Origin of the sequence: Thalassobacillus cyri (genome assembly GCF_900107755.1) — a bacterium.
Classification (GTDB): domain Bacteria; phylum Bacillota; class Bacilli; order Bacillales; family Halobacillaceae; genus Thalassobacillus; species Thalassobacillus cyri.
This window is the reverse complement of record NZ_FNQR01000015.1, coordinates 55611-100200: the sequence shown is the minus strand read 5'-3', so window position 1 is coordinate 100200 and position 44590 is coordinate 55611. Positions and strand designations below refer to the sequence as shown.

52 protein-coding genes and 2 riboswitches (1 of these 54 running past the window's edge) are annotated in these 44590 nt (G+C 41.7%); of the genes, 11 read left to right on the top strand and 41 right to left on the bottom strand.

What is annotated here, in order from left to right:
* Positions 1-583: 583 nt before the first annotated feature.
* On the bottom strand, positions 584-805 hold the full coding sequence (locus tag BLV00_RS16335) for a hypothetical protein (protein WP_093046035.1): 222 nt from the start codon (positions 803-805) through the stop codon (positions 584-586).
* A 216-nt stretch (positions 806-1021) separates the two neighbouring features.
* Between BLV00_RS16335 and deoD the strand changes: the two genes are divergently transcribed.
* Entirely contained in the window at positions 1022-1732 is a 711-nt protein-coding gene (gene deoD / locus BLV00_RS16330) for a purine-nucleoside phosphorylase (protein ID WP_093046034.1), read from the top strand.
* Positions 1733-1772: 40 nt separating this feature from the next.
* Here the strand turns inward: deoD and BLV00_RS16325 are convergent, their stop codons facing one another.
* Both BLV00_RS16325 and BLV00_RS16320 read right to left on the bottom strand, forming a co-directional pair.
* Positions 1773-3257: a leucyl aminopeptidase gene (locus tag BLV00_RS16325; RefSeq protein ID WP_093046033.1), complete on the bottom strand. Its 1485-nt coding sequence runs from the start codon at positions 3255-3257 to the stop codon at positions 1773-1775.
* Between the two features lie 52 nt (positions 3258-3309).
* A complete protein-coding gene (locus tag BLV00_RS16320; protein WP_425441699.1) occupies positions 3310-3669 on the bottom strand; it encodes a DUF309 domain-containing protein in 360 nt (119 codons plus the stop codon).
* Between the two features lie 118 nt (positions 3670-3787).
* Between BLV00_RS16320 and BLV00_RS16315 the strand changes: the two genes are divergently transcribed.
* A complete protein-coding gene (locus tag BLV00_RS16315; RefSeq protein ID WP_093046031.1) occupies positions 3788-4264 on the top strand; it encodes a divergent PAP2 family protein in 477 nt (158 codons plus the stop codon).
* Between the two features lie 42 nt (positions 4265-4306).
* Here the strand turns inward: BLV00_RS16315 and BLV00_RS16310 are convergent, their stop codons facing one another.
* The 3 genes from BLV00_RS16310 to BLV00_RS16300 form a co-directional block, all read right to left on the bottom strand.
* Positions 4307-4993 carry a 3D domain-containing protein gene (locus tag BLV00_RS16310; RefSeq protein WP_093046030.1) on the bottom strand — a complete coding sequence of 229 codons (687 nt, stop codon included), beginning with the start codon at positions 4991-4993 and terminating at the stop codon, positions 4307-4309.
* Positions 4994-5114: 121 nt separating this feature from the next.
* Complete coding sequence (locus BLV00_RS16305; RefSeq protein ID WP_093046029.1) at positions 5115-5432, bottom strand: YuiB family protein; 318 nt, start codon at positions 5430-5432, stop codon at positions 5115-5117.
* Positions 5433-5569: 137 nt separating this feature from the next.
* Complete coding sequence (locus BLV00_RS16300) at positions 5570-6790, bottom strand: NAD(P)/FAD-dependent oxidoreductase (RefSeq protein ID WP_093046028.1); 1221 nt, start codon at positions 6788-6790, stop codon at positions 5570-5572.
* A 323-nt stretch (positions 6791-7113) separates the two neighbouring features.
* Here BLV00_RS16300 and BLV00_RS16295 point away from each other — a divergent pair, with 323 nt between their 5' ends.
* Positions 7114-8103: an NAD(P)/FAD-dependent oxidoreductase gene (locus tag BLV00_RS16295; RefSeq protein ID WP_093046027.1), complete on the top strand. Its 990-nt coding sequence runs from the start codon at positions 7114-7116 to the stop codon at positions 8101-8103.
* Between the two features lie 82 nt (positions 8104-8185).
* Here BLV00_RS16295 and BLV00_RS16290 read toward each other — a convergent pair whose 3' ends face one another.
* From BLV00_RS16290 to BLV00_RS16275, 4 genes are all read right to left on the bottom strand, one after another.
* The gene (locus BLV00_RS16290) at positions 8186-8548 is read right to left on the bottom strand and encodes a HesB/IscA family protein (protein ID WP_093046026.1); all 363 of its coding nucleotides are present in this window, start codon (positions 8546-8548) and stop codon (positions 8186-8188) included.
* Positions 8549-8618: 70 nt separating this feature from the next.
* Positions 8619-9470, bottom strand: coding sequence for a diaminopimelate epimerase (gene dapF / locus BLV00_RS16285; protein ID WP_093046025.1), 852 nt, complete (start codon positions 9468-9470; stop codon positions 8619-8621).
* Between the two features lie 92 nt (positions 9471-9562).
* On the bottom strand, positions 9563-9799 hold the full coding sequence (locus BLV00_RS16280) for a YuzB family protein (RefSeq protein ID WP_028783580.1): 237 nt from the start codon (positions 9797-9799) through the stop codon (positions 9563-9565).
* Between the two features lie 84 nt (positions 9800-9883).
* Complete coding sequence (locus BLV00_RS16275; protein ID WP_093046024.1) at positions 9884-10213, bottom strand: YuzD family protein; 330 nt, start codon at positions 10211-10213, stop codon at positions 9884-9886.
* 321 nt (positions 10214-10534) lie between these two features.
* On the opposite strand from BLV00_RS16275, the gene BLV00_RS16270 reads away from it, so the two are divergent.
* The gene (locus BLV00_RS16270) at positions 10535-10717 is read left to right on the top strand and encodes a hypothetical protein (RefSeq protein WP_093046023.1); all 183 of its coding nucleotides are present in this window, start codon (positions 10535-10537) and stop codon (positions 10715-10717) included.
* 29 nt (positions 10718-10746) lie between these two features.
* Positions 10747-10968, top strand: coding sequence for a NifU family protein (locus BLV00_RS16265; protein ID WP_028783582.1), 222 nt, complete (start codon positions 10747-10749; stop codon positions 10966-10968).
* 224 nt (positions 10969-11192) lie between these two features.
* On the opposite strand, the gene BLV00_RS16260 is transcribed toward BLV00_RS16265, so the two are convergent.
* Entirely contained in the window at positions 11193-12158 is a 966-nt protein-coding gene (locus BLV00_RS16260; protein WP_093046022.1) for a 2-hydroxyacid dehydrogenase, read from the bottom strand.
* Positions 12159-12280: 122 nt separating this feature from the next.
* Entirely contained in the window at positions 12281-13246 is a 966-nt protein-coding gene (locus BLV00_RS16255; protein WP_093046021.1) for a protein kinase family protein, read from the bottom strand.
* Between the two features lie 121 nt (positions 13247-13367).
* On the opposite strand from BLV00_RS16255, the gene BLV00_RS16250 reads away from it, so the two are divergent.
* Positions 13368-13886 carry a phosphatidylglycerophosphatase A family protein gene (locus tag BLV00_RS16250; RefSeq protein ID WP_093046020.1) on the top strand — a complete coding sequence of 173 codons (519 nt, stop codon included), beginning with the start codon at positions 13368-13370 and terminating at the stop codon, positions 13884-13886.
* Positions 13887-13930: 44 nt separating this feature from the next.
* On the opposite strand, the gene BLV00_RS16245 is transcribed toward BLV00_RS16250, so the two are convergent.
* The 3 genes from BLV00_RS16245 to hepT form a co-directional block, all read right to left on the bottom strand.
* Positions 13931-14701 carry a TIGR01457 family HAD-type hydrolase gene (locus BLV00_RS16245; RefSeq protein ID WP_093046019.1) on the bottom strand — a complete coding sequence of 257 codons (771 nt, stop codon included), beginning with the start codon at positions 14699-14701 and terminating at the stop codon, positions 13931-13933.
* Positions 14702-14835: 134 nt separating this feature from the next.
* Complete coding sequence (locus BLV00_RS16240) at positions 14836-15465, bottom strand: helix-turn-helix transcriptional regulator (protein ID WP_093046018.1); 630 nt, start codon at positions 15463-15465, stop codon at positions 14836-14838.
* 89 nt (positions 15466-15554) lie between these two features.
* A complete protein-coding gene (gene hepT / locus BLV00_RS16235; protein ID WP_093046017.1) occupies positions 15555-15992 on the bottom strand; it encodes a type VII toxin-antitoxin system HepT family RNase toxin in 438 nt (145 codons plus the stop codon).
* A 150-nt stretch (positions 15993-16142) separates the two neighbouring features.
* Here hepT and glpX point away from each other — a divergent pair, with 150 nt between their 5' ends.
* Together glpX and BLV00_RS16225 are read left to right on the top strand one after the other, a co-directional pair.
* Positions 16143-17117: a class II fructose-bisphosphatase gene (glpX, locus tag BLV00_RS16230; protein ID WP_093046016.1), complete on the top strand. Its 975-nt coding sequence runs from the start codon at positions 16143-16145 to the stop codon at positions 17115-17117.
* Between the two features lie 13 nt (positions 17118-17130).
* The gene (locus tag BLV00_RS16225; RefSeq protein WP_093046015.1) at positions 17131-17400 is read left to right on the top strand and encodes a DUF3055 domain-containing protein; all 270 of its coding nucleotides are present in this window, start codon (positions 17131-17133) and stop codon (positions 17398-17400) included.
* Between the two features lie 53 nt (positions 17401-17453).
* Here BLV00_RS16225 and BLV00_RS16220 read toward each other — a convergent pair whose 3' ends face one another.
* Positions 17454-17726, bottom strand: coding sequence for a YutD family protein (locus BLV00_RS16220; protein WP_093046014.1), 273 nt, complete (start codon positions 17724-17726; stop codon positions 17454-17456).
* A gap of 137 nt (positions 17727-17863) precedes the next feature.
* On the opposite strand from BLV00_RS16220, the gene BLV00_RS16215 reads away from it, so the two are divergent.
* Complete coding sequence (locus tag BLV00_RS16215) at positions 17864-18511, top strand: YhcN/YlaJ family sporulation lipoprotein (RefSeq protein WP_093046013.1); 648 nt, start codon at positions 17864-17866, stop codon at positions 18509-18511.
* Positions 18512-18638: 127 nt separating this feature from the next.
* Positions 18639-19631 (top strand): M23 family metallopeptidase, encoded by a 993-nt coding sequence (locus tag BLV00_RS16210; RefSeq protein ID WP_093046012.1) that lies wholly within the window; start codon positions 18639-18641, stop codon positions 19629-19631.
* Positions 19632-19699: 68 nt separating this feature from the next.
* On the opposite strand, the gene BLV00_RS16205 is transcribed toward BLV00_RS16210, so the two are convergent.
* The 17 genes from BLV00_RS16205 to BLV00_RS16130 form a co-directional block, all read right to left on the bottom strand.
* Positions 19700-19801, bottom strand: coding sequence for a methionine/alanine import family NSS transporter small subunit (locus BLV00_RS16205; protein ID WP_084315677.1), 102 nt, complete (start codon positions 19799-19801; stop codon positions 19700-19702).
* 1 nt (position 19802) lies between these two features.
* The gene (locus tag BLV00_RS16200; protein ID WP_093046011.1) at positions 19803-21338 is read right to left on the bottom strand and encodes a sodium-dependent transporter; all 1536 of its coding nucleotides are present in this window, start codon (positions 21336-21338) and stop codon (positions 19803-19805) included.
* Between the two features lie 230 nt (positions 21339-21568).
* Positions 21569-23149, bottom strand: a complete 1581-nt coding sequence (locus BLV00_RS16195; RefSeq protein ID WP_093046010.1) for a Na+/H+ antiporter NhaC family protein — start codon at positions 23147-23149, stop codon at positions 21569-21571.
* A gap of 170 nt (positions 23150-23319) precedes the next feature.
* A riboswitch (Lysine riboswitch) is annotated at positions 23320-23504 on the bottom strand.
* Between the two features lie 658 nt (positions 23505-24162).
* The gene (yunB, locus tag BLV00_RS16190) at positions 24163-24954 is read right to left on the bottom strand and encodes a sporulation protein YunB (RefSeq protein ID WP_245728995.1); all 792 of its coding nucleotides are present in this window, start codon (positions 24952-24954) and stop codon (positions 24163-24165) included.
* 180 nt (positions 24955-25134) lie between these two features.
* On the bottom strand, positions 25135-25446 hold the full coding sequence (locus tag BLV00_RS16185) for a YunC family protein (RefSeq protein WP_093046040.1): 312 nt from the start codon (positions 25444-25446) through the stop codon (positions 25135-25137).
* 101 nt (positions 25447-25547) lie between these two features.
* The gene (locus BLV00_RS16180) at positions 25548-26939 is read right to left on the bottom strand and encodes a bifunctional metallophosphatase/5'-nucleotidase (RefSeq protein ID WP_176791648.1); all 1392 of its coding nucleotides are present in this window, start codon (positions 26937-26939) and stop codon (positions 25548-25550) included.
* Positions 26940-26951: 12 nt separating this feature from the next.
* Positions 26952-27779, bottom strand: coding sequence for a sulfite exporter TauE/SafE family protein (locus BLV00_RS16175; RefSeq protein WP_093046008.1), 828 nt, complete (start codon positions 27777-27779; stop codon positions 26952-26954).
* Positions 27780-27949: 170 nt separating this feature from the next.
* Positions 27950-29347 (bottom strand): Fe-S cluster assembly protein SufB, encoded by a 1398-nt coding sequence (gene sufB, locus BLV00_RS16170; RefSeq protein ID WP_093046007.1) that lies wholly within the window; start codon positions 29345-29347, stop codon positions 27950-27952.
* A 33-nt stretch (positions 29348-29380) separates the two neighbouring features.
* A complete protein-coding gene (gene sufU / locus BLV00_RS16165) occupies positions 29381-29827 on the bottom strand; it encodes a Fe-S cluster assembly sulfur transfer protein SufU (protein WP_093046006.1) in 447 nt (148 codons plus the stop codon).
* Positions 29817-31037: a cysteine desulfurase gene (locus BLV00_RS16160; protein WP_093046005.1), complete on the bottom strand. Its 1221-nt coding sequence runs from the start codon at positions 31035-31037 to the stop codon at positions 29817-29819. The genes sufU and BLV00_RS16160 overlap by 11 nt, the downstream gene beginning before the upstream one ends.
* Positions 31037-32347, bottom strand: coding sequence for a Fe-S cluster assembly protein SufD (gene sufD / locus BLV00_RS16155; protein ID WP_093046004.1), 1311 nt, complete (start codon positions 32345-32347; stop codon positions 31037-31039). Before sufD ends, BLV00_RS16160 begins: the two co-directional genes overlap by 1 nt.
* 18 nt (positions 32348-32365) lie before the next feature.
* Positions 32366-33151: a Fe-S cluster assembly ATPase SufC gene (gene sufC / locus BLV00_RS16150; RefSeq protein ID WP_028783601.1), complete on the bottom strand. Its 786-nt coding sequence runs from the start codon at positions 33149-33151 to the stop codon at positions 32366-32368.
* A 247-nt stretch (positions 33152-33398) separates the two neighbouring features.
* Positions 33399-33539 (bottom strand): YuzK family famiily protein, encoded by a 141-nt coding sequence (locus BLV00_RS22070; protein WP_176791633.1) that lies wholly within the window; start codon positions 33537-33539, stop codon positions 33399-33401.
* Between the two features lie 235 nt (positions 33540-33774).
* Positions 33775-34140, bottom strand: coding sequence for a carboxymuconolactone decarboxylase family protein (locus BLV00_RS16145; protein ID WP_093046003.1), 366 nt, complete (start codon positions 34138-34140; stop codon positions 33775-33777).
* 87 nt (positions 34141-34227) lie between these two features.
* Positions 34228-35070 carry a MetQ/NlpA family ABC transporter substrate-binding protein gene (locus BLV00_RS16140; protein WP_093046002.1) on the bottom strand — a complete coding sequence of 281 codons (843 nt, stop codon included), beginning with the start codon at positions 35068-35070 and terminating at the stop codon, positions 34228-34230.
* A 15-nt stretch (positions 35071-35085) separates the two neighbouring features.
* The gene (locus BLV00_RS16135) at positions 35086-35754 is read right to left on the bottom strand and encodes a methionine ABC transporter permease (protein ID WP_093046001.1); all 669 of its coding nucleotides are present in this window, start codon (positions 35752-35754) and stop codon (positions 35086-35088) included.
* Entirely contained in the window at positions 35744-36772 is a 1029-nt protein-coding gene (locus BLV00_RS16130) for a methionine ABC transporter ATP-binding protein (RefSeq protein WP_093046000.1), read from the bottom strand. Before BLV00_RS16130 ends, BLV00_RS16135 begins: the two co-directional genes overlap by 11 nt.
* A 105-nt stretch (positions 36773-36877) precedes the next feature.
* Positions 36878-36989, bottom strand: a riboswitch (SAM riboswitch).
* Between the two features lie 234 nt (positions 36990-37223).
* Here BLV00_RS16130 and BLV00_RS16125 point away from each other — a divergent pair.
* A complete protein-coding gene (locus BLV00_RS16125) occupies positions 37224-37643 on the top strand; it encodes a TlpA disulfide reductase family protein (protein ID WP_093045999.1) in 420 nt (139 codons plus the stop codon).
* Between the two features lie 217 nt (positions 37644-37860).
* Here BLV00_RS16125 and BLV00_RS16120 read toward each other — a convergent pair whose 3' ends face one another.
* From BLV00_RS16120 to BLV00_RS16090, 8 genes are all read right to left on the bottom strand, one after another.
* Positions 37861-38175, bottom strand: a complete 315-nt coding sequence (locus tag BLV00_RS16120; protein WP_093045998.1) for a thioredoxin family protein — start codon at positions 38173-38175, stop codon at positions 37861-37863.
* Positions 38176-38190: 15 nt separating this feature from the next.
* Positions 38191-38547: a toprim domain-containing protein gene (locus BLV00_RS16115; protein WP_093045997.1), complete on the bottom strand. Its 357-nt coding sequence runs from the start codon at positions 38545-38547 to the stop codon at positions 38191-38193.
* Positions 38548-38624: 77 nt separating this feature from the next.
* On the bottom strand, positions 38625-38774 hold the full coding sequence (locus BLV00_RS21740) for a hypothetical protein (RefSeq protein WP_143030739.1): 150 nt from the start codon (positions 38772-38774) through the stop codon (positions 38625-38627).
* Positions 38775-38815: 41 nt separating this feature from the next.
* Positions 38816-39199: a glycine cleavage system protein GcvH gene (gene gcvH / locus BLV00_RS16110; RefSeq protein ID WP_093045996.1), complete on the bottom strand. Its 384-nt coding sequence runs from the start codon at positions 39197-39199 to the stop codon at positions 38816-38818.
* Between the two features lie 99 nt (positions 39200-39298).
* Positions 39299-39655, bottom strand: a complete 357-nt coding sequence (locus BLV00_RS16105; RefSeq protein ID WP_093045995.1) for an arsenate reductase family protein — start codon at positions 39653-39655, stop codon at positions 39299-39301.
* Positions 39656-40249: 594 nt separating this feature from the next.
* The gene (locus tag BLV00_RS16100; RefSeq protein WP_093045994.1) at positions 40250-42031 is read right to left on the bottom strand and encodes an acyl-CoA dehydrogenase family protein; all 1782 of its coding nucleotides are present in this window, start codon (positions 42029-42031) and stop codon (positions 40250-40252) included.
* A gap of 15 nt (positions 42032-42046) precedes the next feature.
* Positions 42047-43222, bottom strand: a complete 1176-nt coding sequence (locus tag BLV00_RS16095; RefSeq protein ID WP_093045993.1) for an acetyl-CoA C-acetyltransferase — start codon at positions 43220-43222, stop codon at positions 42047-42049.
* Between the two features lie 33 nt (positions 43223-43255).
* On the bottom strand, positions 43256-44590 hold the 3' portion of the coding sequence (locus tag BLV00_RS16090; RefSeq protein WP_093045992.1) for a 3-hydroxyacyl-CoA dehydrogenase/enoyl-CoA hydratase family protein. 1065 nt of this gene lie beyond the right edge of the window; 1335 of the gene's 2400 nt are visible here — the last part of the coding sequence; the start codon falls outside the window, past its right edge; its stop codon occupies positions 43256-43258.

Sequence of the window (44590 nt, the reverse complement as noted above, 5' to 3'; positions counted from 1 at the left end):
CGTTTAATAATGTGTAGTTTTTCTTCGGGGGTATACTGGCTCATAAGAGCACCTCCTATTGTCAGATGAGTGTCCAACAATAGGGGTGCACTGCAAAGCTCTGCGGGGTCTTGCCAGTCTATCCTTTCCCGCAGGAGTCTCACCCTTCCCCCACTCCCCTTACTATATAAAGTTTTCGAAATCGCCTATGTATAACCTTCTTTAATATGTTAAGGAAGGTTATACAACTCCGGAATAAACGTACTTTCTGCTTCAAAAGAACGTTATTCTTGAGAGGAGTTTCGAGATTCTTACAATCGTATGGTGGCTGGGAAAATGGTGAGACTCCTCGAAAATGCTACGCATTTCCTTCGTGCGGTGTTTATTCAAAGTCCTGTGGGAGGAACATGATCGGTGAGATCCCGCAAGGCGAAGCCTGAGGAAGCTCACCACATGCCCATGGAAAGCGAGTGATTTCCCGGACCTCCAGAGATTCTCAACTGTAACGGAAACTGTTTCTCTCGAAACTGAGTCTTCATATAAAGGGAGCTTAAGTGTAAGATCACCACTGAGATTTAACAGAGCCAAAAGAAAAAAGCCCGTGTCAACGGACTTTCCGGCGGCAAAGGCTTAAATTCGCTTGAGTGGCAAAAATCAATGCTTCTATTTGTTCCAGCTTTCTATGCTGCTCTGTCAACCATTCCTCTTGTTTACTTCCATCTGGCAGTCCATTCATTTCTACATCCATTTCTGTTAACAGGGCTTGCTTTTCTGCTTCCAATCCGCTCAGCCAGCCTTGGATAGCGACAGTAGAATTGCCTCGCATCACAACCCCCTCCTTATATTTCTATTTTACCTTTTTTCAAACGCTTTCAGCATAGTAAATGAAGATTTTTTTGAAAGTTGTGTGAATGAATATCGCTTCATAAGATGTGACAAAATGTTGTCATGACACTTGTTGAAGGCGCTAAGTTTGTTTTTGGAAAGGTACTATGATAACTTGGATTTGTACTAATACAATATGAACGACGGAGGTTATGAAATGAGTGTACATATTGGCGCAAAGCAAGGAGATATTGCCGAAACGATTCTGCTTCCCGGCGACCCTTTACGAGCAAAATATATAGCTGAAAATTTCTTAGAAGATGCGGTCTGTTATAATGAAGTCCGCGGCATGTATGGTTATACAGGCACCTATAAAGGAGAAAGAATCTCTGTGCAGGGAACAGGGATGGGGGTACCTTCGATTTCCATTTACATTAATGAATTAATGGAAAGTTATGGCGTGAAGAAACTGATCCGTGTCGGGACATGCGGAGCGCTGCAAAAAGACGTCAAAGTGCGTGATGTCATCCTGGCATCAACTTCTTCCACTGATTCTCAAATGAATCGCATGGTATTCGGCGGCATTGACTATGCTCCAACAGCTGACTTCACACTATTGAAAAATGCTTATGATACCGGTGAAGAAAAAGGTTTGAAACTTCGGGTAGGAAATGTCTTTACAAGTGACAGTTTCTATCGTGATAATGCTATGGATCTTTTCAACCAATTAGCTGACTACAATGTACTTGGGGTAGAAATGGAAACAACTGCCCTTTATACGCTGGCAGCTAAATACAACCGCCAGGCACTATCTGTATTGACTGTCAGTGATCACATTTTGACTGGTGAAGAAACATCTGCTGAAGAAAGACAGACTACCTTCAACGATATGATCGAAGTAGCATTAGAAGCTGCCATTAAGTCATAATTTTAAAAAGGTTTGGCTCCTATAGGAACCAAACCTTTTTTTAATCAGATACTATAAAATTAGCCAGGGTCCTTGCCATTACTCCCGTAGGTCCTTTTGGACCAAGCTCATGCCCAGACTCAGCTACTGATGTACCAGCGATGTCAATATGCACCCAAGGCGTCTCCTCAGCAAATTCAGCTACGAAAGCTCCTCCCATGATCGGGTGAGCTTTTCTCGTTGGTGAATTATTGAGGTCTGCTACACTGCTGGATCTTACTTGTTCCTGGTAATCTTCATTATAAGGCAATAGCCACATCGGCTCTCCCGCTTTATCTGCCGCACGTGTTACCTGGTTATAAAATTCCTGGTTGTTGGTCATCGCTCCTGTCATCCATTCTCCGAGCGCTGTAACCATGCCGCCTGTCAATGTGGCAACATCAATCAACTTAACCGCACGATGATGTTTAGCATAAGTGATACCATCTGCTAAAGCCAGCCTTCCTTCTGCATCCGTATTCAGTACTTCTATCGTTTTTCCGCTTAAAGATGTGATGACATCATCCGGCTTGAATGCGCTACCGGAAATCATATTGTCCGTTGAGGGAATTACTGCCACTACGTTTTTCGAAGGTTTCAACCTTCCTATCGTATCCATGGCTCCTAAAACAGCTGCTGCACCACCCATATCCCCTTTCATACCTGGCATACCGGTCTTAGACTTAATCGAGTAGCCTCCTGTATCGTATGTTATTCCCTTTCCTACCAGTCCCACAACATCTTTCCATTCAGAGAGCCCCTGGTATTTCAACACAATCATTTTAGGTGGCTCTTTTGAACCCTGATTGACGGCGAGCAATGCCCCCATACCTAATCGCTGCATATCTTCTTTCTCGAGAATTTCGGCTTCAAATCCATGCTCGTCCGCAAGAGTGAGAGAAAACTCAGCCATAACACTGGAAGTCAATAGATTGGCAGGTAAGTGTACCAAATACCTTGCAGTGTTGGCGCCTTTGCCGAAAGCTTCGCCCACTGCAAGTGAATGCAGTAATCCACTTTCTTCCTGTTCCGTTATTAATGTCAAATCATCAATCACTTTTTCTGATCGATAATTGCTCGTTTTGTAATGAGAAAAATGGTAGGTTGCCATTACCATAGCCTCTGCCAGAACTTCCGCCGTCTCGCCATCCTGTATCTGTTCGAGATAAAAACTGTCATAAGCTATTGCCGCCTGGGTAAGTCCATCCTTTTGTAGTTGCTGGAATAAACTACCGAATGCTTTCTTCAATTTGAGCTTCGTCAATTCTTTCTTTTTTCCAAGCCCAAGGAAGTAAACACGTTTGGCTGGCACCTTTCCATAAGTAAGAATTTTGGACACGGCTTTATAATGATTAGAAATATCATTGCTTTTCACGTATGTATCCAGATTTTCATCAAAATTGTCATTGAGCATCTGATAAATCGGCTGCTGGTTTTTATTTTCATGAAACAACCCTACTACCAATGCCTCGTCTTGCTCCAATAAAGATTTACGCACTTTGAACATTGCACAGCACCTCCAAATATTAGTATACATGAATTCTTCTTTCTCTTTTTTCTTACTCCAGATACAAATAGAACTGCGGTAAACAAGGAAGCGAAGACCATACATCACGGGCATCTTCTATTGGAAGTTGTGATATAATAGTCAAGCAATCATTTATATAAGAAATCACCTCATTTATCGTTATCCCCCAATGAATACCATCATATCGTGACAGATATTGGCGGGCCGTCAGTAGCATAGACCTTGAACCTTTCAAATTGCCATAACTATAGTGATATAGTGCTACACAAAAGTGTAGCAATCCCTTAATGAAAAGATTACTGCGATCTGTCAGCCAAATATCTTCCAACAGATCATGGCACGTATAATAATCTCCTTCATTGAAGGAGATGAAAAACTCATAATAAGCCATTGGATATGAATTGCACATGGCCGGCCTCCATTGGTTGCAAAATTCATGTTACATCTATCATATCAAAGGGAACATTAAAATTTATAGTCTTACAAGCTGGAAAGGATGACTGGATAATATGGAGTTGCTTTATAACTTCCCATTGTGGGCTGCTATCCTGGCAATTTTATTCGCACAGGGGGTCAAAGTGCCCATCCGCATGATTGCGACAAGACATTTTAACCCTGGACTCGCTTTCAGTACAGGCGGTATGCCCAGCAGCCACTCTGCAGCAGTGACAGCATTAGCGACAGCTGTAGGGCTGCAAGAAGGTTTCGATTCCTCTATGTTCGGAATAGCCGCTGTTTTTAGTATTATAGTCATGTTCGACTCGACCGGCGTTCGAAGACAGTCCGGTGAACAGGCAATCGTATTGAATTTACTGATGAGCGATTTTCATCGAATCGTTGATGAAGCCAAATTATGGAATAAAAAGCAAGAATTCGAAAAACGGGAAGAACTGAGGGAGCTGCTTGGTCATCAGCCAATTGAGGTTTTCTTCGGCGGCGTTACCGGAATTTTGTTAAGTATTATTTTATACTACACTATTTTCTAATAAAAATTGCCCGTCTGTATGTACATACAGACGGGCTTTTACTTAATTTTTCAGTATATCTTCTCTGAACACTTGTAATGCTTCATCATTATTCCAATCGTGGAATTGTTCTTCTGTCAATGTTCCGTCCCCTTCTTCAATCACATAAACATCGACTGTCTGTTTCCCCCACTGAGTATACACATCATCGACGGTGTTGTAATAAAGGTCAATTTTATTCCCTTTGATCGCAGAGCCTTTATCGGCCACAACACCATAACCATATCCAGGTATAAACAAAATCGTGCCAATAGGAAACACATCCAAATCAGCAGCAATCGTAGAATATAAATCTCTTTTCACTTTAATGCCAGAATAAGTGATACCATAACCAGGATGGTCCGGGTTTTTACCTGTAGATTCTACTCCTGCTGTATAACCAGTAGCTACTACAGTGGTGCTAGGATATTTCTCCAGGTCTACTGTATCCTCCAGTGTTTTCGGCATTCCTGTAGATGCATTGCTTATATACTGTTGATCTGGAAGTTTGTGTTTCAAAGATTTTTCATTTAATGCAGTATTTCTATGATCCAGCATATTGCTTTCTAATGAGACCATTTGATGTTCTTCAGTAAACCATAATTTCAAATCACCAGCTGAGACATTGGATATGTTCGTAGCCGTTGTATACAACGCCCCCACAAATAATAAATTGAATACAACTCTGAATATCCATTTTTTCCATTTCATTACTAACACCTCTCTCGGTGTCATCATGTCCAATGAGTCCAGAATTTATTCATATGATCAAAAGCGTCAACGAATATTAAAAACACCTCCCTGCTGTGATAAGCAAGAAGGTGAATAATCATCAAAACATTTGATAACCACTTTTCCTGAGCATTCGGATAACAATCCCCGCTGCAATTGTACCAGCAAATCCACCAGATAAAATCAAAATATCAAACAGTTTCAATTCGGTAATCATGCCAAGCACTTTCGGGAAAGCCCAAGAAGGTTCTGTGAAATATTTTCCCATGGAAAAATCATCGACAATCAAAAAGATAATTACCGGGTAAACGGCAGCCATGAACCATGTCGACCTTAACAACATATTCAAAATGAAAGCTATCGAAAAAAACAACACAAAGTATAAAATTATTCCTATTACTAATTGAACAAAATCCAAAATGCTCCCCCTCTATGAAGTACATAAGGTTATCTTAACGACCACCCAGGCTGAAATTTTTACAAGCTGATTTCCAATCTACATTTTATTATGAGTTCAAGAAAAAAGCAAAGGCGGATAACCGCCTTTGCCTTGAATTAACGGAAAATATTGAACTTACCTTTTTTAAGCAAGAGTCCGATTCCGCCAAGCTTTAGGAGGTAGCGGTTATCGATGACCTTTTTCATTACGGAAGCAGACCAACCGAACAGTTTTTTGTCATTAAATACTACGCCGATCGCATCGTCATGGCCTAAAGAAGCTACTGTTCCTTGAAGGTTAGGCTCGAATGGTTCTAACTCTTTTTCACCTCTAGCCAGTACTTTGACGTTATGAGCAACTGTGTCTGCCTGCTGAATGGCCATTTGAGCAGTAGGTGGGTATGGACGGTCAGTTTCTTCGTTGATAATCAAAGCACAATCTCCGACTACAAATACATCATCATAATCAGGAGTACGCATGTCTTCGCGTACCTTGACCCGGCCGCGCATCGCTTCGAAACCAGACTCTTCTACAATGGAGTTGCCTCGTACGCCGGCAGCCCATACCACTGTATTAGAAGGAATTTCTACACGTTGTTCATCTTTCTCATAGACAAGTCCTTCAGGTGTGACTTCTTTAATCATCGCACCAATTTTAAATTCAACACCACGGGATTCTAACGAGTTCATCGCGTACTCTACCAGAGCAGGGTCAAAACCAGGAAGTGCTGTTGGGGCAGCCTCAACATTAATGATTCTCACTTTTTCACGCGGAATATCATATTCTTTACATAGTTCAGGCACACGATTCGCCAGTTCACCGACAAATTCAATACCAGTAAATCCAGCGCCGCCTACTACTATATTCAGAAGCTCTTCACCTGGATTCTTTAGATTATTATATTTTGCGAAGTTATATTCGATATGTTGACGGATTAGTCGGGAGCTATTGATATTTTTAATACCAAACGCATGCTCTTTTAAACCAGGAATACCAAAAGTTTCTGCTTCAAAGCCTAATCCAATGACAAGGTAATCATAGACAAGTGCTGTGTTCTCCAAGGTTACCTTTTTTTCATCTGGCTGGATAGAGATGACAGTATCCTGTAAGAAATTAACCTTACTGGTATCAATGACGTCTTTAATCTGGATACGTGTGCGATCATGATGCAGCGTACCTGCTGCATTTTCATGTAGCCAAGTAGTCTGATAATGATAGCTGTGTTTATTTACTAAAGAAATATTCGCCTCATTAACGCCCATGCTTTTTTGTAATTTGACAGCAGTCATGATACCGCCATAACCTGCACCTAAGATGACAATATTAGGTTTCTTCATGATTATCACTTCCAATTAGTATTTTTCTGCATGATCTCCTACTCTGTTACGTAGAGATATACCATGTATGTGACTGTTTTCACACACGCTTCCATAAAAAAAGAACACAAATTCTATGATATTTTGTCACAAAATCGTAATAACTTTTTTCTAGTCACCATCTTAGACCCTTTTAAAATAATTTTCAACCCTTTCTCAATTTATCCGAATCTTAAGAATTCTGTTCTTAAACGACATAATCGGCAGGGTAAATCACAAAAGGTGTAATTCTATGATAAAATGGAAAAGGTTGCAACAATTTAGTTGGAATAGGGGGAAAAGTTATGAGCAATCAAGTACATGACATTACGGTCATCGGGGGAGGACCAGTCGGCTTGTTTACTGCTTTTTATGGCGGTATGAGGCAGGCAAGTGTCAATATCATTGAAAGTCTTCCAGAACTTGGCGGACAACTGACGGCTTTATATCCAGAAAAATACATCTATGATGTAGCAGGCTTTCCTAAAGTCAGAGCTCAAGAACTGGTTGATAATCTGAAGGAACAGGCAATGGCATTCAATCCAACTGTTTCTCTTGATCAATCTGTAGAGAAAATTGAACGTCTCGAAGATGACACGTTCAAACTGACCACAACAAAGGGAGAGCATTATTCCAGAACAATTATTATTACAGCTGGTAATGGCGCGTTCAGCCCGCGTAAACTGGAGCTTCCGAATTGTTCCGATTACGAGGGAGTCAACCTTCATTACCACGTGCCCGATATGAATAAATTCGCAGGCAAGAAAGTGATGGTCTGCGGAGGCGGAGATTCTGCTGTCGACTGGGCGTTAATGCTAGAACCGATTGCAGAGGAAGTAACGCTTGTACACCGGCGTGATAAATTCCGCGCCCATGAACATAGCGTCGAACAACTGATGGACTCTAAAGTCAATGTGAAAACACCATTTTCTCCACAAGAAGTGATCGGTGATGATTGCATCAGGCAGGTTGTGTTAAAAGAAGTGAAAGGCGACCGTGTCGAAACGACAGATATTGATGACCTTATCATCAATTATGGGTTCATTTCTTCTTTAGGTCCGATCAAAGAATGGGATTTGGAAATAGAAAAAAACAGTATCGTCGTCAATTCTAAAATGGAAACGAACATCCCTGGTATTTACGCAGCCGGCGATATTTGCACTTATCCTGGTAAAGTCAAATTGATTGCTTCAGGTTTCGGTGAAGGCCCAACAGCTGTGAACAATGCTAAAGCATATATGGATCCAGACGCTCGGGTGCAACCGAAGCACTCTACGAGCATGTTTGGCCAATAGAACATAAACAAACAGAAAGCCGCGCCCTTAATAGGCGCGGCTTTTACATTTATAAATTATAGTTTCATGTTCAATAGCAGGGTCAGCAGTTTTCGTCAGGCGTACCTGCATTTGTAGCTGTCTTGAACGAAGAACCACAACCACAGGAAACAATTGCGTTCGGGTTATCGATCGTAAACCCTCCGCCCATCATGTTTTGTTTAAAATCAATGGTAGTGCCTTCAATAATCGGCACATCCTGACGATGGATGACAACAGGAATGCCATTATTATCTTCTAAAACATCAAGCTCTTCATTGATATCTTCTTCAAACCCCATTGCGTATGATAATCCACTGCAGCCTCCACCTTTGACACCGAAACGCAGACGAATGTTATCTGATTCTTCTTCCTTCATCATTTCCTGGATCTGCGAGCTGGCAGCATCCGTAATATTGAGAATCATCCGTGTCTCCCCTTTCTTATCGATATAATAAGTATACTAAATATCATCCGTATCATTCAAACATGCTGGATTAATAATAAAAAGTACCTGTAGCTATTATGTCGGCAGGTCCTGTCATCCATACTCTGTCATCATCATCCCACCTGATAACAAGATCGCCTCCACTCAAATGTACAAGGATTTCAGAATTTTTATCAGAATAACCGTTCAATACAGAAGCCACTCCAGCAGCACATGCCCCCGTACCACAGGCCTGGGTCACCCCAGACCCCCGCTCCCACACACGGAAATGCAGCTCATCTTTTGAAACGACTTCAACGAATTCTACATTGATTCCTTCTGGAAAACGTCGATCTTCCGTAATGATCGGGCCCAATTCATATAATGGAGCGGTTTGAATATCTTCTACAAAGAAAACCCCATGGGGATTTCCCATCGAAACAGCAGTCAATTCAAGCGGATGATGACTGACTTGAAATGACTCTGCTACTACCTGCTCCTTTTCCTCACCAGCCATAGGTATTTGAGAGCGGAGCAAAGCAGGTTTACCCATATCTATCGTGATGCTGGAAACCTTTTTGGCTTCAACTGTCACCGAAGCATCCACCACACCTGACTTTGCTTCGATAGTAAAAGATGTATCTTTCACAATGCCATATTCATAGGCATATTTAGCAACACATCGCAGTCCATTACCACAATTACGACCTTCTGATCCATCTTTGTTAAAGATACGCATTCCTACTTCCGCTTGGTCGCTAGGATGAATCAAGATAAGACCATCGGAGCCGATGCCGGTATAAACGTCTGACACCTTCCTGGCGAGTGCAGGTAAGATTTCTTCTGCTAAATTAAATTCAAATGTATCCACAAATACGTAATTATTTCCTAGTCCGTGCATCTTAATAAACGGTATTTCCATGGCAGCCACTTCCTCATCTGGTTATGATATAAAAATAAGCCGCACAGCTGGTGCACGGCTTTCTGCTGCTTATCAAATAGTAGAACGGGCACTTAAAAAAGGGGATTCTCTTCTAGGTGCTGATAAATATTTTCCACAAGCTCGTCAGCACTATCTGCCGTTACCCGCTCTCCATTGACTAAAGCGAACAAACTTTGAGCGCAAAGACCACAATGACTTAAGCACCCATATTCTATAACATCAAGATCTGGATCTTTTTCCAGCTCTTCCATTGCCTTTTGAGAACCACTTGCTAAATTGTTGATGCAAAATTCAATAATTGGATTCATCTTCGTCACCTCTTTAACCTAGATGAACCCCCCACTAACCATCAATATTAGCATATCCTGTTTTGATAGGACAACACTAAGGTATCAGGAAATAGGCTGAAACCCCTTTTCGTTCAACACCTGGAAGATGGTTTTTAACCTAGGATTCCCTTCCCCGACTATTTCATCATCCAATACAACAAGGGGATAAAATAATTCATCCTCCAGCAGCTGTTGAATATATGACTGGTGGATGTCATCCTCCTGCTCGGAGTGAATATCGATGTACTGATACTCTATGCCATCTTCTCCATATTTTCGGGAAATGGCAGCCTGCAGCCATTCATACGTTTCTTTTGAGCCAGGTGAATTTACACAGCTTGCACATATCTGATCAGCTCCATAAACAATAAGCTGTACAGGGTCCTTTTTCATGTAACCGCCTCCACAATTGTTCTGTACCTATAATACCATTTTACAAAATAACTAAAAAAAGATAAAATGAAAATAGTTCTCAATACTGAGAAAAGCAAAAGCGCTTGGTTAGTGGCGTATGAACTGGACGGACCCGGACGAGATAAAGGAAACACGAAGAGCGGAGCGAATCGATGTTGACTTATCGTAGGAAGGATCCGGAGGTTCACTAGACACCGAGCGTTGCAGCTGGCCATTCAAAGGCGAGGCGACCGCATAGCGACGATTGGACTTGACTAAACCGGAGGAGATAAAGAAGACACAAAGAGCGTTAGCGATTTGATGTTGCCTTATCGTACGGAGGTGAAGGAAGTACACGAGTTGCTGGGAGCCGGAGCTGGATGCCAAAGAGTCAAAGGCGGAGGCGAGCCGCTCGGCGACAATTGGTGCGAGAACATAAAAGAGAATAAAGCCATAGAGAAATTAAAACCAATAGATAGATTTTTACATGAATACGATTTATAATGTGAGTATGAGAAAGGGGAAGATCGCTTATGCAATCTCAAGTTCAAGAAGTACTGAATAAGCTGCGTCCATTTTTACTTCGTGACGGTGGAGATGTGGAATTGGTAGATGTCGAAGAAGGAATTGTGCGTCTACGTCTGATGGGTGCATGCGGAAGCTGCCCGAGTTCTACCATCACTTTAAAAGCGGGTATCGAACGTGCACTAGTTGAAGAAGTGCCCGGTATTCGTGAAGTGGAACAGGTATTTTAAAAACACTAATCTAACATTACGGGGCTGTCCTACCAGGGCAGCCCCTTTCTTTTGAAATTTTCATGGTACGGGCTCATACTCCTCTAACTCGGAGGCATTGTGACTTAACGCTGACGTACTAGTACCAACCAGGGGGATATTCTTACTTATCGCTGCCATATTCTCCCCTGACGCACATGTTTGCTTACTTAACGTTCATTCGGACGAAGCTGCACGATATTTGTTCAATTTACAGGAGTTTTGGCTTGCTGCCCATTTAGTACGTGTTGGACGTTTTTCAAGCTGAGTTCCATCATCGCTTTTCGGGTTTCCACACTAGCTGAACCGATATGTGGGAGACAGACTACTTGGTCCAGCTTTAATAATGGGTGCTTTTCGTCAATAGGTTCTTTTTCAAATACGTCTAACCCAGCAGCTTTCAACTCTCCGTTTATAAGAGCTTGATATAATGCATTCTCATTTACCAATGGTCCCCTGGAGGCATTGATGAAGATAGCGCTGTTTTTCATCTTTTTGAATGCTTCTTGGTTAAATATCCCTTTTGTGTCCTCACTCAAAGGGGCTAAACAAACAATATAGTCTGCAGTCTCAATCAACGCATCAAAACTGTAGTAAGAAGCTCCTAGCTCTTTCTCCGCCTCTTCTTTTCGTGAGCGGTTGTGGTATAGTATATCCATCCCAAAGCCTTTTGCTCTTCGGGCTACTGCTTCTCCAATTCTCCCCATTCCAACGATCCCTATGGTCTTATGATGAACATCCGATCCGGCTAAAAACAGTGGCGACCAGTTTTTCCAGTTACCTTCTTTGATCATTTCATTAGCCTCGATAAGCCTTCTGGCAGTTGCCATCAATAGAGCAAACGTTAAATCCGCAGTTGTTTCTGTTAACACATCAGGAGTATTGGTCACCTGGATGCCATATTCAGTTGCGGTTTGGACATCTACATTGTCATAACCCACAGCCATATTAGCTATGATTTTTAAACGCTCACCCTGGGCCATCAATTCCTTATCGACTTGATCGGTAAGCATGGTTACTAACCCATCGCACCTCGCTGCTTCTTCTAACAACCTATCCCGATCGACAGGTTCATCAGTGTCTTCCCACATGGTGATATCCAGTGATTCCTTAAATTTATCCACCACTTCATCCGATAGTTTCCGTGCAATAAAAACTTTGGGTTTTGTCATAACCATTCCCCTTCCCTCGTTAAATAAATAGCTTACCCATGATTTTAGCATAAGCTCACCAGGGAAAGAAAAAACTTCCCCCGAAACCCGTTATGGATTGCAAGGAAAGTCACTTTCACTTTTCACCAATCAAGTACCGGAATTTTTAACTCCTTCGTGTTAATCCCCAATGCATGAAAGAAACGATGCAGCTGGTGTTCATAATTCCTTTGCCGCTTGAACAGAAGTTTGGTTTCCTGAACTGATTTTTCATCAAATGGATTGCTGTAAACTTCCTCATACTTATCAAGCAAGTGAACCGGGAAGAGCAATCTGGCATACAATAGTCGCAAACCGAATATGGATAAAGGTGACCTTGTATGATAATCATAAAAAAACGCTGTGACTTCTTCGGTTGGCCTACCAGCCATCACTTTATATCGCAGCGCTTCTGCCAGGTCACGCACAGGATGGTCATATCTAATTTGATCGAACCAAATCAGGCGCTGGGAATGTGATGAAAATCTATCAAAAGTAAATGTCGCCTGATCTTTTTGTTGATGACGTGTCTCTTGTTCGCTCTCTTGTACGTATTGGATAGCATTTTCACCTATGCCAATAATATAAGGAGCGGTATCAATCCACAACCGGTGCATTTCACCCACTGGCCGTTCCTGATGCCATTGTTGTATCAAACCTTCAAAATGGTCAATCCGATTTCCCCACAGTGTTTTCCATTGACCATAACTGGAGAGATTCAGAAGATGATAGGGATAGTTGGCTCCAAGCTCATGGAAACGCGCCAATTCATGTGCAGAAGCCGGGTAACTTAAAGAAGAATCTGAAGCAGTTTTACCAATAACGTATGTGCGTTGATTTTTGTTGATTTGGTATCGACTTTCGCTCATACGTACAGGGCATACCATATTTTCCACTCCGGCTTGATACAAGAAATTACATGCATGCTGAAGTTCCTGATAGACTTCTTCCTTACCGTATGCGGGGAGGACAAAATAAACTTCTCCCTGGTAAACATAGCCTCGCTTCTGATCACACTCCACAATGGATGTATTTGTGATGTCGATATAATCGGATAAAATTTCTTCCACAACGCATGCACTCCTATTCATCATGCTATAATAGACCAATACAACTAAAGAACAGCCTTATGTTTTATCTTCTATACGTGAGGGAAGTTTATTTTATAAAAGGGAGGTCAATAGAGTATATATGAATGAAGATAGAAAAATGAGTCAATTAGAAAAAAAAGCGCGGGAATGGTTAAATGAACGTGGAGTGACCATTAATGATATATCTGAACTGGTCTATTACTTACAGTCCAAGTATCATGACGATCTTACCATTGAAGAATGCCGCTTTAATGTAGAAAAAGTACTCACAAAACGCGAGGTCCAAAATGCGATACTGACCGGAATCCAACTGGATGTATTAGCGGAACAAAAAGAACTGGAAGAACCATTACAAAGTACCATTGATAAAGACGAAGGACTATATGGAGTCGATGAAGTCATCGCACTATCAATTGTAAACGTGTATGGTTCAATCGGATTCACTAATTATGGTTATATCGATAAACAAAAACCTGGTATTTTAAAAAAGTTGAATGATAAATCAACCGGGGAATGCCATACGTTCCTTGATGATATTGTCGGGGCCATCGCAGCTGCTGCTTCAAGCCGTTTGGCACACAGCGCCGTCGGAGAAGAAGAAGCAGAAGACGATGAATAAAAAAAGAAGCCGTTTATCCCGAATAGGGTTAACGGCTTCTTTTCTTACAGTCGAGTCATCCATTCCTCTAATGAATCGATTGTGTACGTCGGCTGTTCATTATAACTTTTTAAGTCTTCTTTTGAAGTGACTCCTGTAAAAACCATCAAGGTATCTATCCCCGCATTCATACCTGCTTTAATATCTGTATTGTAATTATCCCCAATCATCAATACTTCATTTTTATCATATCCTAATGTCTGCATGGCTTGTTCCATAATAATCGGTTCAGGCTTCCCGATAAATACCGGTTCGACACCGGTACTTACGGTAACGACTGATGTCAACGATCCATTTCCTGGCAGCATGCCCCGTTCTGTCGGGATAGCAACGTCACCATTCGTAGATAAGAAAACTGCGCCATTACGGACATTCAGGCAAGCTGCCGCCAATTTTTCATAATTGATGCCCCGATCAATACCAATTACCACATAATCAGCATTATCCTCTACCAGATTAAGCCCTGCTTCTTTTAAAGCTGTCAGAAGCCCTTCTTCCCCAATCGCGTATACATCAGCACCGGGATGCTGGTCTTTGATATACTGGGCAGTAGCCATACTGGTAGTATAAACCTGTTCTTTTACAGCTGGAATATCCATATGAGTCAACTTCGCAGCGACTTGTTCAGGACGTCTGGAGGAATTATTAGTTACAAAAAGATGAGGCAGCTTTTTCTCATTCAATTTTTTAACAAAATCTGATGCAGCTTCAATACGTTCCGAGCCTCGGTACATCGTACCATCTAAATCAATCAAATAGGCTTGATAATTTTTCACTCTTCCACCTGCTTTCTAGCTTAAAAGGTTAGATTTATTTACTGGTTTAAATACATAAGTAATTAAAACAATCCATTTATTTTAACCCCATGATTCTAAAAAGAAAAATTCCCGCACAAATAGTGCGAGAAAGATCATTGGCTTTTTTGGGTAATTTGAAAAGTACAACAGACTTCCCCTGATATTATCGTCTTTTCAGCTTTCACATCACTATCCGCTAAAACATCGGAGAACAGTTTCACTTCATGTCCGCATATGCTCTTATAATGCTGGGCAATATTCCAAATAGGGCAGTTATACTGTTTTAATGTATAAGCTTTGTCGTTTTGCTTTTCTAATTCCACCATATACCCTTTCCGTTCCTGTATTGCCGCAAGCTCTTCTACCTGGTCCCGGAAGGAATCCGAGGTCATATGCCGCTTGTATTCTTCTTCCATCCGCTTAGAACGATGGTGGAACAACTCATATACCATCGGCTTTCCATAAAGCTTTTCGATATCGTTCAACAGTCCGACAGAAAAGGATTCGTAATGATTCGTAAAAGCTTCCTGGCCTTTCACACTCAGTTCATAATAGTTCACTGGTCGACCGATTGGCTGGCGGACCACTGTTGCTTTGACAAGCTTATCATGTTCTAAAAAATGAATATGCTTACGGACAGCTATTTCAGAAACCGCAACTTTTTCAGCGAGTTCCGCTATTGTAAGACTTTTGTTTTTTTTCAACAAAAGCAGAATCATATCTTTGGTAGAGGATTGCTTCATTTATCCCATCACCTCTTCTTTCTTCCATTATAAAGAATTGGGAGGAGAGAGTAAATTTATAATCCTGTAATTTGTAATATAGGCACAGTTTATGAGTTAGAAAAAGCAGAAACCGGGCCAAGTTCCTCATCCAGATACCTTCTTACGGCTGCAGGAAAATTTTCGATGACATCACAGGAATTATCCCAAGTGGAATGGATAACCGCATGATTAATGTCCAGGTAATCTTGAACAAGCATTTTCCGAAGACGTATAAAAGACTTGAATTTTTCCTGATGAGTTTCAGGAATGACTTTTTCATCGGTAAGGATATCAATAATATCCTCATAGCTCCCCGGGTCACGCATAATAAATCCATCAATCATCATATTCCCTACATCAATGACTGATTCAATCGTCATATGAGTGATTCGTTCCAGGCTTAACTTTTCTAAAAACGACTCAAACGAATGATTTTGATATTCATTAGTGAGACCTTCCATATAAAGCAATGTACTTTCAATTTTTTTTCTATCGACAAAATACATAACCGCACCTCCATACAATTGCATCATAACCTAATTCTTTCATCATGATATCACATTTACATACATAACAGGAAAAGGATGCATATTTACGTAGTTATACAAACTCTGCTATCATATATAAGGACTTTAATGTATCGGAGGAGAAATAATTTGGATAGAGAACTCGCATTAGAATTAGTACGTGTAACCGAAGCAGCTGCCATAGCCTCAGCACAATGGATGGGCCGTGGTGATAAAATCAATGCGGATGACGCAGCTACCTCAGCCATGAGAGCTATGTTTGATTCGGTTGCTATGGAAGGTGTCGTAGTCATCGGAGAAGGCGAATTAGATGAAGCACCGATGCTTTATATAGGTGAGGAACTGGGTAACAAGACAGGTCCTGCTGTAGATATTGCTGTTGACCCGCTAGAAGGCACAAATATAGTCGCAAAAGGCCATAACAATGCAATGGCTGTCATAGCAGCAGCAGAACGCGGTGCTCTCCTTCATGCTCCGGATATGTATATGGATAAAATAGCTGTCGGAAAAAATGCCAAAGGGCTTATTCATCTCGATGATCCGATAGAGCGTACCATTGATATCGTAGCCCGTGCCAATAACAAACGAGTAAGAGACCTTACTGTCATCATCCAGGAACGTGACCGACATGAAGATCTTATCCAGCGAGTAATCCATAAAGGTGCCCGTGTCAAGTTGTTTGGTGATGGTGATGTAGGTGCCTCAATTGCCACATGCCTCCCTCATACAGGGGTAGACTTGTTCGTAGGCAGAGGTGGTGCCCCAGAGGGAGTGATTTCCGCTGCGGCGATCAAGAGTTTAGATGGCGACATGCAAGCTCGTCTAGTACCTCAAAATGATGCTGAAAGTGAACGTTGTAAAACGATGGGGTTAGAGGATCCGCTTCAGCTATTGAAGATGGACGATTTGGTCAAAAGCGATGACGCCATTTTTGCCGCGACAGGTGTGACAGAAGGTGAACTCTTAAACGGTGTGAAATTCCTGGGCGGTGATTTGACCGAAACGGATTCAATCGTCATGCGCGCCAAAACGAAGACCGTTCGCTTTGTGAAAGCTCACCATCACCTTTCACATAAACCTCACTTGGTGATGAATGAAGAATAAGGAGGAATCGGAAATGGAAGAAGAACGTTTCTTTCTCTATGATGAAAAAGAAAAAAGCGATACCCGTTTTGTAAGCTTCATGGGGGCGACCCATCGTCATGATTTGGCCCTTGTGAAAACAAGCCGCTATTACGGGAAGACATTGGTACTCGATATTCAAGGCAACCGTTTTGCAATTATCGGCCATGATGACATCGAAGAACCAGGCTACCTGGAACATGCCTTCAACTTAAATGAAATCGACGCTGATGAACTTCGTGAATTTTTAAGAGAAGCCATTTAACACATAAATAAATATAAAAACCCTTCTTTAGCCTCAAGCCAAAGAAGGGTTTTTTAATTGGTTTTTTTCAACAAAAAATATGCACATCCAAAATTACAATACTCGTATAAATAATCCTCGAGTGTACTAATTTTTGTATCAAAAGTAGCTTTTGGATTCTGATCATCATAAAAACCCCGCAAACGGAGTTGACCATAACCCCAATCACCGACAATATAATCATATTTGCTCAAAATATCACTAAATCGTTGCTCTAAAGCTTCCGCTTGATAACCATTTCTATAATCTTTCACGATTTCATATTGTTTACCAAACAATTCAATCATTACCATCACCTCTTACAATAACTAAATTTTATCATACTTTTGGCTGTGTCGTCACAGGTAATATTTAATTCGCATGAATTCTCCTGCTTCGTTAAAAAATAGTTATAGGGGAGCATTAAAAATAAGGAGGAAATACAGTGAACAAAACCTTTGCAGCTTCCATCTTAATCAGCGGTATATTGGCGGGAGGATGTGCAGCACAAGAAGATGAAAACGCGATGGATCGGTATGGCAACAAAGATAATAACCAAGGAGCATTGAACGGAAATGCTATGGATAACTACCAGTCACCTGCTGAGCGGGATGGTGATGGAGATATGACTGATCAGTTGGGATATGTGCGTTATGATAAAAGCCAGGTGGATCCACAGGGTGATTATTCTACAAGCGTGAACCGCGAAGAAACCGCGGATATGATAACGAAAATGATTTTAACCATGGATGAAATTACGAATGCAGGGACATTGGTAACAGATGATGAAGTGCTGATCGCTTATGATAAAACAGAAGAAGTAGACCGTAACCAGGCAGCTGATATGGTCAAAAAGACAGCACTCAGTCTTGTACCCCGATATTATGAAGTCTATGTCTCTGACCAGGAGCAATCTTTCGGGGATATCCAAAGCTTAAGTAATTCAAGTATTAATGATGAAAATTATGACAACGTGCTTGAAAATGCTATTAAGCGGATGCGACAGGCTCCTCAAGGAGAAAAAACCTATAATGATGAAACAAAATCTAAAACTGATCCAAGAGATTCAAAAAATGGAATGATGGGACGCTAAGCGATAGGCAGGAAAGTGGATATCCTCTTTCCTGTCTTTATTTCTTTTCTTCTGTTTCACTTATTTTCCATAAATAGTTGAGCCCGGCATTTCACAAACTAAGGTTATCAATTGGTTGGAGTGACGAATGATGAAACGAACAGCTATGCTTCTCTTCCTGTTCTTAATGTTTGCAGGAACCCTTTTTTCCTCGATTGCTTTTGGAGCAGAAAAAAGCGAAGAAGAGTTAAAAAAAGAAGAAAACCAAACCCGCATGGAATTATATAAAAAGACCGCTGCTACTACGCTCATCCCCTGGTACTACCTGGCCGCAGTTGATCAATTTGAACGTCAGGTTAATGAAGACCTCCCTGAGGGCAGAGTAACCGCTATTCAGCCAGAAAGTGTATTTTGGAATGGATTGGATAACCCAAACCAAAAGGATCGGCAATCTCCATTAATCACAGAAATGTTCAATGGTTGGGGAGATGATGGGAATGGCGATGGAATTGCAGATAAGAATAACGATGAGGATATTTTATATAGCATCGCATCATACCTATCTTCCTTTGGCCATAATCCAGACGATATTAAGATAGCTTTATGGCAGTATTACCATCGGGATTTGAGTGTTCAAACAATCATGAACAATGCACGTGTCTTTAAGCATTTCGGTACCATCCATTTAACTGACCGGAACTTTCCTGTGCCGCTCCATGCCAACTATAGCTACCGGAGCACATGGGGCGATGCACGAGGTTTCGGGGGGAGAAGGATTCATGAAGGCACAGATATCTTCGCTAATTATGGCGTACCTGTGCAATCCACCACTTATGGGGTCATTGAAATGAAAGGCTGGAATAGATATGGCGGATGGCGCATCGGAATCCGTGATATCTTTAACATCTATCACTACTATGCTCACTTGAATGGTTTTGAAGATGGAGTGAGTGTCGGTGATGTTGTTAAACCTGGGGATGTCATTGGTTCTGTTGGAGCCACAGGCTATGGACCTCCAGGTACCTCAGGAAAGTTTCCGCCCCATTTGCATTACGGTATGTATAAAGATAATGGATATAGCGAATGGTCGTTCGACCCTTACCCTTATTTAAGAAAGTGGGAACGAATGGCCAGAGATTAAGATCTACAAACTTTATCTCTCTATGTAAAATAGAGCGCCGTACATTAGGTTGTACGGCGCTCTATTTTTTATGATTTAGATTTTCGGACAGCATTCATGATACTTGCCGTCAGGCCTCCCCATATAACAACCATGCCAATAACCATCATAACAATCGCGCTGCCTGTCATATTAAACGACCTCCTCTTTGCCCTGTTTTTCTTCCTTCAAAGAGCTAGCATGCCAACGTTTAAGGGTTAGCAGAATGCCAACTGCAAGAGCAAAGGCTGCTACCGACCATCCTCCAAAGAGGATGAAGGCATCGGAATACCCTTCGTAGTTACCTGTCTCTGTATCAAATTGTTTCATGAGGTTCTGTCTGAATAAGTCAAACATCATATACCCAAGAATAATCGGCGTAATGATACCTAAGCTAATCTTCCACCAGCTGCCAAGACGCATGTCTGATATGCCATTTGCATGATTCTGGAGATCAGTAAGCTTACGAAGGAACCATGCAACGATGACAACCTCTACCAATCCTACAAATGCTACACCGAATTGGTTGATAAAATAATCTGCAGCATCCAGGAAGAAAAGACCGCCCTGGGTAGAGAACAAAATGGAAATCAATGCAGCCAGACCGCCACCAAGCCCAACCGCTGCAGTTCTCGAAAGACCTAACTTCTCCTTAATCCCCGCTACATAGGTTTCTGAAATAGAGATAAGAGAAGATAAACCAGCAAGAACTAATGAAAAGAAGAATAAGAAGCCGAATAGCCCGTTCAACGCAGGCATTTCGTTAATGATCTGCGGGAACACGACAAAAGCAAGACCAACTCCGCCACTTACTACCTCTTCTACTCCCACACCATTTTGCTGCGCCATGAAACCTAACGCACCGAATACCCCAATACCAGCAAGCAGTTCAAAACTTGAGTTACCGAACCCTGTAATAAAGGCATTGTTTGTAATATCCGATTTTTTTGGAAGATAACTGGAATAGGTAATCATGATTGCGAAGGCAATAGATAAACTGAAGAAAATCTGCCCGTAAGCTGCAACCCATACGCTTCCATTCATAATCGTATCAAAGTTTGGTGCAAAGAAAGTTTGTAGACCTTCTGCTGCTCCAGGCAAAGTAATAGCTCGAAGCACAATAATCAGGAATAGGACTACAAGAGTTGGTATGAATATTTTGTTAGCAGCTTCAATACCTTTCTTGACACCCTTGAATAAGACACCAAGAGTAATCAGCCATACGAGGATTAATGGGAAAAAGACACCAGGTACCAGGCTTCCTGTTTGACCAGGATCTACGGATAAGTTCAAATAATCACTAAACAAGAAAGCCTCTGTATCTTGCCCCCAGCTCAAGTTAAACGCAAAGTAGCTGTAAGATATCGCCCATGCAATGATGACGGCATAATACGTAGAAATGACGAATGATACCAGAACTGCCCACCAGCCAAGCCATTCTGTCTTTTTATTCATTCGGAAGAATGAAAGCGGTGCAGAACCACGATATTTATGACCAATGGTAAACTCCATAACTAATAACGGAATACCAGCAGTGAGTAGTGCGAACAAATATGGGATAAAGAATGCTCCCCCACCATTCTCATAAGCTACTGCGGGGAATCGCCAAATATTACCCAGACCGATAGCAGAACCCATGGCCGCTAATATAAAACCAGCCCGCGTCCCCCATTGTGAACGTTTTTCCATTTTTCAAGACCTCCCTTTTGTTTTAATTCTCCCTCACTTTTCTATTATGCTTGTATTTAAGAGAGAATGTTAGAAAAATTTATTTTTTTCAGATAATTGAGCTTATCTGCTTGTATTATACCGTGACTAAAGAAGGGTGTCAAAGAAATATTAAATTATTCAGGTTTTTCTATAACAGGAAAAAACAAACAAAAAAGCGCGTCATCACTTTAACGCGCTTTTTCCAGTTATTAATTATTCACTTTCAATGACGGTGAAAACAGATGAATCAAAATACCTATAGCCCCTACCATTACCAACGTAATAATCAGTGGAAGCATTACTTGTCCGGTAAACCCTAAAATTAGATATCCAACTCCTGCAGCGGTTGCCGCAATCAAGGCATAAGGTAATTGAGTAAGCACATGATCGATATGGTTAGCGCCTGCTCCGGTCGAGGACAAAATGGTTGTATCGGAAATCGGAGAGCAATGATCTCCGAAAACTGACCCTGCCAGAACTGCAGATAATGCTGGTAGTATCAGGCTTGCATCTGATATAGCTGCGATTTCCCCAGCTATTGGCAGCATGATGCCGAACGTTCCCCAGGAAGTACCAGTACCAAGTGCCATGAATCCGGATACCAAGAAAATCAAAAATGGCAGATATGCCGGGCTTATGGAAGCTTTTTCAACAAGGCCAGCTAAATATTCTCCAGTAGCTAATTGATCAATAACTGAACCGATGATCCAGGCAAAGACTAAAATATAAATAGCTGGAAGCATAGCTTTTGTCCCTTCCCACAGCACATTGCCCATTTGAGATTTCGGTGCCGGCTGGAGGCCATAGAAAATTGCCGCAGTAATTACAGATAGTAAACCTCCTGTGAACAATGAGATATTCACATTCGTATTTTCAAAAGTGGCCAGCAAGGTGGCTGCTCCCTCTGTATTTTGAACACCTGTAACTACCATGGCACCTATGGTTCCGATAATCAACACAGCAATAGGAACTAATAAATGATAAATCCTGCCGTTATCATGAGGCTTGAATTCATCATTTAGATCTCCCGGAATATCCCCGCGTGATGGATCAGTAACTTCCCCTGTTTCCAATGCTCTTTGTTCATGTTTCCTCATTGGTCCAATATCAACCTTCATATATGCTGCCATGAATACTAATAATAAAGCAGCAAATACATAAAGGTTGGCAGGTATCATTTTAACGAAAGCTTCTAATGGCTGAAACTCAGATATTTCATTCGCTACGAGAATACTGCCGATTGTACCGATAATATAGGCACCCCAACTGGAAATGGGAGAAATGACTGTCACTGGTGCAGATGTAGAATCAATGAAATACGCAAGTTTGGCGCGTGATATTTTATACCGGTCCGTTAATGGTCTGGCCACCTGTCCGACTGCCAAAGCATTGAAGTAGTCATCAATGAAAATGATGATTCCTAAATATGCCGGTACCGCCTGTGCACCCGTGCGAGTTTTAATACGATTGATCGCCCAATCACCAAATGCCTTACTGCCTCCAGAGGCTGTCATGAAAGCAGTCACCATCCCAAGCAGGATTAAGAATAAGAACAGATAAATATTGCTCATATTCCATCCTTCCAGGGATAAGAGATTTGTTGTGTCAGCAATGAATATTTCATACAACATCGTCCAAATTGCTGCCACCGTATCAATAATATTGAAATTATAAAGAAGTAAAGCACCTATAATGATTCCGATGCCCAGAGACAATATAACCTTGCGTGTAACAATAACCAATAAAAGCATTAAAATTGCAGGTATCAAAGAGTAGATTGTACCTTCCATGCTAGTTCCCCTCCATATCTGTGATTCTTAAGGTTGTCACATTCTTTTGAATGTGGGGATGCCATGGGTATGTGGATATACTACTGGGGTAAATGAGGAATAAAAAAAGAACAATGAAAGAAAAATAATCCTTCATTGCTCTTTGACAGCAAGTTTGATTATCCTTCATTTCGATCAGTAGCGCACCATGCATCCATTTCTTTAGTATGCATGACAGTGCCTTTCCTATTAGGAAAAGCACCAGCATTTCCGTATTTGACTATACTTCATGCTTCGGCAGACAACCCTTTCACCAACCATCATCGTTGTCATTCTCCAGTTGATTACTTATGCAGCCTGCGCCTCTACCTCACCGATCTGATAAGGTCACGCAATATTAAAATTTCCTCGAGTATTGTATCAATTAATAGTTAATTATGCAAGAGATTTTCTGGAGATAGTCTTTGTTAAACCTCAGTGTTTTCCACTTAAAGCTCCCTTTAAGTGAAGACTCAATTTCGAGACTTTAGGTTGCGGTTATGGTGGCTGGGAATATAATCTCGAAACTCCTTCAAAAATGATGTGTATTTGAAGCAGAAAATACAATCAATTCGGCATTAGGGCAGGAACTTTCTTCTCGAAATTAAATAGTACATTCAAGGTGATTTTGATATGCTTATTCGGCAAGGGTCGTGGGGGAAGGGTGAGACTCCTGCGGGAAAGGATAGACTGGCAAGACCCCGCAGAGCTTTAGTTCGAGGAGGCTTGCCGTCTTCCCCGCGGAAAGAAATTAATGCGTAATCACCTTGGGAGAAACGACACGCATAAGCAGAACAGCAAAAGGGAAGGGTTCTTTCTTCCCGTTGATGGACTGCTTATGTCGCGAGTGTCTAGGTGATGGAGCTAGAAAGCGAATCCTTCCCCAACGACCCTAATCTCCTCCAATATCTTGAAATCAAGTCTTCGACTTTACGGCCCTATAATTGAATAGGTCTTTAGAAAAAGTCAATAACAATGTTTAACAAAGTCATGTTTTAAGGAGATGGATCTACTTGGAACCCGTCCATCGGCAGGGAGAATGAAGGTGATTTCTGACTTCCAGAGCCATTATAGAAATCCGGCACTTCACCCATGATCGTACTTTGATCAACTGGAATATCAGCTGTCACCACGGTGGTGCGTGTAGAAAACGGGATGACGATCCGCACGTCGACTTCGATATGTATCGTCAACTCAAACATAGCTGCATTGATCCCGTATTCGGTGATCTTATTTTCCACATTCGACTGGACGTAGCCGATCACTTCAAATTGCACCGGAACCCGAGGCCCTAAGTTGGCTAACAAAACATTATTGGTAGCCTGACCGATTGGTATTTCCACTAATGTAGGTGATTGTCTTTTATCTTCCGGGGTTTCCTCTTCCTCCTCTTCAAGCGGAACATCCAGTGGAGTACCTGGGTCAGGTGCTTCTCCCCGTTCCATTTGTTTCAAGTAATTCTGAACCCGAAAGGTCGTATTACGTAATACACGATTCACAACCACAGAATTCCATCCCATATATACAATGTTTCCACTTTCATCCTTCTCCATTTTTACAAGATCTTCAAAACTTAGATCATCGGCAATCCGTTTACTAACTGCTTCCAGAATGGCATCACGGCCAAACTGTTGTGTCTTTGTTTCAGCAATCTCTATCAAGGTCGGAGTAATGCCACGGTTGATTATCCATAAACTTAGGAAGGTGAAAAAAATAAAAAAGATGAATGTGACTATAAAGATACTGGCCATTGAAGGAGGCCCATGATTTTTCGCATATTTGCCCAACTGCCATACCCCCTTATGACATCCTATGTATGCTTTGAAGGAAATAGTATAAGCCTATTGTACAATCGTAAATCTCATTGCTCTTCAGCTGTTCCTTATTCATAAGAAAAGCCCAGAGCTATTAACTCTAAGCTTTTTTCAAAGTAACTATTCATTTTTTTGTATAACTTAAAATTTCATCTATGAGCTTGATGCCAGCTTTAACAATGCGTCTTTCCCTTTCATGCCAGGGTGCCATCCCTTTTCTTTACTGGCATTTGTCACTTTCTCAAGAGGTGCGTCAAGCAGCTGTTCAATGGTACGGACACCGACAGCCCGACCGGCAATCACCTTACGATCTGCCAACTTTTCACTTAATAAATCTACATCGAGAGCTGCACACATAATATAGCCCTCATCATTAGATACAATCAGCAAGTTGGTTTTAGGAAGTGCCACCGTTATTGCAGTAAAGGGGTATTCTTCTATGAAAATCGGTTTCACATCAATGATGGTCCCCACATCCTTTTTGTTTTACCTTATGAGGAAGGACGTAAAGATGTGAAAAGAATATAAAGAAACTCTAACGTTTACTCAAAACGTTAGAGTTTCTATTAATTTTCGCGTTTCAATGTCGCTACAAGCAAATCCCTTAACAATTCAGGCATATAATATTTTTTCTTCTTTGCATACGCAACTTCAGGAAGCAGACGACCAAAGGTGAATGTATCTGCAGTAGCTACCTGATAAACAGTGTCAGGCTCTAACGGCTCTCCTTTGAAAAGAACTTTTTCTATCCGTTCATTTCCGTGGCCATCTTTTTTTGTATGGATTTCAATTCCGGAAAATACCATACGCCCAATGACTTCACCGCGAAAGCCAAATCCTTTCAACTTGATTTCAGTAAACTCTTTCGTATGTGCTGCCCGGATTACTTCAAGAAGTTCATCACCACTCAATTCTACCTTACAAGGGTTCATCGGGTGCGGGCAGATACGATGGACATCTTCATAACAAACTTCTCCGGCAGCTAAATGATCGAGTAATACGCCGGCATTAAGCATCGCAATATCAGCTTCCGTCCATTCCTGAAGCGTTTCTACCAACCCCTTCATCAATTTTGTTTCATGAAACCAGCCTATTTCTTCAGAGGCAGGCAACTCCGTCACATGCTCTTTCAAATTAGCTATCGCTTCTTCCCTGATCGTCTGTAAAGTTTCGGCAGTGACCTGGTCTTTTGCCATATCTTCTGTAGGGATGGCATAGGCTTCTTTTCGTGTTAACTCCCCAATCTCATGATCCCACTCCAGCATAACTTCTCCCAGGTGTGTACCATGCTTGCCTGCAGCGGTAAGTAACGTATTTCCAATAAATTCACCACTCCGGAACAAATGGTGGGTATGACCTCCTATGATGATATCTATTTCTTTAAATCGACGCGCGATTTCTTCATCATCATTGATGCCAAGATGGGATAGCAGAACGATGATATCTGTTTGTTCGGATAATGCCGACAGTTCTCGTTCTAAGGTTTCATACGGAGCTTCGACACTCCAGCCAAGCATGCTATAAAACAATTGGAAGGGAGCAGTCAAACCGATGACACCGATTTTCACTCCTTGCTTGCTCTCGACCACTTTATGGGCTTTGAGCCATGAGGGTTGTGGCTCCTTCTCTCTTTTCAAATTGGCACATAACACTTCGAAATCAGCTTCATCGTACAATTCGTACAATCCTTCACGGGATAAGGTAATGCCTTCATTATTTCCAAGGTTGGCAAAATGGTATCCTGCTTGGTTCAACAGCCCGACATTACCCTTCCCCATCAGTCCTTCAGCAATTGGATGGAACCTGTCTACATGATCCCCATTATCCAGCAGCCAATAACTCTGGCCCTGTCTTTCCCGTTTATCTTTTTGTTGATTAAAATATCCAATGATTTGTGGCCAATTTTCAAAATGGCTGTGAAGATCATTCGTATAATATAAGAATATTTTTTCCTTCATCATCAAATCTCCTTATCCTATACCCTTCAAGATCAATCGAATCGCTACAATTATCAACATCACTCTAAGAAGCCATTCGACGTACTGTCCTTTCAACACTTTATTCACTTTTGCCCCTAACATGCCACCTAAATATGCTCCTGGAATAAACGCCAGCGTGTATAACCATTCTACATTACCCAATAGGATGTGGGTAACAGAATTAGATATGCTCATAAAGAAAATCATGAACATCGAGGTGGCTGTGGCAATGTGGGCTGGAAAACCAAATAATAAGATCATGGCCGGTACCATCAAGGAACCACCGCCGATTCCGAATAATCCGGACATCATTCCCACTGAAAATGCCAACAAACCACCAGCAACCGGGGAATAAGCATACCGGTGTGTCTCTCCATCAAGTTCCATTTCCCGTTGGATACCACCCCTGTTTTTTTCTAACGGGGCTTTCTTACTTTTTCTGGGCAGGAAAAACACCCCGAATACGAATAACATTAATATCCCGAATAATAGCGAAAATTTCCCGGCAGAAAAAAACTGATTCAGAAAGGAGCCAAGGATCCCTCCAGGAACACTTCCTATAAGAAAAATCCATCCGCTTTTAAAATCTACCCGCTTACTTTTCATATAGGATAAAGCGGAGGACATCCCTGTAAAAATCATCGTAATTATAGATATTCCTACTATTTTTTGAGGCGTCGCCCAACTGAATGCCTCGAAAGTCTGGCTTAAGAACAACATGACAGGGACGAGAATGATTCCTCCGCCAAGCCCGGCGATACTCCCGAAAAAAGCCGAAACCAATCCGATAAGTACGGAGATGATTAAAACGAATACCATTTATTTCACATCCATATTTACATTCTCATACTAACATATCATTGTTAATGTATAGCATGGAAGAGATTATAAACTCTTTTCCATACCCATACCCGTTAAGAAATAAGAAAAACCGTGCTGCTGATTCATATCAACAGCACGGTTCATTTTAAATTGAAAGTTATCGGAGATTAACCGATGGAACCTTCCATTTCGAATTTGATAAGACGGTTCATTTCAACCGCATACTCCATTGGTAGCTCTTTAGTAAATGGTTCGATAAAGCCCATGACAATCATTTCTGTCGCTTCTTCTTCAGAAATACCACGGCTCATCAGATAGAAGAGCTGTTCTTCAGACACTTTAGATACTTTAGCTTCGTGCTCTAACGAAATATTCTCGTTCATGATTTCGTTATAAGGGATGGTATCAGAGGTTGACTGATTATCCATGATAAGTGTGTCACATTCAACGTTGGAACGTGCACCTTCTGCTTTGCGTCCGAATTGGACGATACCACGGTACGTTACCTTTCCACCATGCTTAGAAATAGACTTTGAAACAATGGAAGAAGACGTATTCGGTGCCAGATGAATCATTTTCGCACCGGCATCCTGATGCTGACCTTTACCTGCCAGGGCAATGGACAATGTCATTCCACGTGCGCCTTCGCCTTTCAAGATAACAGCAGGATATTTCATGGTCAGCTTGGAACCAAGGTTGCCGTCAACCCATTCCATCGTTGCATTTGCATCGGCAGTAGCACGCTTCGTAACCAGGTTATAGACGTTATTTGCCCAGTTTTGAATGGTTGTATAACGACAGTAAGCATTTTTCTTAACGAAAATCTCGACTACTGCACTGTGAAGAGAGTTGGTTGTATAGACAGGAGCTGTACAACCTTCTACATAGTGGACAGAAGCGTCTTCGTCTACGATGATCAGCGTACGCTCAAATTGTCCCATGTTTTCTGAATTGATACGGAAGTAAGCTTGCAATGGTGTTTCCACTTTTACACCTTTTGGTACATAGATGAAAGAACCACCGGACCATACCGCAGAGTTCAATGCAGAAAACTTGTTGTCAGATGGAGGAATGACTTTTCCGAAATACTCTCTGAAAAGTTCTTCGTCCTCTTTCAAAGCTGAGTCTGTGTCTTTAAAGATGATCCCCTGTTTTTCCAGGTCCTCTTGCATGTTGTGGTAGACTACTTCAGATTCATACTGAGCAGATACACCAGCAAGATACTTCTGTTCTGCTTCAGGAATTCCTAATTTATCAAACGTATTTTTGATTTCCTCTGGAACTTCATCCCAGGAACGCTCAGAACGCTCAGATGGCTTCACATAATAAGTGATTTCATCGAAATCAAGTTCGGCAAGGTCGCCGCCCCACTGAGGCATCGGCATTTTATAAAAATGCTCCAATGACTTTAAGCGGAAGTCAAGCATCCATTCCGGTTCTTCTTTATAGCGGGAAATTTCTTCAACAATTTCTTTTGTCAGTCCTCTTTGAGTACGGAAAATGGAAATATCCTTCTCATGGAACCCATATTTATAATCTTCGATTTCTGGCGCCTTTTTGGCCATAATCAAAAACCTCCTTTTGGTGTTATACCGTGACTAAGACTGTCCTTGTTCGTCAACACCTTTTTCCATAGCCTTCCATGCCAGTGTGGCACATTTGATTCTAGCCGGGAACTTCGAAACACCTTGTAATGCTTCGATATCCCCTAAATCAAATTCCTGTTCATCAATCTCTTTTCCTTGCATCATATCTGAAAAGAGCTTTGACATCGACAAAGCATCTTCTATACGCATTCCTTTGACGGCTTGCGTCATCATGGAGGCAGAAGACATACTGATGGAACATCCTTCTCCATCAAACTTAGCATCTTTGACCAGCCCATCTTCTACTTGCAGCTGAAGCTGAATGCGGTCGCCACAAGTAGGATTGTTCATGTCGATGGACATGTGGTCGTCCCCTTCAATAGTTCCACGGTTTCGTGGGTTTTTATAGTGATCCATGATGACTTGTCTGTAGAGTGTATCCAGGTTATTAAAAGACATCGCCAAAATACTCCTTTGTTTTTTGTAATCCTTCGACAAGTCGATCAATATCTTCTTTTGTATTATACAAATAAAAGCTGGCACGGGCAGTAGCTGAGACATCCAGCCAACGCATCAATGGCTGTGCACAATGATGACCGGCACGGACCGCGATGCCTTCCGCGTCAAGTACGGTAGCAACATCATGCGGGTGTACATCATCAAGGTTAAAAGTGACCAAGCCAGCGCGTTCATCAGGGCCATAAATCGTCAGGCCATCAATCTCCCTCATACGATTCATCGCATAGTCGACTAACATATGCTCGTGAGCTTCAATCTCCTCCAGCCCAATTTCATTGATGAAGTCGATTGCTGCTCCAAGGCCGATAGCACCACCGATAATCGGCGTTCCACCTTCAAATTTCCAAGGCAGCTCTTTCCATGTTGCGTCGTAGAGATTAACGAAATCAATCATCTCTCCGCCAAATTCAAACGGCTCCATGTCATTCAATAAGGCACGCTTGCCATAAAGCACGCCAATGCCTGTAGGTCCGCACATTTTGTGACCAGAAAAAGCATAAAAATCACAATCCAAATCTTGTACGTCTACTTTTAAATGGGGAGCGCTCTGCGCCCCATCGACAAGCATGACAGCCTGATGCCGGTGGGCGATTTCCGCTATTTCTTTAACAGGATTGATCGTCCCCAATACATTGGATACATGCATGACTGCTACAATTTTAGTGTTATCCGTAACGGTTTCTTCTACATCTTTTAAATCAATGGTACCGTCTGCTTGAAGCGGGATATATTTTAAGGTTGCTCCGGAAGCTTTTGCCACTTGCTGCCAAGGTATGATGTTGCTGTGATGTTCCATCGGAGTGATCACAATTTCATCTCCCTCGCCAAGCTCTGCACGCCCATAGCTGGAGGCCACCGTGTTGATTGCGGTCGTTGTTCCACGAGTGAATATGACCTCTTGCGTACTGTTAGCATTGATGAAGCGGCGAACCTTCTCACGGGCTCCTTCATATTCATCTGTAGCTTTCGTGCCAAGAGTGTGGACACCACGATGAACATTGGAGTTGTAACCTCGATAATATTCATCCAATTTTTCAATTACAGAAGCCGGCTTCTGTGAAGTGGCAGATGAATCCAAATATACAAGCGGATGTCCATTAACCTCTTGATCCAGAATCGGAAAGGATTGACGGACAGCTTTAATATCCATCAATTTACTTTCCCTTCTATCACTTGTGTCAACTGCTCCTTCACCGCTTCAATCGGCAGTTGATTTACTACAGGAGCCAAGAAGCCATGAATGACAAGACGCTCCGCTTCTTTTTGTGACATCCCGCGGCTCATCAAATAGAATAGTTGCATTGGATCAACACGACCTACAGATGCCGCGTGTCCTGCAGTTACATCATCTTCGTCAATCAGCAGAATCGGGTTTGCATCCCCACGGGCATCTTTACTTAGCATTAAGACACGTGATTCTTGTTCAGCGTTGGACTTAGATGCACCATGTTCAATTTTACCAATACCATTGAAGATGGCAGTCGCTTTATCCTTCATGACGCCGTGTTGCAGGATATACCCTTCGGAAGCTTTACCATAATGGACAATTCGTGCGGTGAAGTTCTGCTTTTGGTTTCCGCGTCCCACAGATACTGTTTTCGCATCACCAAGAGAATTCTCTCCCATCAGGTAGGTATAGTTTTCCGAGATAGTATAGCCGTCATTCATTTGGCCAAGTGCCCATTCAATTTTTGCATCCCGGTCTGCAACCCCACGGCGATTTACATACGTAGTAGTACCAGCGCCAAGGTTATCTACAGCTCCAAAAGATACTTTTGCGTTATCATGGGCAAATACTTCAGTTAGAATATTAGTTACTGCTTCTTCGTCTTCTTTATTATGAGAGATATAATTTTCCACATAAGTCACGGAACTGTTCTTATCCGCAACAACAATGACGTGATTGAATAAGGCAGCTTCAGGATCTTCCTGCCAGAAAATCGCTTGAAGTGGTTCTTCCACTTGTACGTTCTCCGGAACATAAACGAACACTCCGCCATTCATCAACGCAGCATGCAATGCAGTAAGGCGATGTTCATCTACTTGAATCCCGTCTTTCATATAATATTTTTCTACAAGATCGCTGTTTTCATTAACCGCTGTTTTCATGTCTGTGAAGATAACACCTTTATCTTTCAATGATTTAGATAAAGAAGCATAAGCGGGACGTTGATCTCTTTGAATCATTAAGTTTTGTTCAGCTTTATCCTGGTCAATAAAGTTTTTGATTTGATCTGGCAACTCTGCTAACGACTCCATTTTCTCCCCACGTAAGTCATGTGTGAATTTTGTGAAGTTCCAACGGTCGATTTTTGTTTTATCAGGCTTTGGCATCGGCAGGCGTTCCGCTTGCTGCAATGCATCAAGACGAAGGGTTTTCATCCACTCTGGTTCGTTTAAGCCTGCAGAGAATTTGCTGACATATTCTTTGTCATATCCTAGTGAGATTTCTACTGTCATGGTATCCCTCCTATCTGTTTACGCTTTTTGACCTACAGTTTCATCTTCAATTCCAAGCTCCTGCTTGATCCAGTCGTAACCTTCATCTTCCAGGCGTTGAGCCAGTTCTGGTCCACCGGACTTCACAATACGGCCCTTCATCATGACGTGTACTTTGTCAGGAGTGATATAGTTCAATAGACGTTGATAGTGAGTGATGATCAGGCAACCGAAATTGTCGTCGCGCATCTGATTAATTCCTTTAGAAACGACTTTCAAGGCATCGATGTCCAAACCAGAGTCAATTTCATCCAAGATTGCGATAGCCGGCTTAAGCATCATCAATTGAAGGATTTCATTACGTTTTTTCTCACCACCGGAGAACCCTTCATTAAGATAACGCTGTGCCATGTTCTTATCCATCTCTAATAAGTCCATTGTTCCGTCCATCTCTTTGATGAATTTCATCAAGGAAATCTCATCGCCTTCTTCACGCCGTGCGTTGATAGAAGAACGAAGGAAGTCAGAGTTTGTTACACCACTGATTTCGCTTGGATACTGCATTGCAAGGAATAGCCCTGCTTGCGCACGTTCATCTACTTCCATTTCCAATACGTCTTTCCCATCAATATACACTTCACCCTCAGTGATTTCATATTTTGGGTGACCCATGATCGCTGATGCTAAAGTGGATTTCCCTGTTCCGTTCGGTCCCATTACTGCGTGGAATTCTCCACCGTTTATAGTCAAGTTGACCCCTGTTAAAATTTCTTCACCTTCGATCGCTACGTGAAGATTCTTGATTTCTAAAGTTGATCCTGCCATAACTGATACCTCCATATCTATTGTAAATCATTTTTTGATAAAGGATCATAATCCATTCTCAATCTATTCTCATTACAATCTTATATCATTTCGAAACTGTTATCAACTTTTTTCGCTATACGTACCAGACTTTCTAAACCATTTGGTTAAAAAAATCTACGTTCTTAGGATAACATGGACTTTCCTTATTATATAGACATAAACGGAAAAAATCAGGTGGTATGCTACCACCTGATTTTATAATTTATTATTTATGCAATTGACGATCTACTTCAGCCACTATTTTACGGCTTTCTTCGTGATCTTTTTGACGACGTTTTTCAACTTTTAATCGCTGATCTAACTTGTTGCTATATTCGGCATAGCCAATTCCGTGGGATTGCTGCATAGCTTTCTCCATTTCGGAAGTATAATTCAGCTTAAGTTGGTCGTTAATAATAAATCAATCCTTTCGGTTTTTGTATGCTATTAAGTGTAGCACAGGTATATTACCCCGACCAAAACGCATTTAAACCAAAATAACCGGATGGTATACTAATTGTATTTTTATACAACATTTAACAGGGCACCAAGGATATATAATCAAATTTGCTCCTCGTTACTCCGTTTTGCTCGAATTATACTTAATGTTGCAAATTTTGCAACTCTTGATACGCTTCTTGTACTAAAGTAACAGCCTGGCTCATTGCAGCCCCGCCGCCAAATGCAGCAGAAACCCCACAGGCCTCCATGATTTCTTTCTCGCTTGCTCCTTGATCTATACAGCCTTTTGTGTGATAAATCATACAATATTCATCTTGGGCGACAACGCTGATGCCAAGTGCAATCAACTGCTTCTCTTTTTCTGAAAGTTCACCAGCCTCAAAGGCTGCTTCCGTAAAAGCATTGAAGTGATGAGCAATCTTCGGCATTTTTTCTGTAAATGTGCCAATTCCATGCTTATATTCTTGAAGATATGCTTCTGTGAATGTCATTTTTTGTTCTTCCATAAAAAAACCTCCCAGTAATAAATACATATTAATGCTAGTATAAGCAAAAACATGGTCACTATCCTGAGAGGAGGTTGTTAAAAAATGTTATTGTGCACCATCTACTGGAACTACCGCTCCATCATATTGTTCTTTCATAAATGTTTGGATATCTTCTGAACGTAATACTTCTACCAGCTTTTGCAAGGCTTCTGAATCCTTATCTTCGCTTTTCGCAGCAATGACATTCACATAAGGTGATTCGGAACCTTCAAGTATAAGAGCATCTTCACTAGGATTTAGACCAGCTTCAATTGCATAATTGGTATTAATGGCAACTAAAGCATCTTCTTCCCGCTCATAGTTTGAAGGCAGAAGTTCTGCATTGATCCCATCGTCGAACTTTAGGTTCTTAGGGTTTTCAACGATATCCTTGGTGGTAGCATCTACTTTCTTCACATTTTCATCCAGCTTGATCAGTCCTTCTCTTTCTAATAAGGAAAGAATTCGTCCATGATCGGCAACAGAACGACTTAGCAATACATCGGTTCCCTCTGGAACTTCCTCAACACTTTTGATGTTTTTAGAATAGATCCCCATTGGCTCGATATGAATACCGCCGAGGTTCACGAAGTCATAGCCGTTATCAGCCATTTGCGTTTCCAGGTAAGGAATGTGCTGGAAGTAATTCGCATCAATCCGGCCTTCTGCCAGGTCTTTGTTAGGTAACACATAATCCTGATACTCTTCGATCTTCAATTCAATTCCTTCCTCTTTTAGAAGCGGTTTCGCTTCTTGAAGGACCTCCGCGTGAGGAACGGAAGTTGCGCCTACTTTGATTTCCTTCTTCTCTGAAGATCCATTCGATCCAGATTCTTCATCTGAGCTGCCACAAGCAGTAAGCACTACTATTAATAATCCTGCTAAAATACCTGTTAACCATTTTTTCATAACCATTCTCCTTTTTTATCTTTTATCTAATGAACGTGTCAGGATGTCCCCAATGAATTGGAAAATGAACACGATGAGGACAATTAACACTGTACATACAAATACCACATCAAAATCACTTCGTTGGAATCCATAAAAATAAGCGAAGTCTCCTAAACCGCCCGCGCCAATCACACCTGCTACTGCAGTGTAGCCAATAAGAGCGATGGCTGTCACCGTAAGACCTGATACAAGTGCGGGCATCGATTCTTTGAGCAGGACCTTGAAAATGATTGTTGAATTCTTAGCCCCCATGGATTTTGCTGCTTCAACCACCCCTTTATCTACCTCTCTTAAAGCTATTTCAACCAGTCTGCCGTAAAAAGGTGCAGCTCCGATGATCAAAGCCGGTAACGCAGCCTTAGGGCCACGTATCGTTCCCATTAAAAAATCAGTAAAAGGGAATAACAATAGGATCAAAATAATAAAAGGAATAGCACGGAACACGTTTACAAATGCTGCCGTAACCCAATTAAGGAACTTATTCTCCCATAAACCTCCTGGACGGGATAAAAACAACAGCAGCCCAAGAATAATACCTAAAAACAAGGTTCCAAGCACAGATATGATGGTCATGTAAAGTGTCTCATTGGTAGCAGTGATCATATCCTGTAGCTCGACATTCGGAAACAATTTATTGAACATTCGGAATCACCTCCACTTCTACTGAAGTGTCCTGGATATAAGCTTGAGCCCTTTCAATTTCATCCTGATCACCTTCTACGTGGACGAACAATGTACCGTACGCCCCTTTTTGGGTTTGCGTGATTTTTCCATGCAAAATATTCAAATCAATTTTAAATTCCCTGGAAAGTTCGCTTATCAATGCCTGATTCGTACTTTCACCTACAAAATGAAGGCGCAATACTTTACCGGACTTGTAATTCTCATGAATCAAATCAAGGGAGTGGTCTTGGTCAGGATCTCCCATCACTTGATCAACAAATTTTTTAGTCACCGGACGCTTGGGATGCAGGAAGACATCTAAAACATCTCCTTGTTCTACCACTTTTCCATTTTCCATTACTGCAACGCGATGACATATCTTTCTGATTACATGCATTTCATGGGTGATCAATATAATTGTAAGTCCAAGTTTTTCATTGATATCAACTAATAAATCAAGAATCGAGTCCGTTGTTTCAGGATCCAGTGCAGACGTCGCTTCATCACATAATAGAACTTTCGGTTTATTAGCCAGCGCACGAGCAATGCCTACTCGTTGCTTTTGCCCTCCGCTCAGTTGGGAAGGGTACGCATTTTCTCTCCCCTTCAAACCTACAAGCTCAACCAACTCTTTCACTCGCGCCTCTCTCTTTTCCTTCGGCATCTTAGCGATTTCTAACGGAAAAGCGATATTATCTTTGACAGTGCGCGACCAGAGCAAGTTGAAATGCTGGAATATCATTCCAATTTCCTGCCGGGCTAGTCGCAAGTCATTCTTGTTCATACTCGTTATTTCTTGCTTATCGATCGTAACCGAACCCGAAGTAGGATCTTCGAGACGATTCAATAAACGAATGAATGTACTTTTTCCTGCACCACTATAACCGATCACCCCATAAATCTCTCCGGATTGAATATTCAAATCAAGATGGTCTACTGCGGTGACATCTTGATCTTTTGTATGAAAGACTTTTGTCAGTTCTTTAATTGAAATCATTTCATGCCGCCTCCTACAAGCTTGACTTCATGCTCGTTAAATTAAAAAAACGCCTATTTCTGCTTACGAGAACAGAAAGGCGCTTATGTATCAAGCTGCTCCGTTCTCTTATCTGTCAGAGTTGATTACTCTGCAGGAATTGGCACCTTTTCAAGCATAATCGCTTGACGGTTGCCGGGCTTCATCGGGCCAGTCCCTCCGCCTCTCTTAATAAGAGATACTATTTTGTTGCTTTAATTTTTGTGCTTTAATCCTTTTAAGTGTCACAAAAAGGATTGTAGCACGGCTTAAAAATAATTGTCAACAAAATTCAACTTATTTAGATTTTAATTTGGATTCACTATGGAGAATCTTCACTGGTCACCCACGGGAGATGACCGAATTCCATGCTTCTTCCTTATTTTTTATGATAGGATTGATAAAAGAATAATTGCTTAAGGAGGGAACAACCATGGAAAAAGCACCACTTTTTCAATTACCGGAAATGCATTCCGGAGTCGTCTATGATGTCAACGGAGACATCGGAAAAGTGATCGTACTGACTTTTTGGGTATCATGGTGTCCGGACTGTGCCAGGGACTTGCCTATGAAAGAACAATTGAACCGCTCAATGGATTCAAATAAAGTCCGCATGCTTACTATTAATGTTGCAGGCCGGGAAAGAAGCAGCCAAGCTGGAGAAGACTTTGCAACAAAGTTCCTGACGCAGCAAACATTAGTAGATGACGGAAAAAGCATATACGAGCAGTATCAATGTACCAGTGTGCCCACAACCATAATCATTGATCAAGAAGGATTTATAGCGGCCAGATTCGACGACAAGGCAAAATTCCTTGAAATAGTAGAAAAGATAGGGGATTTAGTGGATTAGAAATGAGCCGATATATCGGCTCATTTTTGCTGGGGAAAACTTTCAGCAGTAACATTTTATTTAACAACTATCTATTGTAAAAGGATAGTATTTGTAAACCGTCTATTAAATTCACTTCATAACCTGAAGGAAAAGAATTTTTCACAAAAAAACAGCCCTTAAGTATCATGCCGGGTAAGGGCTGCTGACTTCTTTCGTTATTTCTTGGGAAATAATATTAGGAGTTGACGTATTTAGACACCGCTCTCTGCATATAAGTCACCGAATGGAAAGCATAGATTTTTTCCTTGATTTTACCGTCTGCCAGAATTAATAAACAAGGTACACTCTTAATTTGGTATTCCTGCATGAAAGCAGGATGGATGGCCGCATTCAATTCAAAAAACAAATCTTGCTTCCACATTGCCTCAATGGTATCTAACATCTTTCTGGCCATATGACACGTTCCACAAAATGGGCTATGAATAAAAATAAGTGCACGCTTCTTTTTTTGGATTGTTTCACTATTCGGTGCTAATTCAAGTTGTTCCATCCTAACCCCCTTCCCTTAAATCAGATAGATTGGTTTGACATTGAAATGCTGGCTTAACAGCGCTCTAGCCAGTTCGGGTTCAGGTGTAGTGGCTACTTCTCGATAAGCTTTATCAACATAGATATGCTCGGCATGGGGAAGCTCGTATGTCAATTGTTTACGTAATTTATGGCCGGAATCATCTTCGTCCACCAAAATGTAAACGGAACGATCATCAAGGTTATAGTCTAAAATCATTTCCTCCATCCGTTCAACGCCTAACGTACCATGAGTGCATAGAATCTCTACCTGATCATCCAATATCTTATTGATATGTTTTTTATCAGTAATTCCCTCTACAATGAGAATGGGTAATTGGTTATCATATTCCATCTGGAATCCCACCCGGTCACTTAGTAAAACAGACCATGCTTTGATGATAGCATGGTCTGAGGTTAACTAACGATTATTCAACACCAGCCGCCATCATCACAATCTACATATTGGCGGACTTTAGGCGCCTCTTGTTTTGTTGTTTTGTTTGCAAGCTGGCGCTGTCTGCCAATTTTTTCGGCAGCTTTTTTTGAAGTGAAATTATTGGTTTTATTCATTTTATCCATCAGGTCACCCCTTATGTATAGAGTTCCCAATGAGAATAAAATTAGTCTTCTGAAATCATTTCCTCATATTGTTCAGCAGTCATCAGTTCGTCCATTTCTGATTTATCAGAAGGTTCCACGATAACCATCCATGCTTTTTCGTAGGGGGATTCATTGACAAACTCCGGACTGTCTTCCAGTTCCTCGTTCACTTCCACCACTTTACCACTAACTGGGGCATATAGCTCAGAAACTGTCTTGACAGATTCTACACTACCAAATGGCTCGTCCGCTTCCAACTCATCTCCGACTTCAGGCAATTCAACGAAAACAATATCTCCAAGTTCGGATTGTGCGAAGTCAGTGATTCCGATACGTACTTTTTCTCCCTCTGTTTTTACCCATTCGTGCTCTTCAGAATAACTTAGATCTTTTGGTAAACTCATGACTAATCCCTCCAAATTATAATTATTATAATTAAGCTGCATTATTAACATAAAAGCTTTTTGCCTTTAATGCCAATGATATGCTCATTCCCTACTGCATCATTTCCAAGTATTCTCGAAAACGGACTCTTTAAAACCTACCGTCACCTGTTTTCCATCTGTAACGATCGGCCTTTTGATCAACATACCATCTGATGCTAACCATTCCACCATTTCAGATTCACTTGCTTCCTTAAGCTTATCCTTCATTCCCAGCTCACGATACTTTTTTCCACTTGTATTAAAAAACTTTTTCGCAGGAATGCCGCTTTTATCTATGTAATCCTGCAGCTGAGTTTGATTAGGCGGATTTTCGACGATATGTACGGTTTCATATTCTACGTCATTCTCATCCAGCCACTTTTTTGCTTTTTTACAAGTTCCACACTGTGGATACCAATAAAAGGTTACTGCCATAAGCTCTCTCCCCCTTATGATTTACCATGCCTATATTCTATCACAACCTTGGAATACATTTCATTAAACAGGGAAAGCGGAATCATTATTTTTCTTAAATACTCTGTTAAATCAAGTGTTGATTTTACGGATAGGCTCCCGTTTGCTGAAGAATCAGTTTCGAGATGGTGGGGTCCGTTACCGGGAGAGGAAAGGAAAGGAATGGCCTAGGAAGCATCTCGCATTCCTGGCAAGCTTCCTCGGGCTAAAGCCCTGCGTGCGGGATGAATATGACAGGTGAGACCCTGGAAGACGAAGTCTGATGAGGCTCAGCACATGTCCGCGGAAAGAGAGTCGTTCCCCACCGGACCGTTATTCAGATAAATATCTCGAAATCGAGTGTTCCGTAATACGTCCATTAGTGGCATAAACTTCTTATGAAAATAAACAACAACACTTAATAGAGCTTTCTTTATAGAGCAGATCAGCTAAATGATGGAACGGCATTCTTTTGCCTCTATTATAATTCGTTAAATAAAAACAAGACCGGCTACTGTTGCAGTCGGTCTTGCTTAGTCCGTACGTGTGGTGACCCCCTATACCTTTAACAGCAGCTTATACGATGTATTTTTCTTCTTTAATTAAGTTCGCTGCAATTTCACGTTTTTTCGCAATAACGTTTGTTGGTGTGTGACGGGTTAATTTCTTAAGTGCCCCAAGCATCATGCGTAAAGTATCTCCTGTTTCTGAAGCGATTAATGTTTCCTTCGCATGCGCTTCTATACGATTGAATGCTTCCTGCACATAAACTTGTGTATATAGAAGTTTTTGCTGAGCTTTTTCTGCAGACTTGTTCATCGCTTTTTCGGTACGAAGCAATGCTGATTCCATATTGTAAATTTCAGCAACGATATCAGCGATATTGACAAGTAATTCTTGCTCTTTCTCTAGTTTTTCGCCATACTTCTGAGCAGCGAGACCAGCCGCTACCAGCGCAATCTTCTTAGCATTTTTCACTAAATACTTCTCTTGCTCTAATGGCTCTGTACCTGGCTCTTCAGGCATCATCATCATTAATTCTTCTTGTAGGGACTGAGCTTTTTGCAATAATGGAAGTTCACCTTTCATTGCTTTTTTCAATAGTGTTCCAGGAACAATCATCCGGTTAATTTCATTGGTGCCTTCAAAAATCCGGTTGATTCGGGAATCGCGATAAATACGCTCCACTTCATACTCTTGCATGAACCCGTAACCACCGTGAATCTGTACAGCTTCATCAGCTGTAAAGTCCAGCAATTCGGTACAGAATACTTTATTCAATGAACATTCTATGGCATATTCCGCGATTACTTTCGCTACTTCTTTACCATCTTTAAGTTGTTCTTCAGACAGTTTTCCCATGCTTTGTTCAAAAAGACCGACTGTGCGGTAGACAGAACTTTCATTAGCGTATGTGTTGACTGCCATAGAAGCAAGTTTTTCCTGGATTAATGAAAAGCTGGAGATCGGTGTTTGGAACTGTTTACGTTCATTTGCATATTTTACAGCAAGTTCGATCGCGCGTTTAGAACCACCAACTCCGCCAATAGCAAGCTTGTAGCGACCTACATTTAAAATGTTGAAAGCAATGACGTGACCGCGTCCGATTTCACCAAGTACATTCTCTACAGGAACTTCTGCGTCTTCCAAAACTAATGTACGTGTGGATGAACTCTTGATTCCCATCTTCTTTTCTTCAGGACCCGTGGAGACACCTTTATAGTCCCTTTCTACAATGAAAGCTGTAAATTTGTCGCCATCAATTTTTGCATAAACAACGAACACATCAGCAAAAGCAGAGTTTGTAATCCACTGTTTTTCCCCATTCAATACATAATGTGTGCCAGCTTCATTCAATTTTGCTGTTGTTCTAGCACCTAGAGCATCAGAACCAGAACCAGGCTCCGTCAACGCATACGCTGCAATCAATTCCCCAGTCGCAAGCTTCGGCAAATATTTTTGCTTTTGTTCATCATTACCAAAAAATACAATTGGCAATGAGCCGATTCCTACATGGGCCCCATGTGTTACCGAAAAGCCGCCAGCGCGAGAGAACTTTTCTGTAATCAAAGAAGAGCTGATTTTATCTAAACCAAGTCCACCGTATTCTTCCGGAACATCGACACCAAGCAAACCTAGTTCACCGGCTTTTTTCAACAGATCCACAGAATGTTCGAATTCATGGTTTTCAAGGTTATCAATTTTAGGAACCACTTCTCCTAAAACAAAGTCTTCGGTTGTTTTGGCGATCATCCAGTGTTCATCCGTGAAGTCTTCAGGGGTAATGACATCTTCTGCTGCAACATCCTCGATTAAAAATCCGCCGCCTTTAAACATTTTTTCTTTCGTTTCACTCATTTTGTTTTCCTCCTCTTATAATAATTCAAATACTCCAGCAGCACCCATTCCGCCACCAATACACATGGTTACGACACCAAACTGTTCGTTGCGGCGTTTCATCTCATGCATCAAGGTAAGTGTAAGTTTCGTACCGGAACAGCCAAGTGGATGTCCCAGCGCTATTGCACCTCCGTTGACATTGACTTTATCTGTATCGAGCCCCAGCTCACGAATGACACGCAAGGATTGAGAAGCAAATGCTTCGTTCAGTTCAAACAGACCGATATCAGATTGCTCCAAGCCTGCGAGTTTCAAAGCCTTTGGAATCGCAGCAATTGGGCCCACCCCCATGATTTCAGGCTCTACACCTGCAACAGCGAAAGATCGGAACTTAAGAAGAGGTTTCAACCCTTCCGCTTCTGCTTTTTCCTTATCCATTACTAACACAGATGCAGCCCCGTCACTCATTTGTGAAGAGTTACCTGCGGTTACTGTTCCCTTTAAGGAAAATGCAGGTTTCAGTTTTGCAAGTACCTCTTGTGTCGTTCCTGGACGGACTCCTTCATCTTGAGTAAACAATTTGGTCGTTTCTTTAACTTTATTATTGGAACCGAGAACCCGGTCTGTCACTTCCACAGGGACGATTTCGTCTTCAAATCTACCCGCCTCAATAGCTGCTGCTGCACGGCGATGACTCTCTACAGCAAAGGCATCCTGGTCTTCACGGGAAATCTGGAAACGGTTTGCTACTTCTTCTGCCGTATGTCCCATCGACATGTAATATCCCGGTGCATTTTCAACTATTTCTATGTTGGGTTTGATTACATGGCCGGGGACAGGAACCATACTCATGGATTCCGCCCCACCAGCAATAATAGAATTGCTCTGTCCAAGCATGATTCTTTCTGAAGCATAAGCGATACTTTGCAATCCCGAAGAACAGTATCGGTTTATAGTGATTCCTGGGATGGTATGAGATAAACCGGCTAATGCTCCGATATTTCTCGCCATATTCATCCCTTGCTCTGCTTCAGGAATCGCACAGCCTATAATGACGTCATCGATATCCCCATCATAATTACCTGCCCGACTCAACGTTTCTTTTATTGTTAATGCGGCTAAGTCATCTGGTCTTGTATTGGCGAGCGCCCCCTTTTTTGCTCGGCCAACCGGGGTGCGTGCCCCTGCAACAATTACTGCTTCTTTCACATTTCCTTCCCCCTTTGAGTAGATTGGTGATGATTAGTTACGTAGCGGTTTTCCTTTTAAGAGCATATGCTGCATACGCTGTTGTGTTTTAGGTTCACCGATCAGGCTTAAGAAGGCCTCCCGTTCTAGATCGAGCAAGTATTGCTCATCAACAAGCGTTCCTTCCTTCAGGCGTCCTCCCGCTAAAACAAACGCAAGCTTTTCCGCAATTTTGAGATCATGGTCAGAAGCATAGCCACCAAGACCTAGCGATTTCGCTCCCAGCAGCATTGTGGAATACCCTTGCTCACCGACAACAGGGAACTTAGTACGTTTTGGTGCACGGTATCCTGACCTTGCAAGCCCCAGAACTTTTTGCTTGGCGTCATGAAGCAAATGGTCTCCATTGACACTCACTGCATCCTGTTGATCCAGGAATCCATTTTCCCTTGCCTCTTCTCCAGAAGTAGATACTTTCGCCATTGCTATTTTTTCAAAAACAGCATTCGCCACTTTTTGTAAATCAAAGTCGATACCTTGAGGAATATTCCGTAGATGCTTCAAATAAAGCTCTTTATTTCCTCCACCTCCAGGAATTAGTCCTACTCCAGCTTCCACAAGACCCATATAGGTTTCTTGTGAAGCCTGTATCGCGCTGGAAGGCAGGCAAACCTCAGCGCCGCCGCCTAATGTCATTCCGAATGGAGCAGTAATGACAGGTTTATCGGAATACTTGATGTTCATCATCGCATCCTGGAATTTCTTAACGACTAACTCGATTTCAAAGAAATTGTAGTCCTGCGCTTCCATCAACATCATTCCTAAGTTGGCACCCACACAGAAGTTTTTGCCCTGATTTCCGATAACAAGCCCTTCAAAATTCTGATCTACCTCTTCGATTGCATCATTGATCATTTGGATGATATCCATGCCGATGGCGTTGCTTTGAGAATGGAATTCCAGACCCGCTACCCCATCTCCAAGGTCAATCAAGCTGGCACCGGCATTCTTCTTGATGACATCCTTTGTTTCTTTCAAACGTTTTAAATTGATTTCTTTTTTATTGAAATTCTTTTGCTTATAGTCACCAATATGGTAGTAGTAAACGTTTCCATTTTCTTTTTTATAAAAATGCTTATTACCAGATGCCAGCATTTCGTCAACCCAACCAGGTACAGAAATACCTTCTTCTTTCATCCGTTCAACTGACTTCTCGACTCCTATGGCATCCCACATTTCAAATGGACCTATTTCCCAACCGAACCCCCATCGCATGGCTTCATCTATGGAAGGGATGTCATCGGCTATATCTCCAAGCAGCTCGGCTGAGTAAACTAGTACCGGACTGACTATAGACCATATCAAGTCACCAGCACGGTCCCCTTTGGC

Coding starts and splice junctions, on each gene's coding strand:
- BLV00_RS16290 (WP_093046026.1), bottom strand. CDS start 8,548: ATGATTCTCAATATTACGGATGCTGCCAGCTCGCAGATCCAGGAAATG.
- BLV00_RS16315 (WP_093046031.1), top strand. CDS start 3,788: ATGGAGTTGCTTTATAACTTCCCATTGTGGGCTGCTATCCTGGCAATT.
- dapF (WP_093046025.1), bottom strand. CDS start 9,470: ATGGAAATACCGTTTATTAAGATGCACGGACTAGGAAATAATTACGTA.
- BLV00_RS16250 (WP_093046020.1), top strand. CDS start 13,368: ATGAATGAAGATAGAAAAATGAGTCAATTAGAAAAAAAAGCGCGGGAA.
- BLV00_RS16105 (WP_093045995.1), bottom strand. CDS start 39,655: ATGGCAGTAACCTTTTATTGGTATCCACAGTGTGGAACTTGTAAAAAA.
- deoD (WP_093046034.1), top strand. CDS start 1,022: ATGAGTGTACATATTGGCGCAAAGCAAGGAGATATTGCCGAAACGATT.
- BLV00_RS21740 (WP_143030739.1), bottom strand. CDS start 38,774: ATGGATAAAATGAATAAAACCAATAATTTCACTTCAAAAAAAGCTGCC.
- BLV00_RS16200 (WP_093046011.1), bottom strand. CDS start 21,338: ATGGAAAAACGTTCACAATGGGGGACGCGGGCTGGTTTTATATTAGCG.
- BLV00_RS16195 (WP_093046010.1), bottom strand. CDS start 23,149: ATGGAAGGTACAATCTACTCTTTGATACCTGCAATTTTAATGCTTTTA.
- BLV00_RS16335 (WP_093046035.1), bottom strand. CDS start 805: ATGCGAGGCAATTCTACTGTCGCTATCCAAGGCTGGCTGAGCGGATTG.
- BLV00_RS16120 (WP_093045998.1), bottom strand. CDS start 38,175: ATGGAACAACTTGAATTAGCACCGAATAGTGAAACAATCCAAAAAAAG.
- BLV00_RS22070 (WP_176791633.1), bottom strand. CDS start 33,539: ATGCAGCAATCCCACGGAATTGGCTATGCCGAATATAGCAACAAGTTA.
- BLV00_RS16100 (WP_093045994.1), bottom strand. CDS start 42,031: ATGAGTGAAACGAAAGAAAAAATGTTTAAAGGCGGCGGATTTTTAATC.
- BLV00_RS16220 (WP_093046014.1), bottom strand. CDS start 17,726: ATGATTGAATTGTTTGGTAAACAATATGAAATCGTGAAAGATTATAGA.
- gcvH (WP_093045996.1), bottom strand. CDS start 39,199: ATGAGTTTACCAAAAGATCTAAGTTATTCTGAAGAGCACGAATGGGTA.
- BLV00_RS16140 (WP_093046002.1), bottom strand. CDS start 35,070: ATGAAAAAATGGTTAACAGGTATTTTAGCAGGATTATTAATAGTAGTG.
- BLV00_RS16325 (WP_093046033.1), bottom strand. CDS start 3,257: ATGTTCAAAGTGCGTAAATCTTTATTGGAGCAAGACGAGGCATTGGTA.
- BLV00_RS16310 (WP_093046030.1), bottom strand. CDS start 4,993: ATGAAATGGAAAAAATGGATATTCAGAGTTGTATTCAATTTATTATTT.
- sufU (WP_093046006.1), bottom strand. CDS start 29,827: ATGTCTTTTAATAACCTGGATACACTCTACAGACAAGTCATCATGGAT.
- BLV00_RS16115 (WP_093045997.1), bottom strand. CDS start 38,547: ATGGAATATGATAACCAATTACCCATTCTCATTGTAGAGGGAATTACT.
- BLV00_RS16135 (WP_093046001.1), bottom strand. CDS start 35,754: ATGTTCAATAAATTGTTTCCGAATGTCGAGCTACAGGATATGATCACT.
- hepT (WP_093046017.1), bottom strand. CDS start 15,992: ATGTATTTTGTCGATAGAAAAAAAATTGAAAGTACATTGCTTTATATG.
- BLV00_RS16130 (WP_093046000.1), bottom strand. CDS start 36,772: ATGATTTCAATTAAAGAACTGACAAAAGTCTTTCATACAAAAGATCAA.
- BLV00_RS16180 (WP_176791648.1), bottom strand. CDS start 26,939: ATGAAGGAAAAAATATTCTTATATTATACGAATGATCTTCACAGCCAT.
- BLV00_RS16240 (WP_093046018.1), bottom strand. CDS start 15,465: ATGAAGCAATCCTCTACCAAAGATATGATTCTGCTTTTGTTGAAAAAA.
- sufB (WP_093046007.1), bottom strand. CDS start 29,347: ATGGCCAAAAAGGCGCCAGAAATCGAAGATTATAAATATGGGTTCCAT.
- BLV00_RS16125 (WP_093045999.1), top strand. CDS start 37,224: ATGGAAAAAGCACCACTTTTTCAATTACCGGAAATGCATTCCGGAGTC.
- BLV00_RS16280 (WP_028783580.1), bottom strand. CDS start 9,799: ATGAATCCAATTATTGAATTTTGCATCAACAATTTAGCAAGTGGTTCT.
- BLV00_RS16175 (WP_093046008.1), bottom strand. CDS start 27,779: ATGGTATTCGTTTTAATCATCTCCGTACTTATCGGATTGGTTTCGGCT.
- BLV00_RS16260 (WP_093046022.1), bottom strand. CDS start 12,158: ATGACAAAACCCAAAGTTTTTATTGCACGGAAACTATCGGATGAAGTG.
- BLV00_RS16300 (WP_093046028.1), bottom strand. CDS start 6,790: ATGAAGAAACCTAATATTGTCATCTTAGGTGCAGGTTATGGCGGTATC.
- sufD (WP_093046004.1), bottom strand. CDS start 32,347: ATGACAGTAGAAATCTCACTAGGATATGACAAAGAATATGTCAGCAAA.
- BLV00_RS16265 (WP_028783582.1), top strand. CDS start 10,747: ATGCAATCTCAAGTTCAAGAAGTACTGAATAAGCTGCGTCCATTTTTA.
- BLV00_RS16275 (WP_093046024.1), bottom strand. CDS start 10,213: ATGAAAAAGGACCCTGTACAGCTTATTGTTTATGGAGCTGATCAGATA.
- BLV00_RS16160 (WP_093046005.1), bottom strand. CDS start 31,037: ATGGATATTAAAGCTGTCCGTCAATCCTTTCCGATTCTGGATCAAGAG.
- BLV00_RS16270 (WP_093046023.1), top strand. CDS start 10,535: ATGTTGCCTTATCGTACGGAGGTGAAGGAAGTACACGAGTTGCTGGGA.
- BLV00_RS16225 (WP_093046015.1), top strand. CDS start 17,131: ATGGAAGAAGAACGTTTCTTTCTCTATGATGAAAAAGAAAAAAGCGAT.
- BLV00_RS16295 (WP_093046027.1), top strand. CDS start 7,114: ATGAGCAATCAAGTACATGACATTACGGTCATCGGGGGAGGACCAGTC.
- BLV00_RS16210 (WP_093046012.1), top strand. CDS start 18,639: ATGATGAAACGAACAGCTATGCTTCTCTTCCTGTTCTTAATGTTTGCA.
- sufC (WP_028783601.1), bottom strand. CDS start 33,151: ATGGCAGGATCAACTTTAGAAATCAAGAATCTTCACGTAGCGATCGAA.
- BLV00_RS16320 (WP_425441699.1), bottom strand. CDS start 3,669: ATGGCTTATTATGAGTTTTTCATCTCCTTCAATGAAGGAGATTATTAT.
- BLV00_RS16145 (WP_093046003.1), bottom strand. CDS start 34,140: ATGGAAGAACAAAAAATGACATTCACAGAAGCATATCTTCAAGAATAT.
- BLV00_RS16205 (WP_084315677.1), bottom strand. CDS start 19,801: ATGACAGGCAGCGCGATTGTTATGATGGTTATTGGCATGGTTGTTATA.